We start from the raw sequence: 57,671 nt of genomic DNA on the forward strand, positions 1-57,671 counted from the left end.
TCGGCTACCCCGCCGAGATCCGCGCCCGATACGACATGGTCGCGGTCGACCCGCGGGGCGTGGCCCGCAGCGAGCCCATCGAATGCCTCGACGGGCGGCAGATGGACGCGTTCACGAAGACGGACGTCACGCCCGACGACCAGAAGGAGGTCGACGGACTCGTCGCCGCGTACAAGAAGTTCGCGGAGGGCTGCGGCCGAGACTCCCCGAAGCTGCTCCGCCATGTCTCCACCGTCGAGGCGGCCCGGGACATGGACCTCCTGCGGGCGGTGCTGGGCGACCAGAAGCTGAACTACGTGGGAGCGTCGTACGGGACGCTCCTCGGGGCGACGTACGCAGGCCTGTTCCCCGGGCGGGTGGGCCGGCTCGTCCTGGACGGCGCGCTCGACCCGTCGCTGTCCGCCCGCCAGATCAACCTCGACCAGACGGCGGGCTTCGAGACGGCGTTCCAGTCGTTCGCGAAGGACTGCGTGCGGCAGAGCGACTGCCCGTTCGACGGCAAGGACAAGACGCCCGAGGAGGTCGGCGTCGGCCTCCAGGCGTTCTTCCGGAAGCTCGACGCCCACCCCATCCCCACCGGCGACGCGGACGGCCACAAGCTCACCGAGTCCCTCGCCACCATCGGCGTGATCGCCGCGATGTACGACGAGGGGGCCTGGCAGCAGCTGCGCGAGGCACTGAACTCGGCGATGAAGGAGAACGACGGCGCCGGCCTGCTCGTCCTCTCCGACACCTACTACGAGCGGGACGCCGACGGCCGGTACACGAACCTGATGTTCGCCAACGCGGCCGTGAACTGCCTGGACCTCCCGGCGGCGTTCTCCTCCCCCGACCAGGTACGGAGCGATCTCCCCGCCTTCGATAAGGCCTCCCCGGTCTTCGGTGAGGGCCTCGCCTGGTCCTCCCTGAACTGCGCGTACTGGCCGGTGAAGGCCACGGGTGAGCCGCACCGCATCCAGGCGAAGGGCGCGGCCCCGATCGTCGTGGTCGGCACGACCCGCGACCCGGCGACCCCGTACCGCTGGGCCCAGTCCCTGGCCCACCAGCTCTCCTCGGGCCGCCTCCTCACCTACGTGGGCGACGGACACACCGCCTACGGCCGCGGCAGCGCCTGCATCGACTCCGCCATCGACACCTACCTCCTCCACGGCACCCCTCCGGCCAACGGAAAACGCTGCTCGTAGCCCAGGTCACCGGCCCCGGACGCCCCACTCCGGGGCTGGTACGAAGCACCCCTCGAAACTGTGTAGACTTACCGACGTTGCTGATCGCACCATGGTGCGGACAGCGCGCCGCCTTAGCTCAGATGGCCAGAGCAACGCACTCGTAATGCGTAGGTCTCGGGTTCGAATCCCGAAGGCGGCTCCACGTAGAAGGGCCAGGTCAGACCTCTGACCGGGCCCTTTCTCATTTCCTTGATCGGCTCGTGGTCTAGCCCACTGCCCTCTGAGGCGTGTACGAGGGCCAGATGGGGCCAAGATGGGGCCCGCGCGGGCCCGAGTGGGGCCTTAGTGGTCGGCTCCGAGCCGGTGTTGTGTCTGGCGTCTACTCGGCTGAGCTCAGGGCCGCTGCCGGAACGGGGCGAGCGTGGCGCGCACGAGATCGGCGGCGCCCCAGTCGGGGTCGAACTGGGCGATCACGGCCAGGTGCTGGCGTAGCTGGAGAATCGGCATGCGTTCGCGCCAGTCGCGGTCGAGCCCGGTCAGCTCGGCGTACAGCTCGAAGAACACGTGCGCCTCGGGCGGCGGCGCCGTCGTCCACAGGTGGGCCAGGTCGACCTCGGCCCACGTGTACGACACGGCCGGGTCGATCAGCGCGGGCCGCCCGTCGGGGGTCGCCATGACGTTCAGCGCCCACAGGTCGCCATGCGTCAGGCACGCGGGCCTGACCGGCAGCAGCTCGGGCAGCCGGTCGCACAGCCGCTCCAGCGCCGCCCGGTCCGCCGCGTCGAGCGCCTCCTGGACGCGACGCTCGCCGAGCCAGCGCAGCAGACGATGCTGGGCGAAGAACTCGAACCCGTCGTCGTCCCAGGTGTTGACCTGGCGACGACGGCCCAGCCAGTTGTCCCGGTGCCACCCGAATCGGGGGTGCCGCGTGCTGGTGTGCAGGTCGGCGAGCGCATGCGCGAGCTGCTCCCAGAAGGCCTCGGTGCCCGGCCGGGGCCGCAGCACGGACAGCACGAGCAAGTCGCGGCCCGCGAGGATGATCTCAGGCGTGGCGACGCCGCCCGCCTCGCGCAGCACGGTGAGCCCTTCGGCCTCCGCGGCGAAGGCGTCGTCCGACGGCGGCTCGCCGAACGCCTTGACGAACACCGACGTGCCGTCACCGCAGCGCGCGAGCCCGGCGGTCGCGGCGAAACCTCCAGTGGCCGGCTCGGCCGCGACGACATCGGTCAGGCCGGCCGCATGCAGGCGTTCGAGCAGAAAGGACATCGCGTCTGTCACGGGTGTGCTCCTCTTGTTGAGTGCCGGCGCTCTCGAGGGCCGCCGTGACGGCGGGGAATTCCTCGAGTGCTGCTGTGAGGTCCTCGACGATCTCGCGGGCGGTGACCTCGGGCGCGGGCAGGTTGTCGAGGTCCTCGAGGGACTGGGCGCGCAGCCACGTGATGTCGAGGTTGGCCTTGTCGCGGGTGACAAGCTCGTCGTAGTCGAGATCAACGATGCTGGATCCGGGCTCAGATGCCGGGGGCGGTGAGGTAGAGGCCGCAGGCGCAGTCCAGGGCTTCTCGGCTCCGAGCCTTCGAAGGCCGCTACAACGCCACAGCACGGCCGTTCCAGTGGAAGTTCACCACCTCCGACCTGGATGATCTGCTGGCCAGGTTCGACCGGCACACTGCCGATCACCAGCAAGAATTCTCCGTCTAACTGGCGGCTTGATCAACCCCCGAAGGATTTCCGGACGCACCCACTTAGGGCCCGTCAGGCCACCCGCCTGCGCTGCCTCTTCGCCCGCTTCACGGCCTGCTTCTTCGCCTGCTCGGGCAGCGGCGTCGGGCAGGACCGTCTGGTAGGTGTCGGTCGTCATCCGCATGGAGGCGTGCCCGAGCATCGCTTGCAGCGCGCGGGCCGCGCTGGAGGAGGCCCGTGCGGGCCTGGCTGCTGAGGCCGATGAGGTACGCGCCCGGATCACCGAACTGGAGAAATCCCGGGCCGAGTTGGCCGAGCCGTACGAGGGGCGCCAGCTGTCACGGGCTGCTTTCGGTGCTGCTGACCGGCGCATCGGGGACAGCCTGAAGAAGGAGCGGGCCCGGCTGCGGTTCCTGGAGCAGGTCGTGGATGTGCCGATCGGCGGGGTCGAAGACCTGGCCCGTTGGTGGGAGCACGCGCCGCACAGCTCCAAGCGGAGCTTGGCCGTTCTGCTGGTGGAGAAGGTGCATGTGCACCCCGCGCGGGCGCGCGGAGTGCGGGATGTGGATGACCGGGTCACGCTGGAGTGGCGCACCGAAGTGGTCCGCAGGGCGTCTTAGTCCGGCACGTCGAGGTTGGGTGACTTCGCCCACCAGTAGATCAGCTCGTTCAGGGTTCCCACGCCGACCTTCTTGCGGAGCTGGCTGAGCTGTTCGTTGATCCATGCGGGGCCAACGCCGAGGTTTTTCGCGGCCTGAGCCTGTGTGCGGCCTAAGCACAGTTCGCGCAGAATCGCCCGCTGCAGGGGCGTGGTCGACAGGCCCTTGTCCTCGCCACGCGACCCGCTGAACCATGTGATCGAGGCTGAGCAGTCGGGCCGGCGCTCCTTGAGTGCCAGTGAGGCTGTGGAGGCGTTGCGCGCCTTGGCCGTGGCGGTCGACGGGGAATCACAGGAGCAGCCGTCCGGCCCTCCGGTGGTACTGCAGCAGGCCAGTTGAAACCACATCCGAGAGGGGCGGGCATCTCGGTGCCCGCCCCTATGCGTGCCCTCTGGCGCGTAAATTGCAGCAGCTCAGCATGGGTGTGGGCAGGGTCTGGCCGCCGTGGGTGGTGGCCCCGTCAACGAGCCGACAAATCCCAAACACGACAGTCCAGGACGTCAGCCACGGGGCGAGTCAGGCCCATCTGCAGAACGATCAGTCACGTGATCACTGTCAGAGGAGCTTCTGCGGGGCCTGGTACTGGTCGACGGGCGCGAGGTTGCACGCCGCTTTGGGGCCGCCGAGAGCGTGCCCGCCGATGCCCTCGCCTTCCGGCAGCGGCACCGCGCAGCGGAGGTCGGCGTTGACGAGCGGGGCGCCGTAGGTGTTCAGGAGGCCGCCCGCCTCGCCGACGATGTCGGTATCCGCCGAAGCGGGCGCGGCGACGGCCAGCGTGGCGGCGGCGGCGAAAGCCGCGCTGGCCAGAATCTTCTTGATCACGAAGTGCTCCTGTTCGGTGGAGATGAGGGGTGGAAACACCTCACGATGCACGCGGCCTCCACGACCCCAAAAGTCAAGGCGGCTAACCGGGTACGGATACGCCCCGTTCAGGCCAGCGAACCTGGGCAAGTTGCGCTACCCATGCGTCCTTCGGCGCGGCGCGGGCGAGCTGACCAGCATCACAGAGGCATCGGTTTCGGCCGGGTCGGACACTCCGGCATCCCGAACCGGCATCAGCCCAGGTCGGAACGGACAGACGCACCCCAACGCGCGCCACGGCATATTCCACGCCCCGGCGCGCACCGAAGGTGCGCTGGATCGCTGACCTGCAAGAAACTCCTCCCGGAAAATCCGGCCCAAGATCATCAATGCCGCTGGAACAAGAGGAGGCGCCGGCGCCTACCGCGACGCCTTCGGCCTGTGCACCGGCTGCGGCCACAGAGGCCGCGCCGAACGCCGTTGCGCCCCCGACGACCCCGACCGCTCCCGCGAATCCCAGGGGCCCCGTACGCCCAACCCTGGAAGTGGGTTCCCTGCCCGCACGAGTGCGGCTACGTCGGCCAGCCGGAGATCCGCCCGAGCCTCCTGTACGGGCTGATCCCGCAGATCAGCCGCTCCGTCACGCCGGCCGGTATCGAGGACGCCCCCTGACCCTGCCGGGAGGAAGACACCCATGCCCTTCATCCCGCCAGGCGACGACGGACGTGCATTCGGATACATGGATGAGCAGCCAGCACGCATCGACCCCACCACAGACCGCACCGCGGCCGCGCTCATCCTTCAATGCGCCCCGAACCAGGTCGGCTACTGCGCGCGGAGGAGGAACAGTGGCTCGGGGAGATCGAGGGCATCGACCTGACCTTGATGTTCCTCCGGACCAGCAAGCCGACGCCATCCGCTCACGACGACGAACCACTGTCGACCTTGAGTTTCCGCGCCCTCGCGGCTGAGAGGCTGTCCTCATGATGGACAAAAGAGGCGGGGTTGAAGGCCAGGCGGTTCACCCAGGCAAGTACGCACGAGTCGAGCGGGAGAGGCGGTTCCTGCTGGCCGAGCCGCCGGCACCGTCGGCGGTGACCGTCAGCCGCGTCATCAACGACCGGTATCTGACAGGAACCCGCTTGCGACTGCGTCGGGCCGACTTCTCGGGCGGCCGTTGTGAGCTCAAGCTCACCCAGAAAGTCCCCATCTCTCAGCCTGGCGCTGTCCAGGGCTTGATCACGAATACGTACTTGTCGCCAGCCGAGTACGACGTGATCGCCTCACTGCCGGCCGCCCTGCTGGCGAAGACCCGCTTCAGCGTTCCCCCCTTGGGTGTCGACGTCTTCGACGGCCACTTGCAGGGCCTGGTACTCGCAGAAGCCGAGTTCACTACAGATGACGAGGCACAGTCCTTCGTTCCCCCGGCCTGGTGCGTCGCAGAGGTCACCGACGACACTCGCTTCACGGGAGGACACCTCGTCCAGGCATCCCGCCACGAGATGCTCGGATGGCTGGCCGAATACGGACTCCGCCCGGAAGCCCCCTAGCAGCTCGCCCGCCTCGCCACCCGAAATCTCCTCGCCGCCCGTGCGGGTGAAGTGCAGAGAAGCCAGGGCCTGACGGTGCGCTACGGGTCCAACGCCCAGGTCAATTGTCCGCACTGCCAAGCGACCAAGCGCGTGCCCGGCGCCTCGTCTCGGCCGCACTGAGCACCCGGGGCTTAGCCGAGTTGGACGATGCGGGCACTCTGATCGTCTCTGAGCTGGTGGGCAACGCGGTCCGCCACACCCCGTGCCGGCGCATCCGGGTATCCGTCCGGCGCGTCACGAACGAACTCGTACGGATCGGTGTCACTGACACATCCCACGCCCTGCCGAAGATGGATCTGGTCGACGGCGGCAATGAGACGGGACGCGGCTTGGTACTGGTCGACGCGCTGTCTCACCGCTGGGGCTACGACGAAATGCGCTGGGGCAAAACCGTCTCACCGTCCGCACTCTGCGCCTGACACCCAGCGACCTCGTGCGGCTCCGCACGGAAACCGACCTTGCGCCGGCTGATATGCGCAACGAAGTCATGCGCGCCGAGGCCACGTGGTGCGAGCTGCTCGCGGATTGGCAGGATCGTCGAGTGCCCAGGCACCGGGCGCTCACCAGCCCTGGTTCTCTGTGGTCGGACGGAGACGCCTACGTCCTCTCGGACCCGGCATCAGGCCACGAATTCTTTTGCCAAGAAAGTCCGGTAGATCAGCTTTCGCGATACTTCCATCAGGTAAGTGATGGCCCGGACCTCGATCTCGGTGAGTTCGGGGTGCCAGATGTCGAACAGCAGCACCGCTCGACCTTCGTCACTGTCGTTCCACACCTCGTGTTCGAAGGAGTCGTCGAAGACGAATGCCTTGCCGCTCGCCCACTCCCTCGTCTCATCACCGACTCGGATCCGGGCGCCCTTCGGGGTCACCAGGCCCAGGTGGCATCGAAGATGAGCGTTGGTGAAGCCTGTGTGCGCCGCGATGTGCGTGCCAGGGTCCAGGACCGAGAAGTACGTCATGCCGCAGCCCAACGCGCCGGATATCGGTTCGAGCACCTTCACGGTTTTCGGGCAGGCATCGAGGTTCCTGGGGTAGGACTTGGCTGAGTGGTAGAGATAGTGCGCCGACCACCGGCCTTCGTCGGCGAGTTCGGTCGGATTGGCGACAATCCGTTTGCCGACCAGGCCGCCCAGGCTCTCGAACTCCGCTGTGATGTCCTCCGTGGCTGCTTCTACATGCGACAGCCACGGGAAGAGCTTGTTGTCCCACCAGGCGGCCTCGGACAGGCCCGGGATGAAGAGGTTCGGTTCCTGGCCACCGCTCATGTGCTCGCTCACCCTGCCCTGGAGAACGATGTCCAAGCCGTTGAGCACCCGCTCCAGCGACGCACGGTCGACTCCCTGCTCGTCGATCCATCGCTCCAGATAGGCCGGGCTCTCGGCAAGCCACGGTTGCATGTGTACCTCCAGGCGTCGTTGATCGCGGATGTGGTCAGAAGGCCAGTGGCCAAGGTCAGTTGGTGGTGAGCATCGCGCTGAGGCTCTCCAGCGCACTTGCTCGCGTCCGCTCACGCGCCGGGCTCTTCGACACGAAACCAGTGAGCGTGCGGCGCAGCGTGTCACCTGCGGTGTGGTCCACCCGACCGATGGTGTGGACGGTGTCCGACTTCACCATCACCAGCCGGTTCGGCTTCGGCACGATCGCAACGGGGCTGGTCGTGCTGCGCTCGATGCGTGCCTCCATCCGCAGCACCAGGTCGCTCTCGGCGGCCTCGTCCTCCGTCACCGGCTGGGGATCCTCATCGATCAGTTTCAGCTCACCACCCCAAGAGGGGCGCCACCGATCGTGGAGAAAGAGAATGAACTCGCCCTGTCGGCCCAGTCCGGCATCGTTGTGCCAGCCGAGTCGGCTGCCCACCGGGTACTTCCAGAAGGCGAACGTGATCCTGTCCCATTCGGTGCCTGCCTCACCGTAGAAGCGGGCGTACGCACGAACAGCCCGGGCCAATTCCTCGTACACCTTTGGTTGTTCGAGGGCGCCCGGTGTGCCGAGATCCGGACCGAAGCGGGTGCCTCGGGAGCGGAATGCCGGCCCGTCCTCGGCCGAGATGACGCTCTCCCGCAGGGTGAACGCCGTGCGTTCCATGAGGTCCTGGGCGGCGGCGAAGTCCGGCGCGCTCAGGAAGTCGTCGATGACGATGTAGCGACGTCCGTGCTGTGTTTCGTGCACGTTCCCCACCTCCGGGATCAATGGGTCCGATTCGAAGCCCCGGACCGAGTTGTCCGGGCCGCCAGGACTGCTTCTCCCCAGCCCGCTACACACCGCTGCTCAGGAGCGAGCAGCACCTGGTCAGGGATCTCCGCGCCTATCGTGTCCTCCAGTCGGGTCGCGAGGGCGATCCAGTCGAGGGAGCTCAGGCCGAGCAGCGAGAGATCACGAGTTCGCAGCTCGGCGTCTTCGACCAGTTCCTCCGCCTTTGGGGCAGCGATCCCCCGATCGGCCATGGCCCCCACGACCAGCCGTGCGACCAGCAGTTCACAAGCTCGGAGCTGTGCCGGGTCTGTCATCTGCCCGCTTTCCGTATCGTCTCGATCAATGCGCCCCGATCTCGCTTGCCCAACGGGGTCAGTGGGAACTGCTCACAGACGACCACCCGCGGAACAGGCACGTCGGCCGGGGACCGGGCCAGGGATGCGAGCAGGTTGTCTTCGGAGGCGTCGCCCTCGACCACGGCGTAGAAGTCTTCGGTCTCGGGGCTGTCGCTGCGGGGCATGATCAGCAGGAACACATCCGTCACTCCTGGCACGGAGCGCAGGATTTGCTCGGTTACGTCGGCACGGATGAATCTGCCGTTCAGCCGGAGCGGTCCGCGAGCTCGCTCCTCGAAGTGCACGCAGCCATCGGCGCCGTGCCGGACGATATCGCCGGTATGCCATTGTCGCAGGGGCGCGTATTCGTCACCGAAATAGCCCTCCACCGGTGCGGACAATCGCAGGATCAGTTCTCCACGCTCGCCCGGTGACGGCGCGACGATGTCGACCCCCGGTACCGGTCGGCCCATTCCCCGGTCTCCGAAGAAGGTGCCCCCAGTTTCGGTGGAGCCGTACCCGCGTAGCAGCGGTACTCCGAACCGCTTCCTGAACGCCTCGTCGAGATCGTCTGGCACCGGGCCTGCACCTGCCATCGCGGCACGCGGGCTGGACTCGCCCTGACGCCGGGTCTCGACCAACAACCGGGCCACAGGTGGGGTGACGGCCAGAACCGACACGGTTCCGGAGTCGGCCTTACGCGCCAGAGTGCTCGCCCGGACGAAGGGCGCCACGTCGACGTCGCATCCGCTGAGGAGCGCGCTCATAGTGACGCCCCAGCCGAAGGAATGCACGAGCGGCACCGGGATCGCTACGCGGTCGCCGGGGACCAGTCCCAGACCCATTCGGTAGCCTTCCGCGTCCTGCAGCACGCTGGCCACACCGCGGCGGGCAACTTTGGGAGTGCCGGTGCTGCCCGAACTCAGGTGGAGCACCGCTGAGGTGTCCAGCCGGATGGCCCTGTTCCCAGGGCTGGCCGGGAGCACGGACAGGGTCTCTGTGACCTGGCAGGCATCGAGACAGGTCTGGACGGCCTCGTTGTCTTGACAGTGCTTCTGGAACGGTACGGGCAGGGGCACCGCGTCCAGCTGCCAGGTCGCCATGGCGGCCATCACCAGATCGCGGCCTTGCAAGCCCCTGAGCACCACGATGTTGCCGGGCTGCACGCCGGCCTGTTCCAAGCGGTCGCAGAGCAAGTGGAAAGAGGATCCAGCGGCGTTGATGCGCTCGCCGTCGACATGGACTCCGTGCGCCAAAATGCGTGTCACCAGATCTTGACGCCCCTGCGGAATCACCGTACCGCCTCCGGCTCCTGCGCTTCCGTCGGACCAAGGCGGGAGGCCATCACTCGGTCGATGGTGAGGATGGGCAGGACCGTCGCCACGCTGCCGATCACGCCGACCCACAGCGTCTCGGTGACGCCGATCGCCGAGCCGAGCCAGCCCGCCACCAGCGCCGCCAGCGGCATGCTGCCCCAGACGACGAAGCGGATCGAGGCGTTCATTCGGCCCAGGAGGTTCCTGGGGCAGAGCGTCTGCCGGAGGCTGACCTGGGTCACGTTGAAGAGCAGTGCGCCAACCGTCATGCCGAACTCGCCGAGCAACAAGACCGCTCCCGCAAGAACCTTGCTGTGCGGGGCAACGACGGCCGCCACGGGGTTGGCGACGGTGAAGAACGCTGCCGTGAGCAGGCCGCAGGACATCACCGCGCCTGCGCTGAAGCGTTGCCGGGCCTTGGGGGCGAGCAGTGCCCCCAGTACGCCTCCTGCGGCACCACAGGTCATGACGAGTCCCAGCATGAACGAGTCGAAACCGATGGTGCGCATGACGAGGACAGGCACCAGGGTGGACACCACGGTGGCGAAGAAGTTGGACACCCCCATGGAGACCGCCAGCCGCCGGATGACGGGCTGGTCCCGGACGAACCGCAGGCCCTCCCCGATGTCAGCCAGCAGGTGGGACTTGGCCCCGGCGGCCGGAGCGGGCTTCTGCTCAGCGTCCTTGGTCACGCTGAGGGAGAGGAAGCTGACGAGATAGGTGAAAGCGTCCACGAGCATGACGACGGGCGCGCTGACGACCCGCATGAGCAGGCCGGCCAGAGCCGGGCCACCGAGGGTCGACACCTGGGCTGTTGCCTCAAGGCGTGCGTTGGCGGCGCCGATGTCCTCCTCGGGTACCAGGACCGGCACGTACGACTGGTAGGCGACGTCGAAGAAGACGCTCACCACGCCCACGAGGACAGCGACGACGTAGAGCACCTCTATCCGCAGGTCACCTGTCAGCCAAAGCAGCGGGACCGCGAGGATGGTGATGCAACGTGTGAGAGCCGCCCACATCATCGTCTTGCGCTTGAGCAGCCGGTCCACCCATGCGCCCGCGGGAAGGCCGATGAGGAGATAACAGACGGTGGAAGCCGCTCCGAGTACTCCGACCTGCCGTGTGTTGGCGTCGAGGAGTTCGACGGCAGTCACGGACAGACCGAGGGTGCCGATCCGGGTCCCGAACTGCGAGAGCGTCTGCCCGAACCAGAAGCGTCCGAAGTTTGTGGATGCCACGGAGTAGGTGCTCACGACACTCGCTTTCGGCCGCCCGCCCCCACGGGGACATCGCTGCTCGCGTCGGGATCCAGGAACACCGAACCACGCAGGCGCAAGCCCGAGGCCCTGGTCAAATCCTCGACGTGTCGTTTTCTCACCACGTAGCGGTCCTTGCCGTAGATCAGGTAGCGGTGCTGGTCGCTGTCGCCGGTGAAGTTCACCGTCATGACGTTGGCGCCGGCCTCCAGCCCCCGGGACTGCCCACCGGCAGAAGTCTTCTCCAGGGCGCTCACGGACGGGATCAGCATCTGAGGCCGGTGAAGCCGCAGGACGGCGATCGTGTTGAGCGCGAGCTCGTTGGATCCGGCGGGCTCCAGCTGCAGGGGCGTATTCGGTGCCGGTACGAAGGGAGCCACACTGCACATGTGCGCCCCGAGCGACTGAGCCAACTCGATGTCGTCGACGATGCTCTCCAAGGACTGCCCCGGCAAACTGGAGATCAGGCCAGTACCTACCCGGTAGCCGAGGTCCAGCAGATCCCTGAAGCAACGAAGGCGCTCGTCCAGTGACTCGTGGCGGATCGCCTTGTGCAGGTCAGGGTCGCTGGTCTCGTGCTTGAGGATGTAGCTCGTGGCCCCCAGGTCGCGCAGGCGCTCGTACTGGCTCCGACGCAAGTTGCCGAGATTCAGGAGGATCTCGACACGGCCGTCGAACAACTCGCGGATGCGCGGGATGGCGTCCTCCATGGTAGCGAGATTGCGAGGCGTCTCGCCGCCTTGGAGGAGGACGATGTCGATTCCGGCTTCCCGGATGTCGCGGGCACGCTCCACGATGTCGTCGCTGCTCATGAAGTAGCGGTCGTTCTCCGGCGTGTTGTCTCGACGCATCGGACAGTAGTCGCAGTTCACCCGGCACACGTTGGTGATCTCGATGACGCCGCGCAAGATCACGGTCGGCCCGAAGTACTCCTCTCTGAGCCGGCGGGCCTCGGCGAAGAGCTCTTCCTGAGCCGGCCCCGTGGCAGTGAGGTACGACCGTATTTCAGATCGAGTCAGCATCGTGATACCTCATTTGATTGTTCAGTTCGGTCGGCTCGTTGACGGAGAGTTGCGGCACGTCGAGGTGGACCACCTGTTCGGCGACGAGTCCTGAGTCTGCGGTTTCTTGAAAGGTGCGGTGGACGGTCGCCAGGTCGGGTTCGAAGGGAATCGCCGACACCGTGCCGTTGATGGTCACCGTGATCGTGTGACCGGGAGAGATCCGGTCGCCGCACAGATGGAGCGTGACTCGCTGAGCGCCGCTCGCCTCTATCTCGATCCGGTCCGGAACGGTCCACCGGGCGTGGATCTCGCCGCTTCGTTGCGACACGATGCCGCCGAGGGCCACCCAGTGGGCCCGGCCATGGGCGTCCTCATCGGCCCGGTGGTGGATTTCAAGAGGCTGATTCCCACGTCTCGCCCGGCCCAGCCACTGCTCGATCCTCCGGAACAGCGGGCTGTCCTCCGTAAGTCCAAGTGTGTCCAGGCCATGCGCGCCATCCGGGACCTCGACATACTGCACGTCTCGATGTCCGAGGCCCCGCAGGGTGTGGACGGACTCACGGTCGAACTCCGCCGGAATACGTGTGTCCTTGCCGCCGTGTACGACGAAGAGGGGAAGCGGAAGAGTGTTGGGCAGCAGGGCCCTTGTCCGTGCGTCCGGCCCGAACGACTCCCAGATGGAGAGGGCTCCATTGAACGGGACGGCAGCGGCGAAGGAGGGCCAGAACCGCATGCCCAGATTCCAGGTGGCCAATCCGCCCATGGAAACGCCGGTGAGAACACAGCGATTCGGGTCAGCGTCGAGCGTGGTCCGGGCCCAACGGAGGGCGGCGAGCGGGAAGTCCTGGCCAGCCAGGTCCCAGCGAGGCATGCTGAATCGACTGCCGAAGATGCCGGCCAGGTCAAGGTTGTGTGACGCCTGCGCCGGCTGCTGCGCGGTCGGGGCAAGGACGGCCATCGACAACCTGTCCCCGAGAGCGGTGAAGTAGGGCAGCACCTGCTCCCCACTGCCGCCCGCCCCGTGCAGGACGATCAGAGCCCCGAGCCGCCGACCGGGGTGGTACGGCGGTACGTGCACCGCCATGTCGGTGCGTCGGCCGTGCTCGTCCGACAGCTCCACCGTGCCCGACCACTCACGCCACTCGCATCCATCGGAGTGGCCCAGCAGCTTCCGCAGCTGGGCCGCGTCGATGCCGTGGCGACTGAGTTCGGCGTGTGCCTTCTCCGAGTCGGGGTGCAGGGACAGGGACCGTGCTTCACTCGGCATCATGCGCGGACCTGCCTCCTTCCATCGCGAACTGTGCCCTGGTGAGCGGCCCCGAAGTCCACACGCCCGAGTCGGACGGGCGTCCGGCTGAGGCGGCGGGCCTTCACCGAGGCCAGGAAGAACGCGGCCGACAAATCCGCAGCGGGAACCGGGAACTCCAGGTAGCGCGCCCCCTTGGACCGGGCCACAGGAGCCACTGCCGAGAGCACGAGGCCGAGGTCTGAGATCGAGCGCGGTGGAAAGCCGCTCAGTACCAGGCGGTGACGGTCGTGAACCCAATGCACGGTCGTGGGCGAGTCATCGGTCAGTAGATCGGCCACCAGCGGAGTCGACGCCGCCGACTCCGGCAGGTCCACTGTGATCGGACCACAGCTGTGGGCGGAAGCTGCGGCGTTCGGAGCATCGTCCGGTACCCGTACCTCGAATCGATGTACCAGAGGACCAGTTGAACGCAGCCGCAGCATGCGGGCCAGCGCGGCCTCGGGCTTGTGCGGCTCGACCCAAGCAGCCAGTCCGGCATACCCGCCATGACGAGCGGCGTCACGCAGCGCGAACGCCAGCTCCAGCGCGGCACCGCTCCCGCGCAGCGGCTCGTTGACGAACACGCCCTTGAGGAGAAGGTAGTTCCCCCACTTCATACTGCGGTGAACAGCGCCCAGACCACCGTTCGGCAAGTCGAGCCCCATCCAGAGATAGTCGCCTCCACCCGCGAGTTCCCGGGTCAGGGTCGGTTCGTCCAGCTCTTCGAGCTCGACGAACCGGAGGACGCCGTCGACGTCCTCCGGTGTCAGCCGGCGCACCTGGCCGGTCTTTGTGAGCCGCTGCGTGCCGTCGGGGGCAGTCATGCGAGCGGAAGCTCTCGACTCAGTGCCAGGTAAGGGAATTCCGTGGGCGCAGGCTCTCGCGAGTCCGCCGGGAGCGGCACCTTGGCCATGCGCTTGCTGGAGCTCCGCGCCGCCATGAAATTGAAGAGAACGCTAGGAGGCATGAAACGATTCTCAAGATCCCGGATGATCCACGAGAACGTGTCGGAGTGGAACGGGTAGAACGTCGGGGCAAGCAGATCTTCGTCGGGTATTCCGAGCTGCCTGGCCATGCCGGTCTGGGGCAGGACACGGTAGCCGACATGCATGACCAGTTCACCGTCCTCCAACATGGAATTGATGTACTGGATGCTGTTCCGCACGCTCTCCTCGTCCTCTCCGGGACCACCGAAGACGACGTTCACGCGCGCAGGTATCCCGTGTTTCCTGCACCGTTCGAGACAGCGGTCCACATGCCGAGTGTCGAACGTCTTCCCGAGGAGCTTCATGACTCGATTGTCGAGGCTGTCGGGAGAAATTACGACGAATTCGACTCCGCTCCCGGCGAGCAATGCGGCGAATTCATCATCGAACGGTTTTGGAGTGAAATATGCCGACCAGGTCAGGCCGGGCAGAGCCAGCTCCGTGATGAGCTCGACGACTTCTTTGGCATAGCGGAGTTCACTGTTGAAGATTCCGTCGGTGAAGAAGACCCGTCGAATGCCGGCGGCATGGATCGCCCGGAGTTCCGACGCGATGAGGTCCAGCGGCTTCAGGTCGCCACTGTTATCGCCGTTGAGATACGCGTACGGGCAATAGACGCACCCCTGGTAACAGGTCTTCCGGCGCGTTTCCACTCCGATCATCGCGCCCTCGAACCGGGTGTAGACCTCCATGAGCGACTTAGGGTGCCGGAGTACCTCCGTCAAGAAGCCCTCGTATCGGCGGCCCGTGATGTTCTTGCCCAGCCCGCGGTAATCCTCGGGTGCGGCAAGGATGTCGAGCATGGCCTGTTCGCCGGGACCGATGACACCTACGTCGAATCCGAGCAGGGCCCGTAGTTGATCGGCGAACAGGGTGTATCCCGGACCTCCGCCGACCAGGAGGGGGCGAGGACCGCCGGCGTCATCGAGAGCTGCACGCACTCTGCCGAGGAAGTGCATGTAATGCTCGACATGGCCGTCGCAGGAGATGTCGATCGGGTCGATGTTGCGAATGGTGAATCCGATGACGTCCCAGGACTCAGTGGCCCAGGCCAGGTCATCCACGGCTCCGGGATCCTGGACGAAATCAATCAGACGAGTCTGATGGCCTGACAGGTCGAGAGCGTCTTGAACGCACCGCAGACCGATCGGAAAGATCGGTTCGTTGCCAGGCATGGGGAGACTGGCCAGATTGACCAATGCGACGCGGGCCATCTCGGTCCTCTCTGGAAGGCGCTGCACTACGACGAACACACGAACAGCGGGGGCAGGCCCCGGGCAAGGCAACCTGCCCCCTCCGTCCGTGGATTGTTCACCCGGCGCGCAAGGAATGGCGTGGACACCGCTGTGCGATGTGTCGACCCCTGCGCGCCGTGGTTCGAATCAGGCGCAGGAGGGCGCCGACATCATGTGCAGGAAGTCGGAGTCGACGAGGTCGAACAGCGCCTCACAGAGCTTGTCGAAACGCTCCGGGTCGATCGCCATGAGGACCTGGACGGCCTCCTTCTCCATCATCATGTCCGACGCTTCGAGGGCCTCGCGGGGGTTGTTGGCCAGGTGCGTCGCGAAGTCCTCGTCGTGGCTGAGGCGCCCGATGAGCGCCTCCATCGTGAGGGCCGCCTTGTTGGCGTCCGAGATCTGCTCGGCGGAGTACTCGACTACTTGCTGTGACATTTGTCCTCCTCTTCCCCCGTGCATCGGGGGACAGGCAGCAACGGCGGAAAGCGAGCCGCATAAGAGCCGGCCTCGGGTGATCGAACGCCGCGAGCTGAACCGTTTACGTTCATTGGCTGACCACCCGTGATCGAGCTCAGCTTGCGACTTCGTAAATCCTTGTTGATCGAGTGACGGATGTCATCGGCGCCCCGCCTGTTTGGCTCAAAAGGACCGAGCAGGGCAGCAATGTTTAAAATCCCGGGTGATACTCTGTTGCAGGCAGGGGGCTGGTCGACCGGATGTGATTGGCAGCGCGGTGATTCATGCAGGGGCCAACTGATGGCGTGATCTCAACGTCTTTCCGGCTACGATTGTCTCGCGTGGATTCCCTTTTCGGCCGGTTCACTAAATGTGCATCGAGCGCCCTGGTTTGATCCCTAAGTTCAATTCTGAAACTGATTTGAAATGGAACCTTTACTCTCAATTGGTGGACGTGGAGTCGGGCCAGTCGCGTCGATCGCGACGAGGAGATCGGTGACCGCCTCGTGCGGCACAAGGTGTGGCGGGAGGTCGGCCACATCCGGCCGAGGCCGGAGAGAGTGTCGCCGATCTGCTCGGCGAGCTCGCCGTCATCACCGGCGAGGTGGCGGGGTGACCCGGTGCACTGTCAGGGCAGGGACGGGTTCCGGATCGAGGACGATCCCGACCACATATCGGACGCACCGCCTGACTGGACGCGAGCGGTCGTCATCGGGGCGCCCTGACGCCGCCGGATCACTCCGGATGGCATTCCCAACAGCCCGGTGAACAGTGAAGGTTGAGGTTTCCTGCCAGGTCCACAAACCCGCTCGCTCCCCTGTCGGGGCAGCCGTTAGAGTCGGATGCGTTGCGTGATGTTCACAGCAACCGTACAAAAAGAGCGCGGCCGGCCTCCGGACACCCGGGGCAGTGTGGCCGCGCCATTCCCGTGGGGGGAATCCAGCAGTGAGAACACGCTCTTTGGTGTCGGCGGCCGTGTCCGCCGCACTGGGCGCCGCGCTCCTCGCCGCGCCGGCGCTGGCGTACGCGGCCGACGGCGGCACGCCCGGGCAGGACCCGGCGGCCACCGCGAGCACGAACCCGACGGCCGATCCGACGCCGACGGACACACCCACCAGCGCCCCGTCCGGCACTCCTTCGGACACCCCGACCCCGTCCGACCCGCCCATCGGCGAACCGTCGGACACCCCGAACCCCGCCGATCAGACCCCGTCCGACCCACCCTCCGGCGACCCGACGCCCGCCCCGAGCAGCAGCGCGCCTGCCGACGGCACCGGCTCCCCGGTGTTCGGCAACGTCGGCTCCGACCCTTCCGACGCCGGCTTCCTGACAGTCGCCGTCTCCTCCGATTCGGCGGTCACCGAGGTGTCCGCCGACCTGACCGAGCTGCGCGACGCGGACCCGGCGACCGTCGCAGTCACCGGCTTCACGCTCGTCTCCGGCACACCGCAGGACGGCGTCTGGCGCTCGCCGCGCATGTCGCAACTGCCCTCGTACGGCCGCTACGACGTGACGGTCAGCGCCCAGGACAGCGACGGCGACAGTGCCTCGTCGGCGCACGCCACCACTGTGGACGTCGAGCCGAAGCCGGTCTTCGCCGACCGCAGCATCAGCCCCGCCGTGCTGGACGTGGAGCACACGCATGTCACGCTCAGCGGCCGCATCTCGCTCTTCGACCCGATCACCGGCGACACCTCGCCGTTGGCCGGCAAACCGCTGAGCGTGGTGGCCGAGCACGCCTACAGCGCCGTCACCGCCGCCGACGGCAGCTACGCGATCGACGTGGCACCAAGGTTGAACGGCGAGAATGCCACGTCCGTGCCGGTCTCCCTCTCCTTCTGGATCGCCAACCCCGACGGCACGAACACCTATGTGCTCGTCGACACCAAGAGCCTGCCGGTCGTGGTCAGCCCGAGCCGGATTCGGCTGGACCACTCCAGCGTGCAGATCAAGTTCGGCGCCAAGGCGTCCTCGTCCGGTGTGGTGGAGTACCTGTACGACGGCACCTGGCGCCCGGCCAAGGGCGTCGCACTCGACATGGGTTACTACGCCACGGCGACCAGCGGTGTCGGCGGGCGCTTCACGCTCACCGACCCGTACATCCCGTACGACGACGGCACGTACACGGTCGAGACCAGCCGCGACAGCTACCTGGCCGACCCGTATCTGACGCCCTCGCACACGCAGTTCAAGGTCGATGTCATCAACCGGACGAACATCTGCTTCTGCTCGAGCTGGATTGACGAGTACTCCGACCTGCACATCCAGGGCAGCATGAACGGCAGCAACGGCAAGGTGCCGCCGAACCGGAAGCTGTACCTCCAGCAGTCGGCCGACGGCAAGACCGGCTGGAAGTCGCTCGGCTGGTTCACCACGAAGTCCGACGGCACCTTCGACCTCGACGCGTACGTGTCGGTGCCGAAGGGCTACTGGCGGCTGTACTCGGCGGGGTCGTCGGACTACCAGTCCGGCTACTCCAACTCCGTACACTTCAACCGCACTGCCACCCGGATCACCGGCTTCAACGCCGGTCCTGAGCCGGTGCGCAAGGGTCACACCGTGACCACCACCGGCACCTTGCAGCGGCTGAGCGGCACGAAGTGGGTGGCGTTCGGAAAGCAGCGCATCTACATCCTCTTCCAGGCCAAGGGCAAGAAGTCCTGGACGGGACTGGGCTCCGTCAAGGCCGACTCGCACGGCCACTTCACCGCCCACTTCACCGCGAAACAGGACGGCACCTGGGTCGCGGTCTACCTCGCGTCCGGCTCCTACGTGGACGCCGAGAGCTATCACGACTACGTGGACGTGCGCTGAGCAGCCCTTGGTCACGACCACCACGAAGGACGCCCCGGGACCTCCGGGGCGTCCTTCACCCTTGGAACCACCGAGTGGAGGTCACGGTCTCACCGTGACCTCCCTGTGGACGGTCTCCCGTCAGCCCCAGGTGTCGACGATCGCGCGGATCACCTGGCGGTGGCCGGCGTCGTCGAAGATATGGCCGCCGGGGACCGGGTCGATGTCGAAGCGGGCGGTGGTCTCGGTGCGCCAGCCGGTCATCTGCTCGGGTGTGGCCTCGGGGTCGTGGGTGCCGGCGAACGCGTGGATCGGGATGTCCAGCGGGGTCCGGGGGCGGAACGTGTGGGTGCTGACCACGGAGAGGTCGGCGGCCAGGGTGGGGAGCAGGCCCGCCACGAGTTCGGGGTGTTCCAGGACCTCGTCGGGGGTGCCGCCCATGGTCCGCAGGAACTCGATCAGGCTCTCGTCCCGGCCGTCCCAGTCCCGCCGGCCGTCGGCGAGGGAGGGCGGGCTGCTGCTCGCCACGAACAGCTGACGCGGCATGGGCATTCCGCGCTCCCGCAGGGCATGGGCGAGGGCCCATGCCACGCGGGAGCCCATGCTGACGCCGTAGAGGGCGAACGGCTTGTCGAGGAGGGGTTTGACCACCTCGATCAAGTCGTCGATCAGCGGGTCCATCCGGTCGTACGGCGTCTCCCGGAAGCGGTCCGTGCGGCCGGGGAGCTGGACGGCGACCGGTTCGATGAACCAGGGCAGCAGGCGTGGCCACTGCCGGAACACGGACGCGTTGCCACCGGCGTAGTGGAAGCACAGCAGACGCATCTCGGCGGGGCCGGTGCGGCCGAACCGTTTGAACCAGCGGGGGTCGATGTCCATCGTCAGCGCGCTCCGAGACCGGTGGTGAGCAGGCGGAGCAGCTCCTGGGGCGCTTCCATCAGGCGGTGGTGGCGTCCTTCGAGCAGCACGGAGGTCGTCTCCCCGCACTTGGGCCACCCGCCCATCGTGTCGTACGGGATGATGTCGTCCTCGGTCCAGCCGACGACGGTGATCGGGCAGGACAGGGGGTACGGGTCGGGCATCACATAGCGGCGGTACGTGTCCACGTCCGCGCGCAGGACCTCGACGTAGAGCTCGATCAGATCGGGGTTCGGGGTGCCGCCCTGTTCGGTGACCAGCTGCTCCAGCTCGGCGGCGAATCCGGCGTCGTCCATGGTGAGGAAGCGGCCGGCCGGGCCGTCCTGGGGGGCGACCTGCGAGGAGACGTAGAGCCGGGCCGGGGCGGGCAGGCCGGTGCGGATCAGCTCGGCGGACACCTCGTAGGCGGCGAGGGCGGAGCTGCAGTGGCCGAAGAAGGCGAACGGGACGTCCAGGTACGGCTCCAGGGCCGGGATCATGGCCGCGGCCAGCTCCTGGTACGTCTGGGGGACGGGTTCCGCGAAGCGGGTCTCGCGGCCGGGGAGTTCCACGGGCAGGAACTCCACGCCGTCCTGTTCGCGCGGCCACTGGCGGTACATGCTCGCGCCGCTCCCCGAGTAGGGGATGCAGAAGACCCGGCCGGCCGCCGCGGCCGACGGCGGGCGGGGCAGCCACTTGTTGCGGCCGGTCGGGCGGTGTGCCATCGGGGGTGCTCCTGGGGCTCGGGAACTAGAGAGGTGCGGTCTCGCGCAGGGCCTCGGCGAGACCGGCGACGGTCGGGCGGGTGTAGAGCGTCCGGGCCGGGATGTCGACGCCGAACTCCTCGCGCAGCACCGCGAGGAGATCCGTCGCCATCAGGGAGTGTCCGCCCAGCTCGAAGAAGTTGTCCTCGGCGCCGACCGCCTCGATGTCGAGCGCGTCGCTCCACAGTGCCGCGAGGCGGCGCTCCAGGTCGTCGGCGGGTTCGACGTAGTCGTTCCACACGTTGCGGGGGACCTTCGCGGCGGGCAGTGTGGAGCGGTCCACCTTGCCGTTGCCGTTCAGCGGGATGTCGGGCAGGACCGTGATCGTCCAGGGGACGAGGTGGCCGGGCAGGGTCTCCGCGAGCTTCTCGCGCAGGGCCGCTCCGAAGGCGGGCCAGCGGGACTTGTCCATCGTGCCGACCGCGACATAGGCGATCAGCCGGGCGTCGCCGTCGTCGTCCGCGTGGGCGAGCGCGGCGGCCTGTTCCACGCCGGGCTGCCTCAGCAGCTCCATCTCCACGGTGCCGGGCTCCACCCGGAAGCCGCGGATCTTCACCTGCCGGTCGGCCCGGCCGAGGAAGTCCAGCGAACCGTCCGGCAGTTGGCGGGCGATGTCCCCGGTCCGGTACATGCGGCTGCCGGGCTCGGTCCCGTACGGGTCGGCGACGAACTTCTCCGCGGTGGCCGCGGGCTGGTGCAGATAGCCGGTGGCGAGGCCCTCGCCGCCGGTCCACAGTTCGCCGAACTCGCCCGGGGTGACCGGACGCATGCCGTCGTCGAGGATCGCGACGGTGGTGCCGTCGAGCGGCTTCCCGATCGGGACGCGGGAGGCGGGGCTGCTGGTGCGGGACGTCCAGCAGGTGGTGAAGGTGGTGTTCTCCGTGGGCCCGTAACCATTGGTGAACGTCAGGTGCGGGTGCGCGTCCAGGAGCTGCCGCACGTGGTCGGGGAAGACGACGTCCCCGCCCGCCAGGACGTGCCGCAGGGTGCCGAAGCCGTCCAGGTGGTGGGCGACGAGCTTGTGGAACAGGCCCGACGTCAGCCACAGCACGGTGACGGCCTCGGAGCGGACCGTCTTCATGATCTCGGCCAGGTCGGCGTGGCCGGGCGGGGCGACGGCGAGGCGGCAGCCCCGTACCAGTGGCATCCAGATCTCGAACGTGGACAGGTCGAAGCCGACCCGGGTCAGCTGGAGGAAGACGTCGTCCTCGCGGCAGTCGATCCACCACGGGTCATGGACGAGGCGGTGGATGCCCCGGTGCGGGACGACGACGCCCTTGGGGCTGCCGGTGGAGCCCGAGGTGTAGCAGACGTAGGCGGGGGTGTCCGGGTTGGTCTCCACGGCCAGGGGTGCCGTCGGCGGCTCGTGGTCGTCGTCCAGGCACACCACGTGCGCGACACCGGGCACCTTGTGGCGGGTGGTGTCGTCGACCACGGCGAAGCGCGCCGCCGAGTCGCCCAGGATGCGCACGCGTTGCCCGTCCGGCTCGGCCGGGTCGAGGTAGAGGTAGGCGCCACCCGCCTTGAGGATGCCGAGGAGGACGACGACGAGGTCGGCCGACCGGTCCATCACCACGGCGACGACGCTTCCGCCACCGACCCCGGCGGACCGCAGCCGATGGGCCAACCTGTCTGCGGCCGAGTCCAGTTGACGGTACGTCAAGGTGTGGCTGCCGTAGCTGACCGCCGTCACGTCCGGTGTTCGCGCGGCCTGCTCCGCCACCAGTACGTGGACACAGCGGGGTGTCTGATCGCTGACCGTCACTGATTACCTGCCCCTGGTGCCGCCGTCGCGCGGTCAGCGCGACACGGCGGGCGCGGCGGTGTCCTGCCGTGCGCTGCGCGGGCGGAGATCGGTCCAGTTCGCGTCGATGTATTCCAGACACGCCTGACGGGTGTCGTCGCCGTGTACGACGTGCCAGCCGGCCGGAACGGTGAGCCTGACGGGCCACAACGAGTACTGGTCCTCGTCATTGACAAGCACCGAAAATGTTCCGTCGGGATCGTCGAACGGGTTCATGGCGCCGACTCCTTGGCCTGGCAAATGGAATGCAGTGCGTCGTGCTGAACTGCCGCGAGAAGTAAAACCGCTGTTCTCGGGGTGAAAGTACCCGTGGCGACTCGGGTCGTGGTGTCACATGAAAGGACGACATGCGGGCGCTGGCCCTCCTGACCGAGGGTGAGGGAGCCTGGCAGCATGCTGATACCCCATGGTCACCAGGCTGCTGTCACCTCTTTGTGTGACATCGCTTGAATGCGTGGGTAATTCGCTCGCGCAGAGCTCTCGCGCGGAGCTGTCGAAATTCGGCTTCAGCGTTCCCACCACAGTCGCCGCGGACGGGATGGATTCACGTATGGGCATCGCCATTGCCAAGCTCGAAGCCTGGATGCGCGACTACTATCACAAAGTCGATCACGACATCGGCAGCAGTGGCGTACGCGATCTGTCGATGGCGGAGCTGCGCGGCGTCTGCGGCTTCGAGATGTCCGAGCTGGATTCGATGGTCCTGCACGACAGCGAGGCCTTCGGCGGCCCCGGGCTGCGCGCCGCGCTGGCCGACCGCTGGACCGGCGGCGACGTCGACCCGGTGATGGTCACCCATGGCTCCAGCGAGGCGATCTACATCGTCATGCACACGCTGCTCGAGCCGGGCGACGAGGTGATCGTGGTCGACCCGGCGTACCAACAGCTGTACGACATCGCCGGGTCGCGGGGCTGCCGGATCACCCGCTGGCCGCTCCGCGCCGACCAGGGGTTCTCCGTCGACATGGACGCGCTGCGCAAGCTCGCCGCGAACGGCCCTCGCATGATCGTCGTGAACTTCCCGCACAACCCCACCGGCGCCTCGATCACCCGTGCCGAGCAGGACGAACTGATCGCCATCGCGGCCGAGTCGGGCGCCTGGCTGGTGTGGGACAACGCGTTCGGCGAGATGACGTACGGCACGGACCCGCTGCCGCTCCCGCACGACCGTTACGACAAGGTCATCTCCTTCGGCACGCTCTCCAAGAGCTACGGCCTGGCGGGTATGCGGGTCGGCTGGTGCCTGGCCCCGCCGGAGCTGCTCGACGAGATGGCCGTACTGCGCGACTACATCGCCCTGTACGTCTCGCCCGTTCTGGAGTTCTTCGCCGAGAAGGCGGTCCGCAACGCCGACAGGATCGTGGCACTCCAGCACCGGCACGCGAGCGGCAACCTCCAGCTGGTGCGCGACTGGGCAGCGCGACTGCCCGATCTGGTCCGTCTCACCCCACCCGCCGGCGGTGTGACCACCTTCGTGGAGTTCCCCGGCCACCCGGACGTGGTCCGCTCCTGCCGGCGTCTCGCCGAGCGGCACCGGGTCCTGCTCGTCCCCGGTGAGTGCTTCGGCGACGACTACCGCTCGTACGCCCGGCTCGGCTTCGGCGGCACCACCGCCGAGCTGACGGCCGGTCTGTCGTACCTCGAACAAGTGCTGCGTGAGGACTCGGGAACGGTGACGGTTCGATGACTGACCTGCAACGCCGCATCGCGGCGCTCTCGCCGGAGAAGCGGGAACTCCTGGAGAACCGGCTCGCCGAGATGGCGGCCACGAGCGGGCCCGTACCGGACTCCCGGATCCAGCCGCGCGACCACGGCGTGCCCACCCCGCTGTCGTTCGCGCAGCAACGCGAGTGGACCACGGGGCGGATCCGGGGGGCCAACAACATCAGCGGTGCGCTGCGGCTCGTCGGTGACCTGGACCTGTCGCTGCTCAGCCGCGTCCTGACCGAGATCGTCGAGCGCCATGAGGCGCTGCGCTCCACGGTCGAGCTGCGGGACGGCACGCCCGTGCAGGTGGTGTGGCCGGTCACCCCGGTGCCCACTCCGCTGTCCGACCTGTCGGACCTGCCGGCCGAGGAGCAGCTGGCGGAGGTGCGCCTGCGGTGTGACGCCGAGATGGTGCGCCCCTTCGACCCGCGGGAGCCGCAGCGCCTGCGCATCTCCCTGCTGCGACTGGCCCCGGACACGCACGTCGCGCTGATCACCACCGACCACGCCGCGTCGGACGCGTGGTCGCTGGCGATCCTCGTGAGGGAGTTCGTCACCCTGTACGGCATCCACCAGAGCGGTGGCGAGAGCGGCCTGCCGCTGCCGGAGATCCAGTTCGGTGACTTCGCGGCCTGGCAGTCCCAGGAGTTCGGGGAGGAGCGCACCGCCGCCGAACTCGCCTACTGGCGTGAGGCGTTGGCCGGCGCCCCGACGCATCTGGCGCTGCCGGTCGACCGCCCCTATCCGGCCCGGCCGACGTACGCCGGCGCTCAGCACCACATCGATCTGCCGGCCGAACTGGGCGCCGCGCTGAAGGAGTTCAGTGAGCGCGAGAACGTGTCGCTGTTCATGGTGCTGCTCGCCGCGTGCTCCGTGCTGCTGTCCCGGTACGCCGGCCAGGACGACCTGGTCATCGGCTCGGCGATATCCGGGCGCAACCGGGTGGAGACCGAGCGGGTCATCGGCTGCTTCGCCAACCTGCTGCCGCTGCGCATGCGGCTGGCCGAGGAGAAGACCCTGCGGGAGCTGGTCCAGCAGGCGCGGGACACCACGGCCGCCGCCTACGACCACCAGGACCTGCCCTTCGAGCGGCTGCTGGAAGAGCTCGGCATCGGGCGTGAGGCGTCGCAGACCCCGCTCGTCCAGGTCATGATCAACGTACTGACCGCGCCGGGCAGCACTCTGGAGCTGCCGGGGCTGACCATCGCGCCGGAGCCGATGGACATCGGTCCGGTCTCCATCGACCTCACCCTGTTCGCGATGCCGCGCGGCGACACGGTGTCGTTGCAGTGGCAGTACAGCACCGAGCTGTTCGACGCCGACACGGTGATGCTGCTTGCCACCCAGTTCAGCCATGTCCTGCGGCAGATCGTCACCGCTCCCGACACCAGGGTCGGGGACGTCCGGCTGATCGTCGCCCCGGAGTCCGCGGTGCCCGCCGCGGCCGTCACCGCGCCCACCGGGTACGGTCCCGGCTTCGTCGAGCTGTTCCAGCGCCGGGCGGCCGAGGCCCCGCACACGAGCGCCGTCGTTCACGACGGGGTCGCCACCAGCTACGCCGACCTCAACCGGGACGCCAACCGGCTCGCCCACCGGCTGCGCGCCCAGGGCGTCGGCCGGGAGACCCCCGTCGGCATCCTGCTCGACCGGTCGCCCCGGCTGGCCGTGGCGATCCTCGCGGTGCTGAAGGCGGGCGGGGTCTATGTGCCCCTCGACCCGTCCTACCCGCCGGAGCGCCTCGCGTTCATGCTGACCGACGCGGCCGTGCGGGTGCTGGTCACCGAGGAGAAGCCGGCCGCCGCGCTCACCGCGGCCGGGACTCTGCCGCCGGACGGGACGGTGCTGCTCGACGAGCCCTTCGAGGGCCCCGACCACAATCTTCCCGAGCTGCCCGATCCGGCCTCGCTGGCGTACATGGTGTACACCTCGGGCTCGACCGGCCGCCCCAAGGGCGCCATGATCGAGCACCGCTCGCTGGTGACGTTCGCCCGTGATGTCGTGGAGCGGTTCGGCCTCGGCAGCGGCGACCGGTTCCTGCAGTTCGCCTCGCCCAGCTTCGACGTGCTGGTGGAGGAGCTGTTCCCGATCTGGCTGGCCGGTGGCGCGGTGGTCATCCCGGCGCAGCGGCTGCTCGGCGGCGGCGCCGATCTCGCGGAGCTGGCCGAGCGCGAGCGGCTGACCGTGCTGGAGCTGCCGACGGCGTACTGGCACGAATGGGCGCGCGAGCTGGAGCGCCAGGGCCGGGAGCTGCCGGAATCGCTGCGCCTGGTGATCATCGGCGGGGAACGGGTCCTCCCCGAGCGGCTGGGCATGTGGCAGCGGCTCGGTGTGCCGCTGATGCATGTGTACGGCCTGACGGAGACCACGGTCAGTTCGACGTTCTTCCGCCTCGACCCGGTCGACCAGGGCCGCGACTGGCCCAACCTGCCGATCGGGACCCCGCTGCCCTCGGCGGACCTGCGCATCCTCGACAGCCGGCTGCGGCCGGTTCCGGTGGGCGGTATCGGCGACCTGTACATCGGTGGCACCAGCCTGGCCCGCGGCTACCACGGCCGCCCCGGTCTGACCGCGCACCGCTTCGTCGCCGACCCCGACCCGGCACATCCCGGACAGCGGCTCTACCGTACGGGCGACCTGGTCCGCCAACGCCTTGACGGGAACCTGGAGTTCGTCTCCCGGGTCGACACCCAGATCAAGATCCGCGGGTTCCGGGTGGAGCCCGCGGAGATCGAGTCGACGCTGAGCAGGCACCCGGAACTCGCGGAGTCCGTGGTGGTCGTGCACGAGCCCGAGCCCGGCGACAAGCGACTCGTGGCGTACGTCGTGCCGCGTACGGCTCCGGCGCCCGCCACGGACGAGCTGCGGAAGTTCCTCGAACACGAACTTCCGCCGTACATGGTGCCGGCCGCGTTCATCGAGCTCGACGCGCTGCCGCTCACCCCGAACGGCAAGATCGACCACTCGGCGCTGCCGGCGCCCACCGGCGACCGGCCCTCCGGGACACAGGAGTTCGTCGCGCCGCGGACGGCGGTGGAGCAGCAGCTCGCCGACATCGTGGCCGGTGTCATCGGCGTCGAGCGGGTCGGCAGCCACGACAACTTCTTCGAGCTGGGCGGTGACTCGATCCTGGCCATCCAGGTCGTGGCGCAGGCCCAGGACGTGGGCATCCGGATCTCCCCGCTCGACCTGTTCGAGCACCCCACGGTCGCGCTCCTCGCCGAGGTGACGACCGCCGCGCCGGTCGTCGACGCCGAGCAGGGCACGGTCAGCGGGCCCGCCCCGTTGGCGCCGGTCCAGCGCTGGCTGTGCGGCGAGGACTTCGCCGAACCCCACCACTGGAACGTCTCCGCCCTCCTGGAACTGCGCGAGAAGTACGACCCGGAGGTGCTGCGCGAGGCGGTCGGCCGGCTGCTGGTCCACCACGACGGTCTCCGCCAGCGGTTTCAGCTGAACGGCGTCCAGACGCGAGTCCGGATCGCCCTGCCGGACACCAGGACCCCCTTCGAGGCGCACGACCTGTCCGGCCTGGGGGCGGACGAGGCGGAGCGCCGGATCGCGGAGCTCACCGGCGAGGCCGCGACGGGACTCAAGCCCGCCGTCGGGCCGCTGGTCCGGTTCGTGCTGTTCCGGCTCGGCGCCGACCGGCCCGACCGGCTGGCCGTGATCGCGCACCGTCTGGTCGCGGACGCCACCTCGCTCCGCATCCTCGTCGAGGACCTGCGGACCGTCTGCACCCAGCTTGCCGAGGGCAGCCCGGTGACCCTGCCGGCCAAGACGACCTCCTGGCAGTCGTGGGCCCGCCGCCTCGCCTCGTACGCGGGTACGCAGCCGGTGCAGTCGCAGCGGCGGTACTGGACGGACCTGGTCCGGGAACCGGCCGGCAGCCTGCCCGCCGACACGGACGCCGACACCACGGACACCCCGGACGCCGACGCGGTCGCCGACGCGAGGGCGGTCACCGTGTCGCTCGGCGCCGAGGCGACCGACGAACTGCTGCGAGCCGCCCCCGCCGCGCTCAACTGCCGTATCGACGACATCCTGTTGACGGCGCTGGGCCGCACGCTCAGCGACTGGAGCGGCGATTCCCGGCACGTCGTGGACGTCAGGCGGCACACCCGCGACCACGTCTTCGACGACATTGACCTGACGCGGACCGTCGGCCGGCTCGACACGGTCCATCCGGTGGCCCTCGTCACCGAGCCGGGCAGCGCTCCCGAGACCACCCTGAAGTCGGTCAAGGAGGCGCTGCGGGCCGTCCCGTCCGGCGGGATCGGCTGGCAGCTGCTGCGCCAGGGCAACGACCCGGTGCCGCCGTCCCCGGCCGGGCTGGTCTTCGACTACACCGGGCAGCTCGACGAGCCGACACCCGGCACGGACGGCTTCACCGTCACGGGTGAGCCGGCCGGTACGGCGACCGGCCCGCTCGGACGGCGCCCGTACGCGATCGAGGTGCACGCCTCGGTCACCGGCGGCAGGCTCACCTTCACCTGGGAGTACAGCGAGCGGCACGCGCGGGACACCGTGAACCGGCTGGCCGGGCACCTCCTGGACGAGCTGCGCGCCCTGACGGCCCGCGACGGCGCCGGCGCCGGCCCCGTGCACACGCCGTCGGACTTCCCGCTCGCGCGGGTGGACCAGTCGCAGCTCGACGGGCTGCTGAACCGGATCAAGACGGACCGGGACGCACAGTGACCGACCACGGCGTCGAGGACGTATACGAACTGTCGCCGCTCCAGCAGGGGATGCTGCTGCACACCCTGTACGGCGGCGACGCGGACACGTACGTCGCCCAGCGCAGCTTCGAGATCGAGGGCCGGCTGGACGCCGACGCCCTGGAGCAGGCCTGGCAGCAGGTCGTCTCCGCGCATCCCGCGCTGCGGACCTCGTTCCACTGGGAGGGCATGGACAAGCCCCTCCAAGTGGTCCACCGCGACCTGCCCGGCGCGCTGCGGCGGCACGACTGGTCCGACGCGGACGACCAGGAGCAGCGGGCCCGCTTCGACCGGCTGCTCGCCGCGGACCGGGCGACGGGCTTCGACCCGGAACGCCCGCCGCTGCAACGGCTGCATCTGATCCGGCTGGGCGAGGACCGGCACGGGTTCGTCTGGACGCATCACATGCTGCTGCTGGACGGCTGGTCGGTGCCGATCGTCATGAAGGACGTCGTACGGCGCTACCGCGCCCTTCTGGAGAAGTCCGCGCCGCCGCCGGCCGCCGCCCCCTACCGCGACTACGTCGCCTGGCTGCAACGCCAGGACATGGACGCGGCGCGGGACTGGTGGACGAAGTCCCTGGCGGACGCCGCGGACAGTGGTCTTCTGGGGCCGCTGCTGCGGCTGGACCCGCAGCACGGGCCCGGGGAGGTCGACGAGCGCCGCAGGGACCTGCCGTCCGCCCTGGCCGAGCGGCTGCGGGCGGTGGCCGCGAGCCACCGGGTCACGTTCAGCACCGTGCTCCAGGCGGCCTGGGCGCTGGTGCTGCGGCGCTTCAGCGGGGACGCCGAGGTCACCTACGGGTGCACCAGCTCCGGCCGCCCCGCCGAACTGCGCGGTGTGGACGAGATGGTCGGCTCGTTCATCAACACGCTGCCGATCCGGGTGACCGTGCCCGAAGGCGGCGATCTCGCGCGATGGCTGCGGGAGATCCAGGCCGGACACTCCACGGCCCGCCGGTACGAGTACGCTCCGCTCGCGCAGATCAGGTCGTGGGCGCAGGTGCCGGGGAGCCGGCCGCTCTTCCAGAGCGTCGTCGTCCTCGACAACTACCCGCTGGCGATCGGCGGCGGCGAGCTGGCCGAGCGGTTCGCGATCCGTTCGGTGAACGACTTCGAGAAGACCAGCGAGCCCCTCACGCTGATCGTCACGCCCGAGCCCGTCTCGATCGTGCGGCTGGTCTTCCACCGCGACCGGTTCGAGCCGGGCGCGGTCGATGACATGACGGAGTACTTCTTCGCCGCCCTGGAGGCACTCACCGAGGCCGGCACCGTCGACGAGGTGATCACGCAGGCCGCCCGGCGCACCGACGGTGACAGTGCCCCGGCCGGCGAGGTGGCGTACGCGGACGCCGGGGAGACCCTGACGGGGCTGATCGAGCGGCAGGCGGAACAGACCCCCGACGCGATCGCGGTCCTCGCGGAGGAGGGCCCGCTCACCTACGCCGAACTCCTCGACCGGGCCGGCCGGCTGGCCGCCGCGCTGACCGCCGCCGGAGCCGGTCCCGGCCAGGTCGTCGGCGTCTGCGCCGAACGCTCCCTGGACATGATCACCGGAGTCCTCGGCGCGATGCTCACGGGCGCCGCGTACCTGCCGCTGGAACCCTCGCTGCCGGCCGGGCGCCTGGAGTTCATGGTCGGTGAAGCGGGCGCCGACCTGGTGTTCGCCGCGCGGGACGTCGCGGATGTCGCCGCACGGACCGGTGCCCGGCACGTCCTGACGTACCAGGACGCCATGGCGGCTCCCGCCGGGGCGAGGACCGTGCGGCCCACTGGTGCCGATGCCGCGTACGTGCTCTTCACCTCCGGATCGACCGGCCGCCCCAAGGGCGTCGTGGTCACCCACCGGGCGATCGTCAACCGGCTGCTGTGGATGCAGGAGACCTTTCCGCTCGCCGCCGGCGACCGGGTGATGCAGAAGACCCCGCTGGGCTTCGACGTGTCGGTGTGGGAGCTCTTCTGGCCGCTGATGACCGGTGCGACGACGGTGCTGACGCGGCCGGGCGGCCATCAGGACAGCGCGTACCTGGCCCGTGCCCTCGCCGAACACGAGGTCACCGTCGCCCACTTCGTCCCCTCGATGCTCCAGCTCTTCCTGGAGGAGCCCGACGCCGCGACGCTGCCCGCGCTGCGCCGCGTGATGTGCAGCGGCGAGGCGCTCCCGTACCCGCTGGCCGAGCGCTTCCGGGCCGTACTGCCGCAGGTGGAGCTGCACAACCTGTACGGGCCGACCGAGGCCGCCGTCGACGTCACCTGGTGGGACTGCGCGCGCCCCGGACCGCCGGGCGTGATCCCCATCGGGCACGCGGTCGCCAACACACAGGCGCATGTCCTCGACGACCGGCTGATGCCCGTGCCCGTCGGTGTCCCCGGTGAACTGTTCCTGGGCGGCGTGCAGTTGGCGCGCGGGTACGTCAACCGTCCCGCGCTGACCGCCGAGCGATTCGTCGCGCACCCGCTGGCCGGACCCGGCGGACGGCTGTACCGGACGGGCGACAAGGTGCGGCGGCTGCGCGACGGTTCGCTGGAGTTCCTCGGGCGGCTCGACCAACAGGTGAAGATCCACGGCTACCGGATCGAACTCGGCGAGACGGAACAGGTGCTCCTCGGCCATCCGGCGGTACGGGAAGCGGTGGTGGTGGTCCGGGAGGGACCGCGACTGGCCGCCTACGTCACCGGCGGACCGGACCTCGCCCCGGGCGCCCTGCACGACTTCCTGCGCGGCGCACTGCCCCGCTACATGGTGCCCGCCACGATCACCGTGCTGCCCGCCCTGCCGCTGACCCACAACGGCAAGCTGGACCGGCGCGCCCTGCCCGACCCGACGCCGGTCACGACGTCCGGCGCGCAGAGCGCCTCCCCCGCCACCCCGCGCGAGGAGGCCATCGCCGAGGTGTACCGCAGCATCCTGGAGCTGCCGGACGTGGACGTCACGGTGAGCTTCTTCGACCTGGGGGGCGACTCCTTCGCCGCCGTCCGGGCGGTACGCCGGATCGAGGGCGCCACCGTGGGGCTGCTCGCCGTCCACCCGAGCGTCCGTGAGCTCGCCGCCGCGCTCGACCCGGCACAGGCTCCCGGCGGGCTCCTGCTGCGGCTGACGCCGCGCCGCGAGGCCGCGCACACCCTGGTGTGCGTGCCCTTCGGCGGCGGCAGCGCGATCAGTTACCGGCCGCTGGCGGGCGCGATCGACCCCGGCCTCGCTCTGCTCGCCGTGTCGTTGCCGGGCCATGAGCTGGGCGGCGATCCGGAGCTGCGGCCCCTGGAGGAGACGGCGCAGGACATCGCCGACGAGGTGCTCAAGACCGTCGACGGGCCCGTGTCGGTGTACGGGCACTGCGTCGGGGTCGCCCTGGCCGTCGAGGTGGTGCGGCGGCTGGAGACGGCGGGCCGGACGGTCGAGCGGCTGATCCTCGGTGCCTCGTACCCCTTCTACGACAGCCGCCTGCCACGCCGCCGGCGTGAAGGTCCGGCCGCCGATCAGGCCGAGATGCGCTACCTCCAGTCGCTGGGCGGCTTCGGCGGTGTGGTGGAGGACGACGAACTCGCCTTCGTGATGCGGGCGTTCCGGCACGACGCGTCAGCCGCGCGGCGCTACTTCACCGAGCGCTGGCCGCGCCGCGGTGACACCGAGCCGCTCGCGGCGCCGATCACCGTCGTCATCGGCACGGACGATCCGGAGACGCCGCGTCACGAGCGCAGGCACCGGGCGTGGGAACGGTTCGGCTCGTCCGTCGGGCTGGCGACCGTACCCGGTGGCGGGCACTACTTCGTCCAGCAGCAGCCGGAGGTCCTGGCCGGGATCATCGAGGCGGTGTCCGTGTCCAGGGAGGGGGCTGACTGATCGTCGCCGGTGACGTGGCCGAGGCGCCGCTGAAGGAAGCGGCGCCCGGGCCGCCCCGCGGGCGCCCCCTTGCTTCAGCAGACCTTGTGGACCCAGGAGAACGGGTCGGGGCGCCGCCCGTACTGGATGCCGAGCAGGTGCTCCCGCAGCCGCAGGGTGACCGGTCCGGGCCGGCCGTCCCCGATGAGCCACTCCCGGTCGCCGGCGCCCTTGACCTTCCCGACCGGGGCGATCACCGCCGCCGTGCCGCAGGCGAACGCCTCGGTCAGCTCGCCCGACGCGCACAGTCGCTGCCACCGGTCGGTCGACATGGGGGCTTCATCGCCGTCGATGTCCAGCAGGGGTGCCAGCCGCAGGAGCGAGTCGCGGGTGACGCCGGGGAGCAGGGTGTCGGTCAGCGGGGGTGTGACGATCCTCGGGCGTCCGCCGTCCTTGGGGGCGAGGACGAAGAACAGGTTCATCCCGCCCATCTCCTCCACCCAGCGGTGTTCCGCCGCGTCCAGCCACACCACCTGGTCGCAGCCCTCCGCGACGGCCTGCCGCTGGGCCGCGAAGGCCGCCGCGTAGTTGCCGCCCGCCTTCGCGGCACCGGTGCCGCCCGGGGCGGCCCGGGTGTAGTCCTCGGACAGCCAGACGGTCAGCGGTCGCGGGGTGGCACCCGCGCCGAAGTAGGCGGTCGCGGGCGAGGCGAAGACGCAGAAGAGATAGCTGCGCGAGGGCAGCGTGAAGCCGAGCTCGGGCTGGGTGGCGATCATCATGGGCCGCAGGTAGAGGCTGGTGCCCTCCTGCTCCGGAACCCACGCGCTGTCCTGGGTGACGAGGAGTTCCAGCGCCTGGAGGAACGTCTCCCGCGGGATGCCGGGCATCGCCAGCCGCTCCGCCGACCGGTTGAACCGGGCCGCGTTGGTCCCGGGCCGGAACAGCGCGATCGCGCCGTTCTCCTGCCGGTAGGCCTTCATGCCCTCGAAGCATTCCTGACCGTAGTGGAACACCGAGCTGGACGGATCGAGGGACAGCGGCCCGTACGGTACGAGGCGCCCGTCGTGCCAGCCGCGCCCTTCGTCCCAGCGCATCGTGACCATGTGGTCGGTGAAGACCTGCCCGAAGCCGGGTGCGGCGAGGATCTCCTGCCGCTCGGCGTCCGGGAGCGGGTGACCGGCGGGGTGCAGGTCCCAGGTCATGCGGGAAGATCCCGGGGCGTGTCGCGCATCGTCACCGAGCAGGGGAGGACCGCGAAGCCGCGCTGGTGGGGGGAGTGCACCCGGCGGGCGTAGGTCATGTCGATCTCGTAGTCGGAGATCCGGGCGCCGATCTCCTCGAGGGCGATCTTGATCTCCAGCTTGGCGAGCGCCGCGCCCAGGCAGTAGTGCGGGCCGTGGCCGAAGCTGATGAGCTGGCTGGTGTCGCGGTCCAGGTCGTAGCGGTCGGGGTCGGTGAAGACCCGTCGGTCGCGGTTGCCGGAGGCCGGCAGCAGGGCGACCCGGGCGCCGGCCGGGAGCAGCACGTCGTGCAGGACGGTGTCCTCGGTGACCGTCCGGGCGACCATCTGGCTGGACGAGTCGTAGCGCAGGGTCTCCGAGGTCCAGTCACCGGGCCGGGAATCGAGACCGGCACGCTTGACGTCGGGGTGCAGCCAGCCGTGGTACCAGGCGTTGCCGATGAGCTTGCCCGTCGACTCGTTGCCCGCGGTGATCAGCAGGAACAGGAACGCCACGATCTCGGAGTCGTTGAGCGGCTCGCCCTTCACCCGCACGTCGAGCAGATGCGAGGTGAGGTCGTCGCCCGGGTGCCGGCGCAGTTCGGTGACGTGCGCGACGAAGTACGAGGCCAGGCGCAGGGCGGCGGCGACGGTCGCGGGAGAGCGGTCCTCCTCGCCGTCGGCGCGCATGTTGAGCTGGTCGGTGTCGGCGCGGATCAGGTCCCAGTCGGCGGCGGGGATGCCGACCATGTCGCACACGATGTCGTTGGGCAGGGCAGCGGCGTAGTCACCGGCGAAGTCGAACTCGCCCTGTTCCAGCAGGGGCAGCAGCCGGTCCCGGGCCATTGTGCGGATCCGGGGCTCCAGGTCGGTGACGTGGCGGGCGGTGAATCCGCTCGACACCAGGGTGCGCAACTGGCCGTGTTCCGGCGGGTCCATGGCGAGGAAGAAGCTGGTCTTGTAGGCCTCGGGGCCCCACAGCTCGGTCTCCAGGGAGATGCCGTTGCGGTTGGAGAACAGCTTCGGGCTGCGCAGCGCGGAGAGCACGTCGGCGTGCCGGGACAGGGCCCAGAAGTCGCGTTCCTCGTTGCGGTAGACCGGCGCGTGCTCCCGCATCCAGGCGTAGACCGGGTAGGGGTTCTCGTGCAGTTCGTAGGAGAACGGGTCGTAGACACGCGGGGTGTCCGCGTCCGTGTCGTGGTTCTCCTGGACCGGGCTGTCGGTGCGCATCTATACAACTCCAGTGCCGGAACGAGAAGGCCCGCTGATCACGGGCCGTTCAGTTACGCCCTGGCTCAGGAACGTACGACGCCGACCATGCCCTGTCGTGTCACTCGAACCGGGGGCTACCTGTGACGGCCGACTCCAACTGCGCTGGTCGTGCCCGGTTTTCAGCGGTGGCGTGCCGTCAGGGGTCTGGCACAATGCCGAACCGCGTGGCGCGTCCCTGCCCTCTCCCTCTCAGGAGCACCATGACTTCCCTGGCCCTTCCCGCTACGGACGACCTGCTCTCCCGCGCCCGTGCGAGCCTGACACGCATCGGTGTGGTGGTCCCGGAAGGCGACGATCTACAGGCCCGGACGCCCATCACGGGCGAGGACCTCTTCGGCCTGAAGGGCACGACCGACGCGGACGCCGAGGCGGCGGTGGCCGCCGCCCACGAGGCGTTCCTCGCCTGGCGCAGCACCCCGGCGCCCCGACGTGGCGAACTCGTCCGGCGGTTCGGCGAGTTGGTGCGTGAGCACCGGAGCGACCTGGCCGATCTGATCACCCTGGAGGCGGGAAAGATCCGCGCCGAGGCGCTCGGTGAGGTCCAGGAGATGATCGACATCGCGGACTACGCGGTCGGTCTCTCCCGCCAGCTGTACGGCCGGGTCATCGCCTCCGAGCGGGCCGGTCACCGGATGGCCGAGACCTGGCACCCGCTGGGGGTCGTCGGCATCATCTCCGCCTTCAACTTCCCCGCCGCCGTCTGGTCCTGGAACACCACGGTCGCGCTGGTCTGCGGCGACACCGTCGTGTGGAAGCCGTCCGAGCTGACCACCCTCATCGCCCTGGCCTGCGACCGGCTGCTCACGCAGGCCGCCGAGGAGGTCGGCGCGCCCGTGAACATCCACCGGGTGCTGATCGGCGGCCGTGAGCTCGGCGAGAAGCTGGTGGACGACCCGCGCGTCGCCCTGGTCAGCGCCACCGGCTCGACCCGGATGGGCCGTGCGGTCGGCCCCCGGGTGGCCGCCCGCTTCGGGCGCGTGCTGCTGGAGCTGGGCGGGAACAACGCGGCGATCGTCACCCCGTCCGCCGACCTCGATCTGACGCTCCCGGCCGTCGTGTTCGCCGCCGCCGGAACCGCCGGTCAGCGGTGCACCGCCCTGCGCCGTCTGATCGTGCACCGCGACATCGTGGACGAGCTGCTGCCCCGGCTGACAGCCGCGTACGAGCGGCTCCCCATCGGCGACCCGTTCGCCGACACCACGCTCGTCGGCCCGCTCATCTCCACCGCGCCCCTCGACGCCATGCGGGACGCGCTGGCCCGGGTCACCGAGGACGGCGGGAAGGTCCTCGTCGGCGGCGGCCGAGTGGAGACGGACGCCGCGGGAGCCGCGTACGTCCAGCCGGCCGTCGTACGGATCGACGCGCAGAGCCCCGTCGTACGTGAGGAGACCTTCGCGCCGATTCTGTACGTGCTGACCTACGACACGCTGGAGGAGGCCATCGCGCTGCAGAACGACGTGCCGCAGGGCCTGTCGTCCAGCATCTTCACCCGTGACCAGCGGGAGGCCGAGGTCTTCATGTCGGCCGTGGGCTCCGACTGCGGCATGGTCAACGTCAATGTCGGTACGTCGGGTGCCGAGATCGGCGGCGCTTTCGGGGGCGAGAAGGAGACCGGCGGGGGCCGCGCCTGCGGTTCCGACGCCTGGCACGCCTACATGCGCCGGACGACCAACGTCGTCAACTACTCGGCCGAGGTGGCGCTCGCCCAGAACATCAGCTTCCTCTGACCGCACCCGAGCTCAAGGATCTCGTATGTCTTTCTCGAACGTGAGCACCGTCGAAGCGGATCAGGTGCACGCCCGCCTGGCCGAACACCTGCTGGTCGACGGGTACTCCTTCGTGCTCGACCTGGAGCGCAGCAAGGGGAGTTGGCTGGTCGACCAGGTCACCGGGCGTTCCTACCTGGACCTCTTCACGTTCTACGCGTCCAGCCCGCTGGGGTTCAATCCGCCCGATGTGACCGAGGACCCGGAGTTCTGCCGTCTGCTGGCGGCGGTGGGCGCCGGTAAGCCGTCGAACGCCGACGCCTACACCACGCACCTGGTGGAGTTCGTCGAGACCTTCGCCCGGGTGCTCGGCGACCCCGAGCTGCCGCACCTGTTCTTCGTCGAGGGCGGGGCACTGGCCGTGGAGAACGCGCTGAAGTGCGCGTTCGACTGGAAGAGTCGCCGTAACGAGGCGGCGGGGCGCCCTGCGACACTCGGCATGAAGGTGCTGCACCTGACGGCCGCCTTCCACGGCCGCAGCGGCTACACCCTGTCGCTGACCAACACCGAACCCGTGAAGACCGAGCGCTTCCCGGTCTTCGACTGGCCGCGCATCGAGGCACCCGCTGTCCGGTTCCCGCTGGCCGACCACATCGAGCAGGTCGAGGAGGCCGAGCGGCAGGCCCTCGCGCAGGCCGAGGCGGCCTTCCGGGCCAACCCGCACGACATCGCCTGCTTCATCGCCGAGCCCGTCCAGAGCGAGGGCGGCGACAACCACCTCCGTGCCGAGTTCCTTCAGGCGATGCAGCGGCTGTGCCACGAGTACGACGCGCTGTTCGTGCTGGACGAGGTGCAGACCGGGGTGGGCCTGACCGGCACGCCGTGGGCGTACCAGCAGCTCGGGATCGAGCCGGACGTGGTGGCGTTCGCGAAGAAGGCCCAGGTCGGCGGGATCATGGCCGGCCGCCGGGTGGACCTGGTGCCGGACAACGTCTTCCGCACGAGCAACCGGATCAGCTCGACGTGGAGCGGCGGCCTGGTCGACATGGTCCGCTCCCGTCGGCTGCTCGAGGTCATCGAGCGCGACGGGCTGATAGCCCGGGCGAACGTACTGGGCGGTCAATTGCTGGACGGTTTCGTGTCACTGGCCGGTCGCTTTCCCCAGTACGTGTCCAATGCGCGCGGCCGCGGCCTGATGTGCGCGATCGATCTGCCGACCTCGGAGATACGTGACGAATTTGTCGAGCTGCTCCGCGAAGAAGGGGTGCTGGTGCTCCCGGGCGGCGATTTCGCGGTCCGAGTGCGTCCCGCGCTGTCGGTCACTCCGGAGGAATTGACGCTCGCTCTCGACGCATTCGCGCGCACTCTCAGCCGTATGTTCGAGAGCAAGTAGCCGACGGTCGATTCGATGAGCGCCGGTAAAGTGTCGGCCAAGGCATGTTCAATTCGGGGAGAGGTATGACCAGTACGACCGACGCAGACGGTGTGACCCGCATGGGACCGGAGGACGGTCTGCCCGTGCTCCTGCTCCACCCGTGGTGGGGGATCACGCCGGCCGTCCATGAGTGGGCGGACGCCTTGGCGGGCGCGGGCCGCCGGGTGGTGCTCCCGGACCTCTACGGCGGCAGGACCGCGGCGACCGTGGAGGAGGCGGAGGCGCTGCACGAGGCCATGGACGAGGAGGCGGTGCTGGCGCTGATCGGGCGGCTCGCCGACGAGCTCGCCGCGGAGGGGCGCCCATGGGCGGCCATGGGCTTCTCCATGGGCGCCTTCTACGCCTCTGGCCTGGCCGGACGCGCGGACTCGGGCCCGGACGAGCTGATCCTCTTCTACGGTGGCCAAGCGCCGGAGGGCCCGGTGAAGCGCACCCGCCGGGTGGACCTGCACATCGTGCCGGACGACGAGTACTTCACCGACGAGGAGCTGGCGGAGACCGACGAGGGCTTCCGCAAGGCGGGCGTCGAGCTGCGGACCTTCGAGTACGGCGAGTGCGGGCACTGGTTCGCCGAGCGGGAGTCCCCCGGATTCGACGAGTCCGCATACGCCCTTGCCCGGGCCCGGGTGATCGGGCAACTGGGCGGCTGACGTCCCGTCGGCAGGGGGTTCGGATCGGAAAATCTCAGGACATTTGGGCCGCTCGACTGTCCCCTGAAACAGGTACGAGGAGCCTCAAATATCGCTGCTAGCATGTGAGTTCGAAAATCGGTCACAGGGGCGCGGCGATTCCGGGAAACAGACCACCGTGGTTTTGTCGAACCTTGACGGGCGCGTGATTTCGACGGGTACAGCGACAAAATCGCAGCCGTCGGTCGAACGGCATCGCGTCACTTGGTGCTCAGGGTGACCGGAGATACAGATCCACAGCAGGGGGCTTTGTGATCCGGGTCGAAGTGCTTGCGAATTCACCGATATATCTTGTCGGGCTCGTCCAGGTTCTGAGAGATGCCGGAATTTCCGCGTCAACGGCGAGAAACTCGGCCGACACGGGCCCGATCGGACACGCGGACGCCCTCCTCGTCGAGGCGGAGGCCATCTCCCCGGAGGGCGTGCGCCGCATCACCGAACTCGCCACGCACGCACCCGTCCTGGTGGTGAACCACGAGACGGCGGCCGGGACCGACGCCTACCTCGTGGCGGGCGCCTCGGGCGTGATCGGCAGGCGGGAGCCGGCCGACTGCATCGTCCGGGCGGTCCGGTCCGTCGCCGCCGGCGCCGAGGTGGCGCCGTGCGGCTGCACGGCCACCTCGGCCCCGGAGCCGGCGGCGGCACCCGGCTACAACCTCTCCGACCGGGAGAGTCAGGTCCTGCGGCAGATCTCCCGGGGGCTGACACACGGCCAGATCGCCACCCGTCTGGGTATCAGCCCTCACACCGTGGACACTTACGTCAAGCGCATCCGTACCAAGCTCGGCGTGGGCAACAAGGCCGAGCTGACCCGGGTCGCCCTGCTCGGCCGGCCGACAGCGGAGCAGGCACCCGGCAGGCACCCGGAGACGTCGTGCGGCGACGCGTACTTCCCCGAACTGGTCACGCAAGCGGCCGTCTGACCCAGCAAGGAGCACCACGATGCCGTCGCCCCAGCCCGCCCTGACGATCGGTGCGGCGGATGCCCGCCGGCTGGCGCTCTCGCGACAGCACCTGGCCGGCCCACGTCCGCCGGTGACGGCGGACGGCGTGCGTACGGTCCTGCGGTCGCTGCGCTATCTCCAGCTGGACCCGGTGAACGTCGTGGCCCCCAGCCACGAGATCGTGCTCTGGAGCCGTCTCGGGGCGCAGGCCGGTGCGCGGTTCGAGGAGCTCTGGTGGCAGGACCGCTGGCTCTTCGAGTACTGGGCGCACGCGGCGGCCATCGTGCTTACCGAGGACTACCCGCTGCACCGGGTGACGATGGACGCCTATCCGCCGCCGAACCGGTCGTTCACCGCGGTCTGGATGGAGGCCAACGACCAGCTGCTGAAGCATGTGCTGCACCGGCTGGGCGAGGGCACTCCGCTGCCCACCGACGCCTTCGAGGACTGCGCGGCGATGGACTGGCCGTCCTCGGGCTGGAGCGCGGGCCGCAACGTCGAGCGGATGCTCACGTTCCTGTGGTTCCAGGGCAAGGTCATGGTCGCCGGCCGTGCCGGGGGCCAGCGACTGTGGGGACTGCCCGACGCCTGTCTCCCCCCGGACGCCGACCGGCTGCCCATGTCACCGGACGAGATGGTCTCCCGGGCCACCGAACACACCCTGCGCGCGCTCGGGGTCGCCCGCCCGCTGGACATCAAGCAGTACTTCCTGCGCGGGAAGTACGCAGGCCTGCCCCAGGTGTTGCGGACACTCACCGAACAGGGCCGTGTCGTCCCGGTACGGGTCGACGGCGGCGCCGCGAACGAGACCTGGTACGTGCACGCCGACGCGCTCGACGAGCTGGAGGCGATCCGCGCGGGCGACTGGCACGGGCGTACCGCCCTGCTCTCACCGTTCGACAACCTGATCAGCGACCGGCGGCTGACCGAGCGGCTGTGGGACTTCGAGTTCCGCAACGAGATGTACGTGCCCAAGGCCAAGCGGAGTTACGGCTACTACCTGCTGCCGATCCTGCACGAGGACCGGCTGGTCGGCCGGATCTCGCCCCGCTTCGAGCGCAAGCGCGGGGTGCTGGTCGTCGAGGGCGTCTGGCTGGAGTCCGACGTCCGGCCGACGGCGGCACTCGGGCGGGCGGTCGTGGGCCAGCTGGAGGATCTCGCCGCTTTCGGGGGAGCCACCGGCATCGAGTACGGCGAGACGCTCCCGCAACCGTGGCGTCCGCTGGTGCGCGGGGCCTGAGCGCCGCTGTCCCATGAAGCGGGGATGGTGCTCCCGTGCGACAGTCGGGAAGCTCTGCCCGACCAGCCTTCGAAGGAGAGAACCGGCGTGCGACTGACCCCGAGAACCCTGCGGCAGACCGACTCACCGATCGGTGTGACCTACGCGTTGCTCGACGAACGCGAGGGGACCCGGGAACTGCTCGACCTCGCCCAGGCGGCCCCGCAGTACCCGGCGGCGCCTTCGGTCGTCGAGCACGTCGTCTCCGTCGCCCGGGACGCCCACGGCGCGGACTACGTCGACCTGGCGGGCCTGCCGCGGCTGCGGACCGCCTTCGCCGACGAGCTGTCCCGGGACTACCGGGGACAGGTGAGCGAGGAGAACGTCGTCGTCACCGCCGGGTGCAATCAGGCGTTCTGCCTGGTGACCTCCGCCCTCGCGGAGCCGGGAGACGAGGTCATCCTGCCGTTGCCGTACTACTTCAACCACGACATGTGGCTGCGGCTCGACGGCATCGAGCCGGTCTACCTGGAGCCGGGCCCGGACCTGGTGCCGACCGCCGCGGCGGCCGAGGCGTTGATCACCCCGCGGACCCGGGCCATCGTGCTGGTCACGCCCGGCAACCCCAGCGGGGTGACGATCCCGCCGGAGGAGATCGCGGAGTTCGCGCGGGTCGCCGAGCGGCACGGGATCGCGCTGGTCCTCGACGAGACGTACCGCTCGTTCCGGGGCACCGACGAGCCCGCGCATCCGCTCTTCGCCGACCCGAACTGGCCGGAGAACGTCGTCAGCCTGCACAGCTTCTCCAAGGACCTCGCCATCCCCGGCTACCGGGTCGGCGCGATCGTCGCCTCGCCCGCGCTGAACCGGGAGATCATGAAGCTGCTCGACTGCGTGACGATCTGCCCCCCGCGCATCGGCCAGGAAGCCGCGTGGGCCGGACTCACCGGGGCCGGGGAGTGGCGCCGGGCGCGGGCGGCCGAGGTGGCGGAGAAGCGGACCCGGTTCGCGGCCGCGATGGCGGACCGGCCCGGGGGCTTCGAACTGCTCTCCGTGGGCGGGTTCTTCGGCTGGGTGCGCCACCCGTTCACCGGCCGCTCCACCGAGGACGTGGTCCGCGAACTCGTCGTCAAGCACGACGCGTTGGTGATTCCCGGTACGGCGTTCCACCCGGAGGACCGCCGCACCCTGCGCGTCAGCATCAGCAACGTCGACCACGCGGCGCTCGCCGACTTCGCCGGGCGCCTCGCGGCGGCCGGCCTCTGAGCTCAGTAGATGACGCGGTCGTCGGCCGCGGGACGCCAGGCCCGGGAACCCCGCAGGTTGCGGGTGATGTTCAGCCGCTTGAGCCAGCGGTCCGAACCGTCGTACCGGGCCTGGAACGACTTACGGCCGTGCACCGCGCGGAAGTTGTCGATGAAGACGACGTCGCCGGGCCGCAGGACGACGTCCTTCATCTGCTTCTCGATCTCGTCGCAGAGCTGCTTGAACGCCTGCCGCGCGCGATCCGTCCAGCCCTCGGGGTCCATGTGGTACGGGTCCAGGGCCATGTACGGGTCGCGCTGGTCGCCGTAGAGCAGCGGGCGCTTCTCGGGGTTCTCGTTCCAGGCCTGGATGAGGTTGAAGCTCCGCTCGCGCAGCTTGTCGATACGCGGGTCGCCGGTGGACCCGGCGGCGTTGTCCGGCTGGTGGGAGTTGTCGGGCATGACGGTGAACTCCGGCTCGAACAGCGTCTGCACGTCGATGGCCGACCAGTCCATGTCCGGCACGGTCGACACCACCGTCTCCACGGCGTCCGGGTTCTTCAGGCACATCAGCGCCACGTAGTCGCCCCGGCAGGGGTGGAAGGCGTCCTCGGTGTGCCAGGAGAGGTGCTGGAGGCTGTTGGAGCCGATCTCGTAGTTCTCGTGCCCCTTGATCGGCAGGACGTCGTGCATGATGCGCCCGTCCTGCTGCGTCGCCCAGCCGAAGACATCGCCGAGTGCGCTCGCGCAGAGCAGGAAGAAGATCTCCTGGGCGAAGGCGGGGGAGTCGTACTGGCTGTCGCGCCAGTGCGCCGGGGTCGGGCCGAGCCGCTCCTCGTCCACGTCGAGCCCGGAGACCAGGCACAGCGCCGACGGCTCCGCGAAGCGGAATTCCTCGAGGAACGACAGGAGATGGGCCGGAAGCTCCTTGGCGAGCACCGGAGCCCGCCGGATCAGCTCAGGGTTCTCGATCGTGTCGTACGACCGGGCGAGCTCGGCGAGCATCGGGGTGAGCGCCGCGTTGTCCTCCGGTGTGAGCGCCAAGTGGTGCATCGTGATCTTCCTCCCCGCTCCGGCCGGGGGTGTTGTGCACCACCGGTTCGCCTTCGCCCGGACGGGAGTCTAGGGGCGGACGGTAATTCTCCGGGGTCCCCGTTAGAGGGGACAGGCGTGGGGTCGTCATCGCTACCTATATTTTCGGCGACGCGGCAGATACGACGGAGCCGAATTGCACTTTGCCGAAGCCCGAATCGGCTCAGCTGTATGGCGACAATTAGGCATCCGGGGACTTACGGAGGACTGAGGATGACCGAAGTTGTCAACCTGACGACGATGGAAGTTGACGCACTGACGGATGTCGAAGGTGGCCTCAACCTCACCGACGGACACGCTCGTCTTGTCCTTACGTCGCAGCAGGCGGACATCGTCGCACGCATTCCGGAAATGTTCGTCGAGGCTACGCGCCGGCCTTTTCCGGAGATCGAGCTCGCGGCACACAAGGCGTTCCTGAGTGCGATAGGCCAGCACAGCGCACCGGTCGGTTCCGGCCGGATTCTCAGCTGTTACTCCTCCACACTCGCCACGGACATCGTGGCCCGGGCGCTGCCGGCGGGCGCGACCGTCGCGGTGCTGCACCCGACGTTCGACAACATCGCCGACCTGTTCGTCACCCGCGGCCTGAAGCTCGTGCCGATGTCCGAGGAGGCGCTCCTCGCTCAGGAGTGGCCGGGCGAGCCGGTGAGCGCGATCGTCGTGACGCTCCCGAACAACCCGACCGGTCTGATCACCCCGAAGGGCCACCTCGAGTCGCTCGCGGCGCACGCCGCGCGGCACGGCCAGACCGTCATCATCGACGCCAGCTTCCGGGGTCAGGTCCGCGACGCCCAGTACGACACCTACGCGGTGCTCGACGCCGCCGGCGCCGACTGGATCACCATCGAGGACACCGGCAAGCTCTGGCCGACCCACGAGCTCAAGATCGGTCTGCTCGCCTACAGCGAGCGCACCACGCTGCCCATCGAGCGCGCCTTCTCCGAGTCGCTGCTCGCGGCCTCGCCCGTGGTCCTCCAGCTGATCACCGAGCTGGCGGGCGACTGGGTGAACGGCGGGTACGAGCGGGCCGGGGCGCTCGTGGAACGCAACCGCGCGGTCGTCAAGGAGACGATCGGACAGGTCGGCCTGAAGCTCGCCGACCCGGACTCGCAGATCAGCGTGGCGCGCATCGAACTCCCCGTGGACGGACCCGACTCGGAGCTGCTCTACAAGGAGATGCTGGCGCGAGGCGTCCACGTTCTGCCCTGCTCGCCGTTCCACTGGGCCGACCCGGAGAGCGGTCTGCGGTTCATCCGGGTCTCGCTGGCGCGGTCCTTCGAGACCGTCGAGAAGGCGGCGCAGACCATGGCGCAGGCGTACCGGGAGCTGACCCCCGGGCGCTGAGACAGCTGACAAGAAGGCCGGCCACGGAACTCCGTGGCCGGCCTTCTTGTTGTCCGCGTCAGGCCCTCGGCTCGTCCGCGTCAGGCCCTCGGCGGGAAGACCCTCAGAGCCGGAAGGTCCGTACGACGAAGGTCTGCCCGGCCACCGACGGCCAGCCCGCCCAGCTCTGCTCCGCCGCCAGGGTGGGCGCGCCGACGCCGGAGGGCAGACCGGTGGCGGTGGACACCACGCGGATCGGCAGGGGGCCCTTGCCCCGGGCGCGGATCACCAGCTCGATGCCGTCGGCGGGCGGGGCGGCGTAACTGAAGCTCCAGCGCCAGTCGCCCTCGGCGTGCGGCACGTTCCGGCCGCCGGTGAGCCTGGCGCCCCCGACGGTGGCGTCGAGGATCTGGTGCGAGCCGGTGTCGGCGTAGACGGCGAGGCTGTGGGCGTCCGCGGGGGCCTGGATACGGACCCGGACCGTCCGTACGCCGTTGTCCTCGGTGGCGGAGATGTCCTCGGCGCGCGGGGCGTCGAGGGCGGCGGCCTTCGCCTTGCCGTTGTGGAGGGCGACGCCGCCCAGCGGGGGGATCCGGTCGTCGTAGCGGGTCGGCTCCCCGGTCAGCAGGCTGCCGACGGCGGGCTGGTCGGTGCCGCCCAGGCTGACCCAGGAGGCCTTGCCGGTGTCGGCCTCCAGGGTGTAGCCGAGGCTGACCGGCCGGGGCTCGTCGGCGGTGTAGCCGTCGACGGCCGCACCGACACCGAGCGTCGCCACGCCCGCGACCGAGACGGCGAGCATCCCGGCGGTCACCGCCCGGCGGGGCGGCAGCGGCTCCAGGACGCTCAGCACTACGGCCCCGAGCAGCGCCGCGAGGACCAGCGGGGCCACGGTCAGCGACAGCCCCAGGGTGGGCAGCAGCAGGAGCACGATCGGCAGGAGCAGCGCCACAGCCGGTACGGCGGCCCCCGCGCCGGCCACCGCCCGCCACGGAGAGCCGGTGGGCGTCCAGCGCACGGTCACGGCGACCGCGGCCAGACCGATCAGCGCGGGCCAGGTGAAGAGGTAGGCGCCGCCGGGCAGGAGCACCGCGCAGACGAGCGCGAGCAGGGCGAACCAGCCGAGCACCCCGACGGCGATGTCCAGGGGCGACACCGTGCGGCGGGCCCACCGGTACCAGGCCACGAGCAGGACCAGGAGCAGCAGCGCCTCGCCCAGCGCGTACCGACCGAGGTGGTAGACGCTGCCCGCGGCCAGGGCGAAGTCCGGCCGGAACAGGGTCAGGGCCCACCACCCGGCAAGGCCGATGACGGCCCCGCCGAGCAGGGTGAGCGGGAAGGTGGCGGCGGCCCGGCCGGCGCCGCCCAGGGACAGCCCACGGCGCCGCCCCAGCCACAGCAGCAGCGAAACCCCCAGCAGGGCGAGGCAGGCGAGCGGCAGGTCGAGCTGGGCCGGGTACGACACGACGGTGCCGAAGAGCGAGAAGTAGGTGGCATCGGAGCCGCCTGCCCCCAGGTCCGCCCCGGCGAGCCGACGGGCGGCGGCGAGCGCGGCGTCACCCATGTCCTGCACGCTCCCGCGGCTGACATGGGCGAGGTCGTCGTGCGCGGAGTGGTAGTGCGCGGAGCCGCCCATGAAGGCGAAGTTGAGGCCCCGCATACCGGCCTTGTCGAAGACCGTCAGGTCGGTGTCGTTCGGCAGCAGCGCGTAGATCGCGTCGGCGAACGACGTCGTCACCGCGCCGGAGGCACGCACGGCAGGGGTGAGACCGGTGCCCGCCGTCTGGAACATCACGGCGGGACCGGACACACCCCGGGCCTCCAGGTTCACCACGACCGTCTGCCGGGGGTCCGCCGTCCTGTCCGCGTCCACGAAGGCCTGCGCGCCGAGCAGTCCGGGCTCCTCGCCGTCCGTGAAGAGCAGGTCGATGTCGTTGCGCGGCTGCGGCCCGGCCTTCAGGGCGCGGGCCACTTCGAGGATCGCGGCGACGTTGGCGCCGTCGTCGGAGGCGCCCGGGCCGATCGGCACGGAGTCGTAGTGGGCCACCAGCAGGACGCGTCCGGTGGAGTTCCGCCCGGGGATCCTGGCGTGGATGTCGGAGACCGTCCCGGCGATGCCGGGGCCGTCCTCGGGGTCACGGGCGGCGACCCGGGTCATGACCTCGGGCTCCGCCCCCAGTTTCTTCAGCTCACCGACGAGATATTCCCGTACCTCCGTCTGCGCGGCGGACCCCGTCGGGTGCGGTGCCTTCGCGATCCCGTCGAGCAGGGCGACCGCCCGGGCGGCCGAGAACTCGGTCGCCGGCGCGGACGCGGAGCGTGGCCCGGGGGTCCGCAACGGCAGCGTGGCCGCGATGCCGGTCAGGATCAGCAGCAGAAGTGCGGACAGGGCCGGTATCCGTCTGCGTATCGTGGTCATGGCCTGCATGGGGGTACCTCGTCGCGGGAGTGGGATGGGTCAAGGTGCTGCCGGGGTGCGCCGGGCCGCCGCGTCGACGGCGATGATCCGCAGCTCGGCGGTGTACCGCTCACCGGCGTGGTCGCGCAGCCAGAGCCGCTCGATGTCCGGCAGCATCTCGGAGAGCGTGAAATCTCCAGCCCCCGTCTCGGCGGTCCTGCGGACCGACTTGGCCAGCAGGTTCACCAGGGGCAGCGAGCGGAAGTCCACGGCCATCGGCTTGCGTTCGACCGGCACCCGGTAGAAGCCCCGCTCGGGCAGACCGTGTTCCGCTCGCCAGCGGCGCGCCGCCGCGTACCGGCGCTGTTCGTCCTTGACGAACGCCCAGGCGGTGCCGCCGGCCGGGAAGGTCCAGGCCTCGCGGCCGACGACCAGCCGGTCGATGGTGACCCGGGGCCGGTGCGGGGCGCCGCCGAACGGGCTGAACGCGTTGGCGGCCAGCAGCGACAGCGGTTCGCCGATCGCGTCCAGGAAGTCGTACTCCCGCCCGTCGGCCCGATGGCGCACCACGAGCCCGTCCTCGCCCTGTCGCTCCACCATCAGGTCCATGACCGACAGCACGGTCGCGCCCAGCGGCGGCCGTATCGAGTCGGCCCCGATGGACAGGTACGTGTACTGCGGCAGCATCATTTCGGCCGCCCGGGCCATACGGGAAGTGGTCAGGGCGCCGTCCATGCGCGGGATGACGGCGATGCGGCGGTCGGGGCGGTTGGTCCTCGCGGCGTCCCGCAACCGGTCCGGGTCCATGTGCTGCGACACGAACAGCTGGCTCTCCAGCGTGTTGATGGTGCAGTGCATCTCGCCCAGCACGAAGTCCACGTCGCCCCGCGCCACGGCTTCGGGACCGTCCGCCGCGAGCATGATGTCGGGGGAGTACCACCTGGCCCCGCTCCACAGCGGCGACCCGGTGGCGAACTCCCGGGCCACCCCGGCGGCGATGGAGCCGGCGGTGACATGGTGGTGACGGGTGCCGGCGAAGGCGTCCAGTGGCAGGTCGAGCACCCGGCGCCAGCGCTCCCGGAACTCGGTCACCACCTCGTCGACGACACCGGACTCGGGGTTGTCCGTGGAGAGCCGGGCGACCTCCGGCATGATGGCCGTCAGCATCCGCAGGAGCGGCATCGCACGGCCACCGGTCCGCTCCAGCTCCCGGTCGAGCAACTGGCGGGCCCGCGCCCGGTAGCGCTCGGCGATGGTGTTGGCCAGCCAGAGCGCGCTGTCGAGCAGCAGCCCCAGCGGGGCGGCGAGCGAGTCGGTCAGCCTGCGGCCGACCTGGACGTCGAGGTCGCGGACTGTGTCCTCGTAGACCAGGGTGCGTCCCGCGTAGGTCCCGCCCGCGCGCCGGGTGGCGGAGGACCGCGTGATGCGTTCGAACTCCGCCGCCAGGTTCCTCGTCGCCGCCAGCAGCCGGTCCGGGTCGCCGGCCGAGGCCGCCACCTCGTCGCGGGCGGCGATCAGTTGGCGCAGCGGCTCCAGCGCCCGTTCGCGGGTCCCGGGATCGCCGATGGCCTCGATGCGTTCGGCGAGTTCCCGCTCCGGCCGGGCGACCAGCGGCCCCGCGAGATCGATGCGCACCACTTCGAGTTCGCGCAGCCGCAGCAGCGCGGCCGTGGTCTCCAGGTCCGGTGGATGGCCCGCGATGTCCCCCACGGTGTGCCGGCCGTCGCACTGCCCCAGTACCCGTACCTCGTGGGCCGTCAGGACCACCGGCTTGCGGAACGGCAGCCGGACCGTGAACCCGGTGAGCGACGCCGAGGGGACGACGCGCGGCTTCAGCCACGGCCACACCTCGCGGCGAGCGGAGACCACCCCGGCGACGGCCTCGACGGCCCAGCCCTCGAAGTAGGTGGTGCGGCGGCGCAGCAGCTCGGTCCCGGCCGTCATCGACAGACCGGTGTCCTCGGCGTCGATCCGGGCCCAGCCGACCGGCCCGAAGAAGCCCACGGTGTCGTTCTTCAGGCAGTACCGCTGGAGGTAGTTGACGATGGTGAGCTCGTGGTAGCGGCCACGGACGTTACGGGGCTCCCCGGCGGCCGCCTTGTCCAGGCAGTTGTGGACGAGGTCGGGGTTCTGCCAGGTCACCGCCTCGCGGAAGCGGGGGTCGGCCGCGGTGCGGCGGACGGTCCCGCTCAGCCGGTCGGCGGCGGCGGCGAACACCTTCGCGTAGTGCTCCCGGGAGGAGGGCACCTTCTCGTCCAGGAGGTCGGCGGCCTCGGCGAGTTCGTCGTCGCAGATCTCGCGGAACCGCGCGGCGGGGAAACCGGCGCTGCGCAGCGCGGCGTCGCGCCACAGCTCCCAACCGGTCGTGCCCAGAGGCGTACGGTGAGTGTTTCCGGTTCCGTACGGGCCGGTGTGGTCTTCCCTGAGCATCCCCGTTGTCCTTTTTCCGTTGCTGTCGGTCACCTCTGGGTCATCGGTGCCCGGGGTTCGGGTTCCACGTCGCTGTCGGCGTCGGTGTCGGTGTCGTCCAGGGACCGCGGGTCGCCGTCGGATTTCTCCGATTCCTCGGATTCCGCCGAGCCCTTGGCGGTCGCGGGCTCCGGCGCGGGCCTGGACACCTTGTCCGCCAGGCCGCGCAGACTCGGCTGGAGGTAGCCGGCGATCGCCGTGACCAGGACCAGCACCCCGAGCAGCAGCAGGAGCAGCGCCATGCCGCGTCCCGGGCCGACCCCCAGGACCCCGCCCACGCTCCCGGCGAGCGCGCCCTTCTCGGCGAGCAGCGGTTCGAAGACGTGGTCCGCGACGGGGCCCGCGAGGAAGTAGCTCGTGCAGAGGATCGTGTTGGTGACCATGTTGAACATCGCGAACGCCCGGCCCTGCATGTCGGGTTCCACCTCCAGCTGGAGGATGCTCCGCGACGTACCGTCGATGATCATCGAGCAGAACATGAAGCCGAACGCGGAGATGGCGACCAGGGTCACGCTCGGGCGCAGCGACCCCAGGCAGAGGAAGAGTCCGAGCGGGACGGCGAAACCGGCGAGACCGTGGATGCGGCGCCGGGGGCCGCCCCAGGACGCCATGGTCACACTGCCGAGGACCAGGCCGATGCCGCCGATCGTCAGAACCACGCCCAACGCGGAGACGGAGGCGAAGCTGATCACCAGGGGGGTGATGAGGACGTCGACGAAGCCCACACTGAGGTCGAGCGCCGCGTAGAACAGGGCGAGCGCCACCAGGCCGCGCTTGGCGGAGAGCACCCGCCAGCCCTGGCCGATCTCCCCCCGCAGCGTTCCCCCGCCCGTGGTGCCCGCCTCCGACGACGGCGGGGCGGGGATCCGGGTCAGGAACAGCACGACCACGTTGACGAGGAAGGACCCGGAGTCCAGCAGCAGTACGCCGTCGAGCCCGATGCCGAGCATCAGCGCGCCGCCCAGCACGGGCGCCACGGTCTGGCTCACCGCCGTCGCGACGCCCATCAGCCCGTTCGCCCGGCCGACCTGCTCCTTGGGCGCGAGCAGGATGACGATCGAGTTGAGCGCGGGGACCTGCAGGGCCCGCAGCACCGACCGGATCGTGGTGGTGACGTAGATGTGCCACGGTTCGAGGTGACCGGAAGAGAACAGCAGGGCGAGCGTCAGGCTGGTGCAGATGCCCACCGCGTCGCTCGTCAGCAGGATGGTTCGCCGGCTCCAGCGGTCCACGAGCGCACCGGCCAGCGGTGAGACCAGGATGCCGGGGAGGAACGCGAGCACGAAGCTCAGGGCGAGCATGGTGGTCGAGCCGGTTTCCAGATAGACCCAGACGCCCAGCGCGAAACCGGTGAGCGCGCTCCCGGTCATCGTCACCAGGCTGCTCGCCCAGACCCCTATGAACTTCCGCATCAGCGACTTGCCCCATCCACGATGATTGTCGAGCCGGGAATGGAATCACGTCGCTCCGGACGCAATGCCCCTGGAATGTCGGAGGCGTACGGCGCCCAACGAACCGTGCGCGTCCCCATGTTCACGGATCACGCCCCGCCGGGCGCATCCCCCCTTTATGGGACGCCCCTCCGCTGTGACCGGTGGGTACCTTCCTCGGCATGGTGTGGTCTGCCGCCCATATGACGCCTCTTCGGCCATGAAACCCAGGAATCCGCACGGGCCTCCGCGGCGGTCCGACGCAGGCGTGTGCGACGAATTGATTCTTTGACCTCAGGTCCCCGGACGAGGCGGCGCCGCAAGTCGCGTGACCGCAGCGCGCGGGGTCTGTGCACGGCCTGCCCGAACCCTTCGGCCGGGCCGCTGGAACCGCATGCTCGGGAGGACGCCCTGATGATCGACCGCGCGGACCATCTGGTCGAGACACTCCGGGCCCGAGCGGCCCGGGAGCCGGACGCCGTGGGCTACGAACTCGTCGGCCGGGACGGGCACGTCACCCCCCTGAGTCATGCCGCTCTCGCGGGTCGCGCCTCGGCCCTGGCGAAGCAGCTGGCCCGCTGCGGCGACGGCCCCGTACTGCTGCTGTACCCGGCCGGTCTGGAGTACGTCGTCGCTGTCTTCGCCGGCTTCCTCGCCGGCCGCCCGGTGGTGCCCGCGTATCCGCCGGGCCAGTCCTCGATCCCGGACCGCAAGCGTCTGGCGGGGATCATCGAGGACGCGCGCCCCTCGGTCGTGGTGGCCCCCGAGCGGTACCCCGACATCCCGGTCGCGACGGTGCTGACCGTGCCCGGCCCGGAGGCGGACGACACGCCGTGGTTCCGTCCGCCGGGCGCCGCCGACCAGGACGTGGCGATCATTCAGTACACCTCGGGCAGCACCGGCCGGCCGCGCGGTGTGCTCGTACGGCACGAGAGCGTCGCGGCGAACACGGCGGCCATCGCCGAGGCGTTCGGGCTGAACCCGGAGTCGCGCGGGCTGACCTGGCTCCCCCCGTACCACGACATGGGCCTCATCGGCGGTCTGCTCACCCCGCTGACGGCGGGTATCCCGGTGCGGGTCATGCCTCCGGGGGACTTCCTGAAGTCGCCGCTGGCGTGGTTGCGTCAGATAACCGAGCACGGCGTCTCGGTCAGCGGCGGTCCGAACTTCGCGTACGACCTGTGTGTCCGCCGAGCGCACAACGACGCGGCCCTGGAAGGGCTCGACCTGTCCGGCTGGCGGGTCGCGTTCAGCGGCGGGGAGAGCGTCAAGCAGCGGACCATGGCCGCGTTCGCGGAGCGTTTCGCGCCGGTCGGCTTCGACCCCAAGGCGTTCCTGCCGTGCTACGGCCTCGCCGAGGCGACGCTGATCGTCAGCGCGGGCCACTGGTCGGGGCCGTCGGCGGACGACTCGGTCAGCTGCGGAACACCCGTGGCGGGACAGCGTGTCGTGGTCGTCGACCCGGAGGCGGGCACGGCGTGCGAGGACGGGCAGGAGGGCGAGATCTGGATCGCCGGACGGCACGTCACCCCCGGCTACTGGTCCGCCGACGACAGCGGCCTCTTCGGTGAACTGGACGCAGAGACGTACCTGCGGACCGGGGATCTCGGCCGGCTGCGGGACGGCGAGCTGACGGTGACCGGACGGGCCAAGGACGTCATCGTGTTCCGCGGCGTCAACCACCACGCGTCGGACATCGAGACCCCCGCGCTCGAACTGCTCGGCAGGAGGGGCGGCACGGCCGCCGCGTTCCTGGTCGACGACGGCCCCGAGCCGTACCCCGTACTGGTCCTGGAGGTGCGCGGCACCCCGGACGCCGAGCTCGCGTCCCAGGTGCGTGCCGCCGTGCTGGCCGAGACCCGGCTGCCGCTGGGTCTCGTGGTGCTCGTTCCGCCGCGTGCGGTGCCCCGCACGTCCAGCGGCAAGGTGCAGCGGTCCGCGTGCCGGGACGCCTTCCTGGCCGGAGCGTACGACGACGCGATCGTCGACGACCGGGCCCGGTTCGGCGAGCTGACCGGCGGGCGTCCCTCGTCCGTCGCGGCGGCGGAACTGGCCACTGTGATCTGCGGGATCGTCGCCGGGCTCCGGGACATCCCGGAGTGCCTGCCGACCGACAGCCTGATGGACCTGGGCCTCGACTCGGTGCTGGCCGCCGAGGCGGCGGCGGTCCTGGAGGACGCCCTCGTCCTGCCCGTGCCGCTGGAGACGGTACTCACGGCGGCGACACCGCAGGACGTGGCGGACGGTCTGGTGACGAGCTGGCTGTCCGAAGGGCGAGCGGCGGACGCGGTGCTGGACCGCGTCGTATCGGTGATCAAGGGCGAGGCGGCGTGATGGACCTGACCACGGGACGGAACCTGGTAGAGCGCTGGCGCAACGCCCGGCGCGCGAGCGGGCCGGTGTCCCTCACCCCCGCACAGCACGGCATCTGGGTGTTCGAGGAACTCCACCCGGACACCCCGGTCTTCAACCTGAGCTTCGCGGCCCGCCACACCGGGCCGCTCGACCACGATCGCTTCGGCACGGCGGTCGCCACCCTGATCCGCCGCCACCCGGCGCTGCGCAGCACCTTCCACGCGGGCCCGGACGGGCCCACCCGTGAGGTGCACGCCGACCCGTCGCCCGTCACCCACTGGACCGACCTGCGCGACCTGCCCGCCGACGAGCGGCCCGAAGCCGCACGCAGGCTCGCGGCGGCCGCCGCGGCGGCCCCGTTCGACCTGGGCCGGGCACCGCTGGTCCGGGCCCACGGGTACCGGCTCGCCGACGAGGAACACCTGCTGCTCTTCGTCACCCACCACCTGGTGTGCGACGGCGGTTCGCTGCGGGTCCTGCTGGGCGAACTGGACCTCGCGTACGAGAGCGGCGAGCTGTCCGCCACCGGGTCCGACATCCCCGCTCCCGCCGTCAGCGACGAAGCCCTCGCGTACTGGAAGAACCAGCTCGCCGGCCTGCCCGCCCTGGATCTGCCCACCGACCGCGCGCGCACGGCGGACTCCGGATTCCGGGCCGGATCGGTCCCGGTCGCGCTGCCCGACGAACTGGTCGCCGCCGCCGAGCGGCTGGCGAAGGAGGAGAACACCACCCTCTTCACGGTCCTCCTCACCGCCTACCAGCTGCTCCTCGGCTTCCACACCGGTCAGCCGGACTTCGCCGTGGGCGTGCCGGAGGCGGGCCGGGCCCGTCCCGGGACGCACGGGGTCGTCGGGCTGCTGACGAATCCGCTCGTGCTGCGCGCCGACCTGTCGGGCCGCCCCACCTTCCGTGAGCTGGTCCGCCGCGCCAAGGCCACCGGTCTGGCCGCCCTCGCGCACCGCGACGCCCCCTTCGAGGACGTCGTCGCCGCGCTCGCACCGGGCCGCAGCATGGACCGCTCGCCGCTGTTCCGTACCCACTTCGTCTTCCACGGCGAGACCGGCGGACCCCGGCTCGCGGGGGCCCCGCTGGAGCCGGTACACCTGCCGCGCCCGGCCACCCAGCACGACGCGGAGCTGCACCTGTGGCGGGACGGCGGACGGCTGTGGGGCACCTGGGACTACAACGCCGAGATCTTCGACGCGACCACCGCCGCCCGCACGGCCGAGCGGCTGCGGGTCCTGCTCGACGGGGCGCTCGCCGCTCCCGACCAGGTGGCCGCCCTCCTCGACGTGCACACCGCCGAGGACCGGGAGTTCCTTCAGCGGTGGGGTGCCGGACCCGCGCCCGACACCCGGCCGGCACGCCTGACCGACCTGTTCGCCGAGCAGGTCGCGCGGGTGCCGGACGCGGTCGCCGTCACCGACGCCTGGCAGCAGCTGACCTACCGGCAGCTCGACGAGCGTTCCAACCAGTTGGCCCACCATCTGCGCGCCGGGGGCACGGGCGTGGGGGACGTCGTCGGCATCCAGCTGAAGCGCACCGCCGACCTGGCCGTGGCGATGCTCGGCATCGTGAAGACCGGTGCCGCCTATCTGCCGCTCGACCCGGCGTACCCGGCCGAGCGCATCGAGTTCATGCGCCGCGACAGCGGGGCCCGCGTCATCCTCACCGAGCTCGACCACGGCGCGCTCGACGAGCAGCCCGTGTCGCCCCTCGACGACGACCGGGTACGGCCGGACAGCCTCGCGTACGTCCTCTACACCTCCGGCTCCACGGGCAGCCCCAAGGCCGTCATGCTCACCCACGCGAGCACGGTCGAGATGGTGCGGTGGGGGATCGGCGAGTACACGCCCCACCAGCTGTCCCGGGTGCTCGCGTCCACGTCGATCTGCTTCGACGTGTCGGTCTTCGAGTTCTTCGGTCCCCTCTGCGCGGGTGGCACGGTCGTCGTGGTGGACGACCCGCTCGCGCTGCTGTCCCCGGACGCCCCCGAGGTGACCCTGATCTGCACGGTGCCCTCCGCGGCCCGCGAGCTGATCGCGGGCGGCGGCCTGCGCGGCGCCCCCAAGGTGATCAGCCTCGGCGGCGAGGCGCTGCCCGGCGCACTGGTCGACGAGCTGTACGCCACCGGGCACATCGAGGCCGTCTACAACCTCTACGGCCCCAGCGAGGACACCACCTACTCCACCTACGCGCTGGTGCCCCGGGGCGAGCAGCACCCGCCGATCGGACTGCCGGTGCCGCACGAGCACGCGTACGTCCTGGACGCGGAGCTGCGGCCGGTGCCGGTGGGTGCCGTCGGCGAGCTGTACCTCAGCGGCGCGGGGCTCGCCCGTGGCTACTTCAACCGTCCCGCACTGACCGCTTCCCGCTTCGTCGCCGACCCGTACGCCCCCGGCAGGCGCATGTACCGGACCGGCGACCTGGTCCGCTACCGCCCCGACGGCGCGCTGGCCTACCTCGGCCGCAGCGACTTCCAGGTCAAGGTGCGCGGACAGCGCATCGAGCTGGGCGAGATCGAGGCGGCGCTGCGCGGCCACCCCGGCGTGAACGACGCGGTCGTCACCATGCACGGGGACCGGCTCGTCGGTTACCTGACCGCCGGTGACCCGGACCGCGTCGACCACGGCGACCTGCGCACCCACCTGCGGCAGACGCTGACCGACGCGATGCTGCCGAGTGCCTTCGTCGTGCTCGACGCGATCCCGCGCACACCCAACGGCAAGGTGGACCGCCGTGCCCTGCCCGCCCCGGCACACACGGGCGGCCGGGGCGGCGAACCGCCGCGGGGGCCCGCCGAGGAGCTGGTCGCCGGCATCTGGCGGGAGCTCCTGGGCGTCGAGACCGTGGGGCGCGACGACGACTTCTTCGACCTGGGCGGGCACTCGCTGCTCGCCGGACAGGTCCTCAACCGGCTGCGCGAGCGGGCCGGTGTGGACGCCCCCGTACGGCTCGTCTTCGAGCGGTCCGTGCTGGCCGAGCTGGCGGCGGCACTGCCCGTGCCCGGCACGGGGACCGCCCTGACCGTCGCCCCGCGCCGGTCCGGACCCGACGGCACCTCCCTCGCCGCCGCCACCACCGCCCAGCGACAGCTGTGGTTCCTCTGCCGGATCGACCCGGCCGCCCACCGGGCGTGGCTGATGCAGGGCGCCCTGCGGCTCACCGGCCCCCTCCGGCCCGAACTGCTCGACGAGGCGCTGCGCACCGTCGTCCTGCGGCACGAGTCGCTGCGCACCACCTTCCGGGAGACGGACGGGCACCTGGAGCAGGTCATCCATGCCGAGCCGCGCACCGGGCTCGAACGGGTCGGCCCGACCACCGAGCCGGAGCTGACCGCCCTCGCCGAAGAGGCCGCCGACGGCCTCGACATGACCGCGGGTCCGCTGCTGCGGGTCCACCTCGCCGAACTGGGCGAGGAGGAGCACGTGCTGCTGCTCACCGTCCACCACATCGTCGCCGACGGCTGGTCGCTGGCGACGCTGGGCGAGGAGCTCGGCCGGACGTACGCCGCGCTGTGCGAGAACCGCACCCCCGAACTGCCCGACCTGCCCGTCCAGTACGCCGACTACGCCGCCTGGCAGCAGGAGGCGCTCGACAGCGGCGCGCTGGCCCCTCAGATCGCCTACTGGCAGGGGCAGCTGGCCGGGGTCGCCCCGCTGGAACTCAGGACCGACCGGGTGCGCCCGGCCCGCCCGAGCTACGCGGGGGCACTGGTCCGCCGCCGGCTGCCCGCCGCCGTCGCACGGCAGCTGCACGCGCACGGCGCACAGCACTCGGCCAGCCCGTACATGGTGCTGCTCGCGGTGTTCCTGGTGCTGTTGCACCGGCACAGCGACCAGGAGGACATCGCGGTCGGCTCACCCGTAGCGGGCCGCAACCGCAGTGAGCTGGAGCGGCTGATCGGGTTCTTCCTGCACACCGTGGTGCTGCGCGCCGAGGTCCGCGACGACGACCCGTTCACCGGGCTGCTCGGGCGGGTACGGCAGACCGTCCTGGACGCGCTGGACCACCAGGACGCCCCGTTCGAGTCGATCCTGGCCGAACTGGACCTGCCCGCCCGCGGGCCCAGCCGTACCCCGCTGTTCGACGTGATGTTCAACTACCTCAACCAGCCCGGCGCCGGCTTCGAGGCCCCCGGGCTGGGCGCCGACCAGGTGCCGGCCGAGCGGCTCCCCGCCAAGTACGACCTGGAGCTGTATGTCGAGGACCTGCGCGACGGCACCGTCGACCTGACCCTGAGCTACAGCCAGGACCTGTTCGACCCGGACACCGCAGAGGCGATGCTCGGCCACTACGTCACCCTGCTGACCCAGGTCGCGGCCGACCCGCGGCGCCCGGTGGGCGAACTGCGCCTGACCACCGGCGGCGGCATACCGCTGACGCCCTCGGTGGCACCGGCCGGCAGCAC

General features: G+C 70.0%; 40 protein-coding genes and 1 tRNA gene (2 of these 41 cut by a window edge). 18 read left to right on the forward strand and 23 right to left on the reverse strand.

From position 1 onward, the window contains the following. Both ACFY16_RS12900 and ACFY16_RS12905 read left to right on the forward strand, forming a co-directional pair. Positions 1–1,184, forward strand: partial view of an alpha/beta hydrolase gene (locus tag ACFY16_RS12900; RefSeq protein ID WP_390647115.1) — the 3' portion only. 442 nt of this gene lie to the left of the window's left edge; the window shows 1,184 of its 1,626 coding nt (coding positions 443–1,626); its start codon lies off the left edge, out of view; it ends in the stop codon at positions 1,182–1,184. Between the two features lie 107 nt (positions 1,185–1,291). Next, a tRNA-Thr gene (locus tag ACFY16_RS12905) sits at positions 1,292–1,368 on the forward strand. A 191-nt stretch (positions 1,369–1,559) separates the two neighbouring features. Here ACFY16_RS12905 and ACFY16_RS12910 read toward each other — a convergent pair. After that, positions 1,560–2,444: a fructosamine kinase family protein gene (locus tag ACFY16_RS12910; protein ID WP_390647116.1), complete on the reverse strand. Its 885-nt coding sequence runs from the start codon at positions 2,442–2,444 to the stop codon at positions 1,560–1,562. 566 nt (positions 2,445–3,010) lie between these two features. Between ACFY16_RS12910 and ACFY16_RS12915 the strand changes: the two genes are divergently transcribed. Then, positions 3,011–3,466, forward strand: coding sequence for a hypothetical protein (locus tag ACFY16_RS12915; protein ID WP_390647117.1), 456 nt, complete (start codon positions 3,011–3,013; stop codon positions 3,464–3,466). Here ACFY16_RS12915 and ACFY16_RS12920 read toward each other — a convergent pair. After that, positions 3,463–3,852, reverse strand: a complete 390-nt coding sequence (locus ACFY16_RS12920; protein ID WP_390647118.1) for a helix-turn-helix transcriptional regulator — start codon at positions 3,850–3,852, stop codon at positions 3,463–3,465. The two genes, ACFY16_RS12915 and ACFY16_RS12920, sit on opposite strands and share 4 nt — an antisense overlap. Before the next feature lie 208 nt (positions 3,853–4,060). Continuing rightward, positions 4,061–4,327 carry a hypothetical protein gene (locus tag ACFY16_RS12925; RefSeq protein ID WP_390647119.1) on the reverse strand — a complete coding sequence of 89 codons (267 nt, stop codon included), beginning with the start codon at positions 4,325–4,327 and terminating at the stop codon, positions 4,061–4,063. Positions 4,328–5,559: 1,232 nt separating this feature from the next. Between ACFY16_RS12925 and ACFY16_RS12930 the strand changes: the two genes are divergently transcribed. Both ACFY16_RS12930 and ACFY16_RS12935 read left to right on the forward strand, forming a co-directional pair. After that, positions 5,560–5,856: a hypothetical protein gene (locus ACFY16_RS12930; protein ID WP_390647120.1), complete on the forward strand. Its 297-nt coding sequence runs from the start codon at positions 5,560–5,562 to the stop codon at positions 5,854–5,856. Positions 5,857–5,960: 104 nt separating this feature from the next. Further along, positions 5,961–6,317 carry an ATP-binding protein gene (locus ACFY16_RS12935; protein WP_390647121.1) on the forward strand — a complete coding sequence of 119 codons (357 nt, stop codon included), beginning with the start codon at positions 5,961–5,963 and terminating at the stop codon, positions 6,315–6,317. Positions 6,318–6,517: 200 nt separating this feature from the next. Here ACFY16_RS12935 and ACFY16_RS12940 read toward each other — a convergent pair whose 3' ends face one another. From ACFY16_RS12940 to ACFY16_RS12985, 10 genes are all read right to left on the reverse strand, one after another. Next, the gene (locus ACFY16_RS12940; RefSeq protein WP_390647122.1) at positions 6,518–7,297 is read right to left on the reverse strand and encodes an aspartyl/asparaginyl beta-hydroxylase domain-containing protein; all 780 of its coding nucleotides are present in this window, start codon (positions 7,295–7,297) and stop codon (positions 6,518–6,520) included. Positions 7,298–7,352: 55 nt separating this feature from the next. Then, the gene (locus ACFY16_RS12945; RefSeq protein WP_390647123.1) at positions 7,353–8,069 is read right to left on the reverse strand and encodes a 2OG-Fe(II) oxygenase; all 717 of its coding nucleotides are present in this window, start codon (positions 8,067–8,069) and stop codon (positions 7,353–7,355) included. 17 nt (positions 8,070–8,086) lie between these two features. Continuing rightward, complete coding sequence (locus tag ACFY16_RS12950; RefSeq protein ID WP_390647124.1) at positions 8,087–8,407, reverse strand: phosphopantetheine-binding protein; 321 nt, start codon at positions 8,405–8,407, stop codon at positions 8,087–8,089. Continuing rightward, complete coding sequence (locus tag ACFY16_RS12955) at positions 8,404–9,723, reverse strand: class I adenylate-forming enzyme family protein (RefSeq protein WP_390647125.1); 1,320 nt, start codon at positions 9,721–9,723, stop codon at positions 8,404–8,406. The genes ACFY16_RS12950 and ACFY16_RS12955 overlap by 4 nt, the downstream gene beginning before the upstream one ends. Further along, positions 9,720–10,982 (reverse strand): MFS transporter, encoded by a 1,263-nt coding sequence (locus ACFY16_RS12960; protein WP_390647126.1) that lies wholly within the window; start codon positions 10,980–10,982, stop codon positions 9,720–9,722. The genes ACFY16_RS12955 and ACFY16_RS12960 overlap by 4 nt, the downstream gene beginning before the upstream one ends. Before the next feature lie 11 nt (positions 10,983–10,993). Further along, positions 10,994–12,022: a radical SAM protein gene (locus ACFY16_RS12965; protein WP_390647127.1), complete on the reverse strand. Its 1,029-nt coding sequence runs from the start codon at positions 12,020–12,022 to the stop codon at positions 10,994–10,996. After that, the gene (locus ACFY16_RS12970) at positions 12,006–13,124 is read right to left on the reverse strand and encodes a dienelactone hydrolase family protein (RefSeq protein WP_390647128.1); all 1,119 of its coding nucleotides are present in this window, start codon (positions 13,122–13,124) and stop codon (positions 12,006–12,008) included. The genes ACFY16_RS12965 and ACFY16_RS12970 overlap by 17 nt, the downstream gene beginning before the upstream one ends. Positions 13,125–13,270: 146 nt before the next feature. Further along, the gene (locus ACFY16_RS12975) at positions 13,271–14,116 is read right to left on the reverse strand and encodes a hypothetical protein (protein ID WP_390647129.1); all 846 of its coding nucleotides are present in this window, start codon (positions 14,114–14,116) and stop codon (positions 13,271–13,273) included. Continuing rightward, the gene (locus ACFY16_RS12980; protein ID WP_390647130.1) at positions 14,113–15,492 is read right to left on the reverse strand and encodes a B12-binding domain-containing radical SAM protein; all 1,380 of its coding nucleotides are present in this window, start codon (positions 15,490–15,492) and stop codon (positions 14,113–14,115) included. The genes ACFY16_RS12975 and ACFY16_RS12980 overlap by 4 nt, the downstream gene beginning before the upstream one ends. A 168-nt stretch (positions 15,493–15,660) precedes the next feature. After that, positions 15,661–15,951, reverse strand: coding sequence for an Os1348 family NHLP clan protein (locus ACFY16_RS12985; RefSeq protein ID WP_390647131.1), 291 nt, complete (start codon positions 15,949–15,951; stop codon positions 15,661–15,663). Between the two features lie 996 nt (positions 15,952–16,947). On the opposite strand from ACFY16_RS12985, the gene ACFY16_RS12990 reads away from it, so the two are divergent. Continuing rightward, on the forward strand, positions 16,948–18,786 hold the full coding sequence (locus tag ACFY16_RS12990) for a hypothetical protein (protein WP_390647132.1): 1,839 nt from the start codon (positions 16,948–16,950) through the stop codon (positions 18,784–18,786). Between the two features lie 120 nt (positions 18,787–18,906). Here the strand turns inward: ACFY16_RS12990 and ACFY16_RS12995 are convergent, their stop codons facing one another. The 4 genes from ACFY16_RS12995 to ACFY16_RS13010 are packed head-to-tail and all read right to left on the reverse strand — an operon-like array spanning position 18,907 to position 22,446. Next, positions 18,907–19,644 (reverse strand): thioesterase II family protein, encoded by a 738-nt coding sequence (locus ACFY16_RS12995; RefSeq protein ID WP_390647133.1) that lies wholly within the window; start codon positions 19,642–19,644, stop codon positions 18,907–18,909. Positions 19,645–19,646: 2 nt separating this feature from the next. Then, positions 19,647–20,387 carry a thioesterase II family protein gene (locus ACFY16_RS13000; protein ID WP_390647134.1) on the reverse strand — a complete coding sequence of 247 codons (741 nt, stop codon included), beginning with the start codon at positions 20,385–20,387 and terminating at the stop codon, positions 19,647–19,649. 25 nt (positions 20,388–20,412) lie between these two features. Continuing rightward, positions 20,413–22,191 (reverse strand): amino acid adenylation domain-containing protein, encoded by a 1,779-nt coding sequence (locus ACFY16_RS13005; RefSeq protein ID WP_390647135.1) that lies wholly within the window; start codon positions 22,189–22,191, stop codon positions 20,413–20,415. A gap of 33 nt (positions 22,192–22,224) precedes the next feature. After that, positions 22,225–22,446 (reverse strand): MbtH family protein, encoded by a 222-nt coding sequence (locus ACFY16_RS13010; protein WP_390647136.1) that lies wholly within the window; start codon positions 22,444–22,446, stop codon positions 22,225–22,227. A gap of 334 nt (positions 22,447–22,780) precedes the next feature. On the opposite strand from ACFY16_RS13010, the gene vioD reads away from it, so the two are divergent. Genes vioD through ACFY16_RS13025 form a run of 3 tightly spaced genes read left to right on the forward strand, consistent with a single transcriptional unit; the run spans position 22,781 to position 32,489 of the window. After that, positions 22,781–23,917, forward strand: coding sequence for a capreomycidine synthase (gene vioD, locus ACFY16_RS13015; RefSeq protein ID WP_390647137.1), 1,137 nt, complete (start codon positions 22,781–22,783; stop codon positions 23,915–23,917). Beyond that, positions 23,914–28,629, forward strand: coding sequence for an amino acid adenylation domain-containing protein (locus tag ACFY16_RS13020; RefSeq protein ID WP_390647138.1), 4,716 nt, complete (start codon positions 23,914–23,916; stop codon positions 28,627–28,629). Before vioD ends, ACFY16_RS13020 begins: the two co-directional genes overlap by 4 nt. Next, the gene (locus ACFY16_RS13025; RefSeq protein ID WP_390647139.1) at positions 28,626–32,489 is read left to right on the forward strand and encodes an amino acid adenylation domain-containing protein; all 3,864 of its coding nucleotides are present in this window, start codon (positions 28,626–28,628) and stop codon (positions 32,487–32,489) included. Before ACFY16_RS13020 ends, ACFY16_RS13025 begins: the two co-directional genes overlap by 4 nt. A 74-nt stretch (positions 32,490–32,563) precedes the next feature. Here ACFY16_RS13025 and ACFY16_RS13030 read toward each other — a convergent pair whose 3' ends face one another. Together ACFY16_RS13030 and ACFY16_RS13035 are read right to left on the reverse strand one after the other, a co-directional pair. Beyond that, positions 32,564–33,670, reverse strand: a complete 1,107-nt coding sequence (locus tag ACFY16_RS13030; RefSeq protein WP_390647140.1) for a branched-chain amino acid aminotransferase — start codon at positions 33,668–33,670, stop codon at positions 32,564–32,566. Further along, a complete protein-coding gene (locus ACFY16_RS13035; RefSeq protein WP_390647141.1) occupies positions 33,667–34,917 on the reverse strand; it encodes a cytochrome P450 in 1,251 nt (416 codons plus the stop codon). The genes ACFY16_RS13030 and ACFY16_RS13035 overlap by 4 nt, the downstream gene beginning before the upstream one ends. A 242-nt stretch (positions 34,918–35,159) precedes the next feature. Between ACFY16_RS13035 and ACFY16_RS13040 the strand changes: the two genes are divergently transcribed. The 6 genes from ACFY16_RS13040 (at position 35,160) to ACFY16_RS13065 (ending at position 42,218) form a co-directional block, all read left to right on the forward strand. Continuing rightward, entirely contained in the window at positions 35,160–36,686 is a 1,527-nt protein-coding gene (locus tag ACFY16_RS13040) for an aldehyde dehydrogenase family protein (RefSeq protein WP_390647142.1), read from the forward strand. 25 nt (positions 36,687–36,711) lie between these two features. Continuing rightward, entirely contained in the window at positions 36,712–38,058 is a 1,347-nt protein-coding gene (lat, locus tag ACFY16_RS13045; RefSeq protein ID WP_390647143.1) for an L-lysine 6-transaminase, read from the forward strand. A gap of 65 nt (positions 38,059–38,123) precedes the next feature. Further along, positions 38,124–38,750, forward strand: coding sequence for a dienelactone hydrolase family protein (locus ACFY16_RS13050; protein WP_390647144.1), 627 nt, complete (start codon positions 38,124–38,126; stop codon positions 38,748–38,750). 461 nt (positions 38,751–39,211) lie between these two features. Further along, positions 39,212–39,712, forward strand: coding sequence for a DNA-binding response regulator (locus ACFY16_RS13055; protein ID WP_390647145.1), 501 nt, complete (start codon positions 39,212–39,214; stop codon positions 39,710–39,712). Between the two features lie 19 nt (positions 39,713–39,731). Beyond that, positions 39,732–40,973, forward strand: a complete 1,242-nt coding sequence (locus ACFY16_RS13060; RefSeq protein ID WP_390647146.1) for a winged helix-turn-helix domain-containing protein — start codon at positions 39,732–39,734, stop codon at positions 40,971–40,973. Positions 40,974–41,060: 87 nt separating this feature from the next. Next, a complete protein-coding gene (locus tag ACFY16_RS13065; protein WP_390647147.1) occupies positions 41,061–42,218 on the forward strand; it encodes an aminotransferase in 1,158 nt (385 codons plus the stop codon). Positions 42,219–42,220: 2 nt separating this feature from the next. On the opposite strand, the gene vioC is transcribed toward ACFY16_RS13065, so the two are convergent. Further along, positions 42,221–43,249: an arginine beta-hydroxylase, Fe(II)/alpha-ketoglutarate-dependent gene (gene vioC / locus ACFY16_RS13070; protein ID WP_390647148.1), complete on the reverse strand. Its 1,029-nt coding sequence runs from the start codon at positions 43,247–43,249 to the stop codon at positions 42,221–42,223. A 252-nt stretch (positions 43,250–43,501) separates the two neighbouring features. Between vioC and ACFY16_RS13075 the strand changes: the two genes are divergently transcribed. Next, on the forward strand, positions 43,502–44,632 hold the full coding sequence (locus ACFY16_RS13075; protein ID WP_390647149.1) for an aminotransferase class I/II-fold pyridoxal phosphate-dependent enzyme: 1,131 nt from the start codon (positions 43,502–43,504) through the stop codon (positions 44,630–44,632). A 103-nt stretch (positions 44,633–44,735) separates the two neighbouring features. Here ACFY16_RS13075 and ACFY16_RS13080 read toward each other — a convergent pair whose 3' ends face one another. Genes ACFY16_RS13080 through ACFY16_RS13090 form a run of 3 tightly spaced genes read right to left on the reverse strand, consistent with a single transcriptional unit; the run spans position 44,736 to position 50,887 of the window. Beyond that, a complete protein-coding gene (locus tag ACFY16_RS13080) occupies positions 44,736–47,027 on the reverse strand; it encodes a M20/M25/M40 family metallo-hydrolase (protein WP_390647150.1) in 2,292 nt (763 codons plus the stop codon). Positions 47,028–47,066: 39 nt separating this feature from the next. Beyond that, entirely contained in the window at positions 47,067–49,436 is a 2,370-nt protein-coding gene (locus ACFY16_RS13085; RefSeq protein WP_390647151.1) for a lantibiotic dehydratase, read from the reverse strand. A 29-nt stretch (positions 49,437–49,465) separates the two neighbouring features. Beyond that, positions 49,466–50,887: an MFS transporter gene (locus ACFY16_RS13090; protein ID WP_390647152.1), complete on the reverse strand. Its 1,422-nt coding sequence runs from the start codon at positions 50,885–50,887 to the stop codon at positions 49,466–49,468. A 432-nt stretch (positions 50,888–51,319) separates the two neighbouring features. Between ACFY16_RS13090 and ACFY16_RS13095 the strand changes: the two genes are divergently transcribed. Both ACFY16_RS13095 and ACFY16_RS13100 read left to right on the forward strand, forming a co-directional pair. After that, on the forward strand, positions 51,320–53,239 hold the full coding sequence (locus ACFY16_RS13095; RefSeq protein WP_390647153.1) for a fatty acyl-AMP ligase: 1,920 nt from the start codon (positions 51,320–51,322) through the stop codon (positions 53,237–53,239). Beyond that, positions 53,239–57,671, forward strand: the beginning of a protein-coding gene (locus ACFY16_RS13100) for an amino acid adenylation domain-containing protein (protein WP_390647154.1). 4,633 nt of this gene lie beyond the right edge of the window; only the first 4,433 of its 9,066 coding nucleotides appear in the window; it begins with the start codon at positions 53,239–53,241; the stop codon falls past the right edge of the window. The genes ACFY16_RS13095 and ACFY16_RS13100 overlap by 1 nt, the downstream gene beginning before the upstream one ends.

It is taken from the genome of Streptomyces sp. NPDC001315, from assembly GCF_042896175.1.
GTDB lineage: Bacteria > Actinomycetota > Actinomycetes > Streptomycetales > Streptomycetaceae > Streptomyces.

What these genes read in the sequence shown, in the direction of transcription:
- ACFY16_RS12920 (WP_390647118.1), bottom strand. Translation starts at nt 3,852, where the DNA reads ATGTGGTTTCAACTGGCCTGCTGCAGTACCACCGGAGGGCCGGACGGC.
- ACFY16_RS12940 (WP_390647122.1), bottom strand. Translation starts at nt 7,297, where the DNA reads ATGCAACCGTGGCTTGCCGAGAGCCCGGCCTATCTGGAGCGATGGATC.
- ACFY16_RS12950 (WP_390647124.1), bottom strand. Translation starts at nt 8,407, where the DNA reads ATGACAGACCCGGCACAGCTCCGAGCTTGTGAACTGCTGGTCGCACGG.
- ACFY16_RS12965 (WP_390647127.1), bottom strand. Translation starts at nt 12,022, where the DNA reads ATGCTGACTCGATCTGAAATACGGTCGTACCTCACTGCCACGGGGCCG.
- ACFY16_RS12975 (WP_390647129.1), bottom strand. Translation starts at nt 14,116, where the DNA reads ATGACTGCCCCCGACGGCACGCAGCGGCTCACAAAGACCGGCCAGGTG.
- ACFY16_RS12980 (WP_390647130.1), bottom strand. Translation starts at nt 15,492, where the DNA reads ATGGCCCGCGTCGCATTGGTCAATCTGGCCAGTCTCCCCATGCCTGGC.
- ACFY16_RS12985 (WP_390647131.1), bottom strand. Translation starts at nt 15,951, where the DNA reads ATGTCACAGCAAGTAGTCGAGTACTCCGCCGAGCAGATCTCGGACGCC.
- ACFY16_RS12995 (WP_390647133.1), bottom strand. Translation starts at nt 19,644, where the DNA reads ATGGACATCGACCCCCGCTGGTTCAAACGGTTCGGCCGCACCGGCCCC.
- ACFY16_RS13000 (WP_390647134.1), bottom strand. Translation starts at nt 20,387, where the DNA reads ATGGCACACCGCCCGACCGGCCGCAACAAGTGGCTGCCCCGCCCGCCG.
- ACFY16_RS13010 (WP_390647136.1), bottom strand. Translation starts at nt 22,446, where the DNA reads ATGAACCCGTTCGACGATCCCGACGGAACATTTTCGGTGCTTGTCAAT.
- vioD (WP_390647137.1), top strand. Translation starts at nt 22,781, where the DNA reads ATGGGCATCGCCATTGCCAAGCTCGAAGCCTGGATGCGCGACTACTAT.
- ACFY16_RS13020 (WP_390647138.1), top strand. Translation starts at nt 23,914, where the DNA reads ATGACTGACCTGCAACGCCGCATCGCGGCGCTCTCGCCGGAGAAGCGG.
- ACFY16_RS13030 (WP_390647140.1), bottom strand. Translation starts at nt 33,670, where the DNA reads ATGACCTGGGACCTGCACCCCGCCGGTCACCCGCTCCCGGACGCCGAG.
- ACFY16_RS13035 (WP_390647141.1), bottom strand. Translation starts at nt 34,917, where the DNA reads ATGCGCACCGACAGCCCGGTCCAGGAGAACCACGACACGGACGCGGAC.
- ACFY16_RS13040 (WP_390647142.1), top strand. Translation starts at nt 35,160, where the DNA reads ATGACTTCCCTGGCCCTTCCCGCTACGGACGACCTGCTCTCCCGCGCC.
- lat (WP_390647143.1), top strand. Translation starts at nt 36,712, where the DNA reads ATGTCTTTCTCGAACGTGAGCACCGTCGAAGCGGATCAGGTGCACGCC.
- ACFY16_RS13050 (WP_390647144.1), top strand. Translation starts at nt 38,124, where the DNA reads ATGACCAGTACGACCGACGCAGACGGTGTGACCCGCATGGGACCGGAG.
- ACFY16_RS13060 (WP_390647146.1), top strand. Translation starts at nt 39,732, where the DNA reads ATGCCGTCGCCCCAGCCCGCCCTGACGATCGGTGCGGCGGATGCCCGC.
- vioC (WP_390647148.1), bottom strand. Translation starts at nt 43,249, where the DNA reads ATGCACCACTTGGCGCTCACACCGGAGGACAACGCGGCGCTCACCCCG.
- ACFY16_RS13075 (WP_390647149.1), top strand. Translation starts at nt 43,502, where the DNA reads ATGACCGAAGTTGTCAACCTGACGACGATGGAAGTTGACGCACTGACG.
- ACFY16_RS13080 (WP_390647150.1), bottom strand. Translation starts at nt 47,027, where the DNA reads ATGACCACGATACGCAGACGGATACCGGCCCTGTCCGCACTTCTGCTG.
- ACFY16_RS13085 (WP_390647151.1), bottom strand. Translation starts at nt 49,436, where the DNA reads ATGCTCAGGGAAGACCACACCGGCCCGTACGGAACCGGAAACACTCAC.
- ACFY16_RS13090 (WP_390647152.1), bottom strand. Translation starts at nt 50,887, where the DNA reads ATGCGGAAGTTCATAGGGGTCTGGGCGAGCAGCCTGGTGACGATGACC.
- ACFY16_RS13095 (WP_390647153.1), top strand. Translation starts at nt 51,320, where the DNA reads ATGATCGACCGCGCGGACCATCTGGTCGAGACACTCCGGGCCCGAGCG.